At 51.3% G+C, this 57,671-nt stretch carries 48 protein-coding genes and 1 tRNA gene (1 of these 49 cut by a window edge); 24 read left to right on the forward strand and 25 right to left on the reverse strand.

Annotation, left to right across the window (positions count from 1 at the left end):
- Window positions 1-194: 194 nt before the first annotated feature.
- From sfsA to PsWM33_RS15745, 3 genes are all read right to left on the reverse strand, one after another.
- On the reverse strand, window positions 195-899 hold the full coding sequence (gene sfsA / locus PsWM33_RS15735) for a DNA/RNA nuclease SfsA (protein WP_063300850.1): 705 nt from the start codon (window positions 897-899) through the stop codon (window positions 195-197).
- Between the two features lie 23 nt (window positions 900-922).
- Window positions 923-2,374: a TrkH family potassium uptake protein gene (locus PsWM33_RS15740; RefSeq protein ID WP_244276710.1), complete on the reverse strand. Its 1,452-nt coding sequence runs from the start codon at window positions 2,372-2,374 to the stop codon at window positions 923-925.
- A gap of 234 nt (window positions 2,375-2,608) precedes the next feature.
- Window positions 2,609-4,024 (reverse strand): TrkH family potassium uptake protein, encoded by a 1,416-nt coding sequence (locus PsWM33_RS15745; RefSeq protein WP_082827058.1) that lies wholly within the window; start codon window positions 4,022-4,024, stop codon window positions 2,609-2,611.
- Window positions 4,025-5,051: 1,027 nt separating this feature from the next.
- Here PsWM33_RS15745 and PsWM33_RS15750 point away from each other — a divergent pair.
- Together PsWM33_RS15750 and PsWM33_RS15755 are read left to right on the forward strand one after the other, a co-directional pair.
- Window positions 5,052-6,569, forward strand: coding sequence for a DUF3360 family protein (locus PsWM33_RS15750; RefSeq protein WP_208992024.1), 1,518 nt, complete (start codon window positions 5,052-5,054; stop codon window positions 6,567-6,569).
- Between the two features lie 493 nt (window positions 6,570-7,062).
- Window positions 7,063-8,841 (forward strand): OFA family MFS transporter, encoded by a 1,779-nt coding sequence (locus PsWM33_RS15755; RefSeq protein ID WP_063300852.1) that lies wholly within the window; start codon window positions 7,063-7,065, stop codon window positions 8,839-8,841.
- 178 nt (window positions 8,842-9,019) lie between these two features.
- Here PsWM33_RS15755 and PsWM33_RS15760 read toward each other — a convergent pair whose 3' ends face one another.
- On the reverse strand, window positions 9,020-9,922 hold the full coding sequence (locus tag PsWM33_RS15760) for a LysR family transcriptional regulator (RefSeq protein ID WP_063300853.1): 903 nt from the start codon (window positions 9,920-9,922) through the stop codon (window positions 9,020-9,022).
- 248 nt (window positions 9,923-10,170) lie between these two features.
- On the opposite strand from PsWM33_RS15760, the gene PsWM33_RS15765 reads away from it, so the two are divergent.
- Window positions 10,171-10,914 carry a L,D-transpeptidase family protein gene (locus tag PsWM33_RS15765; protein ID WP_063300854.1) on the forward strand — a complete coding sequence of 248 codons (744 nt, stop codon included), beginning with the start codon at window positions 10,171-10,173 and terminating at the stop codon, window positions 10,912-10,914.
- A 19-nt stretch (window positions 10,915-10,933) separates the two neighbouring features.
- Here PsWM33_RS15765 and PsWM33_RS15770 read toward each other — a convergent pair.
- A tRNA-Leu gene (locus PsWM33_RS15770) sits at window positions 10,934-11,018 on the reverse strand.
- 377 nt (window positions 11,019-11,395) lie between these two features.
- Here PsWM33_RS15770 and map point away from each other — a divergent pair.
- From map to PsWM33_RS15785, 3 genes are all read left to right on the forward strand, one after another.
- On the forward strand, window positions 11,396-12,241 hold the full coding sequence (gene map / locus PsWM33_RS15775; protein ID WP_063297999.1) for a type I methionyl aminopeptidase: 846 nt from the start codon (window positions 11,396-11,398) through the stop codon (window positions 12,239-12,241).
- 22 nt (window positions 12,242-12,263) lie between these two features.
- The gene (radC, locus tag PsWM33_RS15780; protein WP_063298000.1) at window positions 12,264-13,091 is read left to right on the forward strand and encodes a RadC family protein; all 828 of its coding nucleotides are present in this window, start codon (window positions 12,264-12,266) and stop codon (window positions 13,089-13,091) included.
- Window positions 13,092-13,284: 193 nt separating this feature from the next.
- Window positions 13,285-15,573 carry a bifunctional diguanylate cyclase/phosphodiesterase gene (locus tag PsWM33_RS15785; protein ID WP_208980701.1) on the forward strand — a complete coding sequence of 763 codons (2,289 nt, stop codon included), beginning with the start codon at window positions 13,285-13,287 and terminating at the stop codon, window positions 15,571-15,573.
- A 33-nt stretch (window positions 15,574-15,606) separates the two neighbouring features.
- On the opposite strand, the gene PsWM33_RS15790 is transcribed toward PsWM33_RS15785, so the two are convergent.
- Together PsWM33_RS15790 and ppdK are read right to left on the reverse strand one after the other, a co-directional pair.
- Complete coding sequence (locus PsWM33_RS15790; protein ID WP_208994584.1) at window positions 15,607-16,587, reverse strand: ArgK/MeaB family GTPase; 981 nt, start codon at window positions 16,585-16,587, stop codon at window positions 15,607-15,609.
- A gap of 8 nt (window positions 16,588-16,595) precedes the next feature.
- On the reverse strand, window positions 16,596-19,268 hold the full coding sequence (gene ppdK / locus PsWM33_RS15795) for a pyruvate, phosphate dikinase (protein WP_063300855.1): 2,673 nt from the start codon (window positions 19,266-19,268) through the stop codon (window positions 16,596-16,598).
- Window positions 19,269-19,594: 326 nt separating this feature from the next.
- On the opposite strand from ppdK, the gene PsWM33_RS15800 reads away from it, so the two are divergent.
- The 5 genes from PsWM33_RS15800 (at window position 19,595) to PsWM33_RS15820 (ending at window position 26,439) form a co-directional block, all read left to right on the forward strand.
- Entirely contained in the window at window positions 19,595-21,412 is a 1,818-nt protein-coding gene (locus PsWM33_RS15800) for a tetratricopeptide repeat protein (protein ID WP_063300856.1), read from the forward strand.
- A 22-nt stretch (window positions 21,413-21,434) separates the two neighbouring features.
- Window positions 21,435-22,316, forward strand: coding sequence for a 4-(cytidine 5'-diphospho)-2-C-methyl-D-erythritol kinase (locus tag PsWM33_RS15805; protein WP_063301105.1), 882 nt, complete (start codon window positions 21,435-21,437; stop codon window positions 22,314-22,316).
- A 124-nt stretch (window positions 22,317-22,440) separates the two neighbouring features.
- Entirely contained in the window at window positions 22,441-24,132 is a 1,692-nt protein-coding gene (locus tag PsWM33_RS15810) for an Hsp70 family protein (RefSeq protein ID WP_063300857.1), read from the forward strand.
- The gene (locus PsWM33_RS15815; protein WP_063300858.1) at window positions 24,122-25,309 is read left to right on the forward strand and encodes a hypothetical protein; all 1,188 of its coding nucleotides are present in this window, start codon (window positions 24,122-24,124) and stop codon (window positions 25,307-25,309) included. Before PsWM33_RS15810 ends, PsWM33_RS15815 begins: the two co-directional genes overlap by 11 nt.
- On the forward strand, window positions 25,306-26,439 hold the full coding sequence (locus PsWM33_RS15820; protein ID WP_063300859.1) for a hypothetical protein: 1,134 nt from the start codon (window positions 25,306-25,308) through the stop codon (window positions 26,437-26,439). The genes PsWM33_RS15815 and PsWM33_RS15820 overlap by 4 nt, the downstream gene beginning before the upstream one ends.
- Before the next feature lie 82 nt (window positions 26,440-26,521).
- On the opposite strand, the gene PsWM33_RS15825 is transcribed toward PsWM33_RS15820, so the two are convergent.
- Window positions 26,522-27,535 carry a polyprenyl synthetase family protein gene (locus PsWM33_RS15825; RefSeq protein ID WP_063300860.1) on the reverse strand — a complete coding sequence of 338 codons (1,014 nt, stop codon included), beginning with the start codon at window positions 27,533-27,535 and terminating at the stop codon, window positions 26,522-26,524.
- Window positions 27,536-27,731: 196 nt separating this feature from the next.
- Between PsWM33_RS15825 and PsWM33_RS15830 the strand changes: the two genes are divergently transcribed.
- The 5 genes from PsWM33_RS15830 to PsWM33_RS15850 all read left to right on the forward strand — a co-directional run bounded on the left by PsWM33_RS15830 (window position 27,732) and on the right by PsWM33_RS15850 (window position 31,579).
- A complete protein-coding gene (locus PsWM33_RS15830) occupies window positions 27,732-27,956 on the forward strand; it encodes a putative signal transducing protein (RefSeq protein ID WP_057462549.1) in 225 nt (74 codons plus the stop codon).
- A 91-nt stretch (window positions 27,957-28,047) separates the two neighbouring features.
- Window positions 28,048-28,851 carry a tRNA1(Val) (adenine(37)-N6)-methyltransferase gene (locus tag PsWM33_RS15835; protein ID WP_063300861.1) on the forward strand — a complete coding sequence of 268 codons (804 nt, stop codon included), beginning with the start codon at window positions 28,048-28,050 and terminating at the stop codon, window positions 28,849-28,851.
- Between the two features lie 115 nt (window positions 28,852-28,966).
- Window positions 28,967-29,926 (forward strand): AAA family ATPase, encoded by a 960-nt coding sequence (locus PsWM33_RS15840; RefSeq protein ID WP_063300862.1) that lies wholly within the window; start codon window positions 28,967-28,969, stop codon window positions 29,924-29,926.
- Between the two features lie 9 nt (window positions 29,927-29,935).
- Window positions 29,936-31,177, forward strand: a complete 1,242-nt coding sequence (locus tag PsWM33_RS15845; protein WP_063300863.1) for a vWA domain-containing protein — start codon at window positions 29,936-29,938, stop codon at window positions 31,175-31,177.
- A gap of 72 nt (window positions 31,178-31,249) precedes the next feature.
- Entirely contained in the window at window positions 31,250-31,579 is a 330-nt protein-coding gene (locus PsWM33_RS15850; protein ID WP_063300864.1) for a hypothetical protein, read from the forward strand.
- A 400-nt stretch (window positions 31,580-31,979) separates the two neighbouring features.
- On the opposite strand, the gene PsWM33_RS15855 is transcribed toward PsWM33_RS15850, so the two are convergent.
- The 11 genes from PsWM33_RS15855 to PsWM33_RS15905 form a co-directional block, all read right to left on the reverse strand.
- Window positions 31,980-32,618 (reverse strand): 3'-5' exonuclease, encoded by a 639-nt coding sequence (locus tag PsWM33_RS15855; protein ID WP_063301106.1) that lies wholly within the window; start codon window positions 32,616-32,618, stop codon window positions 31,980-31,982.
- Window positions 32,619-32,765: 147 nt separating this feature from the next.
- Window positions 32,766-33,371: an AprI/Inh family metalloprotease inhibitor gene (locus tag PsWM33_RS15860; protein ID WP_063300865.1), complete on the reverse strand. Its 606-nt coding sequence runs from the start codon at window positions 33,369-33,371 to the stop codon at window positions 32,766-32,768.
- Window positions 33,372-33,421: 50 nt separating this feature from the next.
- On the reverse strand, window positions 33,422-33,865 hold the full coding sequence (locus PsWM33_RS15865) for an AprI/Inh family metalloprotease inhibitor (RefSeq protein ID WP_063298011.1): 444 nt from the start codon (window positions 33,863-33,865) through the stop codon (window positions 33,422-33,424).
- Between the two features lie 267 nt (window positions 33,866-34,132).
- Window positions 34,133-34,687, reverse strand: coding sequence for a hypothetical protein (locus tag PsWM33_RS15870; protein WP_063298012.1), 555 nt, complete (start codon window positions 34,685-34,687; stop codon window positions 34,133-34,135).
- Between the two features lie 6 nt (window positions 34,688-34,693).
- Window positions 34,694-34,999, reverse strand: a complete 306-nt coding sequence (locus tag PsWM33_RS28040; RefSeq protein ID WP_208981980.1) for a lysozyme inhibitor LprI family protein — start codon at window positions 34,997-34,999, stop codon at window positions 34,694-34,696.
- 375 nt (window positions 35,000-35,374) lie between these two features.
- Window positions 35,375-36,475: a branched-chain amino acid ABC transporter substrate-binding protein gene (locus PsWM33_RS15880; RefSeq protein ID WP_063300866.1), complete on the reverse strand. Its 1,101-nt coding sequence runs from the start codon at window positions 36,473-36,475 to the stop codon at window positions 35,375-35,377.
- Window positions 36,476-36,681: 206 nt separating this feature from the next.
- Window positions 36,682-37,041, reverse strand: a complete 360-nt coding sequence (locus PsWM33_RS15885) for a DUF6867 family protein (protein ID WP_063300867.1) — start codon at window positions 37,039-37,041, stop codon at window positions 36,682-36,684.
- A gap of 12 nt (window positions 37,042-37,053) precedes the next feature.
- Window positions 37,054-37,785, reverse strand: a complete 732-nt coding sequence (locus tag PsWM33_RS15890) for an ABC transporter ATP-binding protein (RefSeq protein ID WP_063300868.1) — start codon at window positions 37,783-37,785, stop codon at window positions 37,054-37,056.
- Window positions 37,782-38,630 (reverse strand): ABC transporter ATP-binding protein, encoded by an 849-nt coding sequence (locus tag PsWM33_RS15895; RefSeq protein ID WP_057462561.1) that lies wholly within the window; start codon window positions 38,628-38,630, stop codon window positions 37,782-37,784. Before PsWM33_RS15895 ends, PsWM33_RS15890 begins: the two co-directional genes overlap by 4 nt.
- Window positions 38,627-39,961, reverse strand: a complete 1,335-nt coding sequence (gene livM / locus PsWM33_RS15900; protein ID WP_057462562.1) for a high-affinity branched-chain amino acid ABC transporter permease LivM — start codon at window positions 39,959-39,961, stop codon at window positions 38,627-38,629. The genes PsWM33_RS15895 and livM overlap by 4 nt, the downstream gene beginning before the upstream one ends.
- Window positions 39,961-40,896 (reverse strand): ABC transporter permease subunit, encoded by a 936-nt coding sequence (locus tag PsWM33_RS15905; protein WP_057462563.1) that lies wholly within the window; start codon window positions 40,894-40,896, stop codon window positions 39,961-39,963. Before PsWM33_RS15905 ends, livM begins: the two co-directional genes overlap by 1 nt.
- Before the next feature lie 715 nt (window positions 40,897-41,611).
- Between PsWM33_RS15905 and PsWM33_RS15915 the strand changes: the two genes are divergently transcribed.
- Window positions 41,612-42,061 carry a flavin reductase gene (locus tag PsWM33_RS15915; protein ID WP_244272559.1) on the forward strand — a complete coding sequence of 150 codons (450 nt, stop codon included), beginning with the start codon at window positions 41,612-41,614 and terminating at the stop codon, window positions 42,059-42,061.
- A gap of 190 nt (window positions 42,062-42,251) precedes the next feature.
- Window positions 42,252-43,274 carry a P1 family peptidase gene (locus PsWM33_RS15920; protein WP_063300870.1) on the forward strand — a complete coding sequence of 341 codons (1,023 nt, stop codon included), beginning with the start codon at window positions 42,252-42,254 and terminating at the stop codon, window positions 43,272-43,274.
- A 284-nt stretch (window positions 43,275-43,558) separates the two neighbouring features.
- On the opposite strand, the gene PsWM33_RS15925 is transcribed toward PsWM33_RS15920, so the two are convergent.
- The 4 genes from PsWM33_RS15925 to PsWM33_RS15940 form a co-directional block, all read right to left on the reverse strand.
- Window positions 43,559-46,696 (reverse strand): efflux RND transporter permease subunit, encoded by a 3,138-nt coding sequence (locus PsWM33_RS15925; RefSeq protein WP_063300871.1) that lies wholly within the window; start codon window positions 46,694-46,696, stop codon window positions 43,559-43,561.
- 24 nt (window positions 46,697-46,720) lie between these two features.
- Window positions 46,721-47,812, reverse strand: a complete 1,092-nt coding sequence (locus tag PsWM33_RS15930; RefSeq protein WP_063300872.1) for an efflux RND transporter periplasmic adaptor subunit — start codon at window positions 47,810-47,812, stop codon at window positions 46,721-46,723.
- A gap of 6 nt (window positions 47,813-47,818) precedes the next feature.
- Window positions 47,819-48,388 (reverse strand): TetR/AcrR family transcriptional regulator, encoded by a 570-nt coding sequence (locus tag PsWM33_RS15935; RefSeq protein WP_063300873.1) that lies wholly within the window; start codon window positions 48,386-48,388, stop codon window positions 47,819-47,821.
- Window positions 48,389-48,640: 252 nt separating this feature from the next.
- Window positions 48,641-52,126: an indolepyruvate ferredoxin oxidoreductase family protein gene (locus tag PsWM33_RS15940; protein ID WP_063300874.1), complete on the reverse strand. Its 3,486-nt coding sequence runs from the start codon at window positions 52,124-52,126 to the stop codon at window positions 48,641-48,643.
- 155 nt (window positions 52,127-52,281) lie between these two features.
- On the opposite strand from PsWM33_RS15940, the gene PsWM33_RS15945 reads away from it, so the two are divergent.
- The 3 genes from PsWM33_RS15945 (at window position 52,282) to rpe (ending at window position 54,654) form a co-directional block, all read left to right on the forward strand.
- Entirely contained in the window at window positions 52,282-52,767 is a 486-nt protein-coding gene (locus PsWM33_RS15945) for an Lrp/AsnC family transcriptional regulator (RefSeq protein ID WP_057462568.1), read from the forward strand.
- 130 nt (window positions 52,768-52,897) lie between these two features.
- On the forward strand, window positions 52,898-53,887 hold the full coding sequence (locus PsWM33_RS15950; RefSeq protein WP_063300875.1) for a hypothetical protein: 990 nt from the start codon (window positions 52,898-52,900) through the stop codon (window positions 53,885-53,887).
- Between the two features lie 98 nt (window positions 53,888-53,985).
- Complete coding sequence (gene rpe, locus PsWM33_RS15955) at window positions 53,986-54,654, forward strand: ribulose-phosphate 3-epimerase (protein WP_063300876.1); 669 nt, start codon at window positions 53,986-53,988, stop codon at window positions 54,652-54,654.
- 66 nt (window positions 54,655-54,720) lie between these two features.
- Here rpe and PsWM33_RS15960 read toward each other — a convergent pair whose 3' ends face one another.
- Window positions 54,721-55,488 carry an HpcH/HpaI aldolase family protein gene (locus PsWM33_RS15960; protein ID WP_063300877.1) on the reverse strand — a complete coding sequence of 256 codons (768 nt, stop codon included), beginning with the start codon at window positions 55,486-55,488 and terminating at the stop codon, window positions 54,721-54,723.
- Between the two features lie 167 nt (window positions 55,489-55,655).
- Window positions 55,656-55,979 carry a DUF1476 domain-containing protein gene (locus PsWM33_RS15965; protein WP_057462572.1) on the reverse strand — a complete coding sequence of 108 codons (324 nt, stop codon included), beginning with the start codon at window positions 55,977-55,979 and terminating at the stop codon, window positions 55,656-55,658.
- A 356-nt stretch (window positions 55,980-56,335) separates the two neighbouring features.
- Between PsWM33_RS15965 and purC the strand changes: the two genes are divergently transcribed.
- The 3 genes from purC to PsWM33_RS28475 all read left to right on the forward strand — a co-directional run.
- Window positions 56,336-57,100 (forward strand): phosphoribosylaminoimidazolesuccinocarboxamide synthase, encoded by a 765-nt coding sequence (gene purC / locus PsWM33_RS15970; protein WP_008548091.1) that lies wholly within the window; start codon window positions 56,336-56,338, stop codon window positions 57,098-57,100.
- 210 nt (window positions 57,101-57,310) lie between these two features.
- Entirely contained in the window at window positions 57,311-57,550 is a 240-nt protein-coding gene (gene purS / locus PsWM33_RS15975) for a phosphoribosylformylglycinamidine synthase subunit PurS (RefSeq protein ID WP_057462573.1), read from the forward strand.
- A 34-nt stretch (window positions 57,551-57,584) separates the two neighbouring features.
- Window positions 57,585-57,671, forward strand: partial view of a phosphoribosylformylglycinamidine synthase-associated small membrane protein gene (locus PsWM33_RS28475; RefSeq protein ID WP_193757775.1) — the 5' portion only. Its footprint extends 21 nt past the window's final position; 87 of the gene's 108 nt are visible here — the first part of the coding sequence; it begins with the start codon at window positions 57,585-57,587; its stop codon lies off the right edge, out of view.

Raw genomic sequence — 57,671 nt, forward strand, 5'->3', positions numbered from 1 at the left:
TCAAAATGCCCGGGCAAGGCACGTAGCCAATGCCAAAGACTCATTTCTAACAAGTAGCGCAGGTGTTGCCTGCCGCCTTGCTCATCCCGACTTACGGGAACTCTGGTTCAACACTACATGGGAGGCTATGTGGTGCTTTCAGTGCAGGTGTACACGCATCATCAGATACCATGCTCTTCTTAGGCTTATCCGCCTTAACAGCGCACCTCAATAGACCGATCAGCAATGATCTCGTCAGTATCCAGCCGGCACCCAATCGCGTAGATTTCAACACCTGCCTTTACAGCCGCATCAAAAGCCTCACCATATTTCGGGTCAATATCACGCGCCAGAACAAGCGCATCGCAATCATCACGCTGGATCAGAAACACCATAGCAGAACGATGGCCTTCCCGGACCATATCAGCAAGCTCATCCAGATGCTTTGCACCACGCGCGGTCACAGCATCAGGAAACTCTGCAATCCCATCTTCGCGGGCCAGCGTGACGTTCTTCACCTCAACATAGGTGCGCTTGTCACCCTCACCTTCCAGCAGAATATCGATACGGGAGTTCTTGCCGTACTTCACTTCACGGCGCAGCTTCTCATAACCCACAAGCTCAGGAATACGCCCAGCTTCAATCGCTTCTTCGACCAAGCCATTCGGACGGCTGGTATTGATGCCCACCATCGCACCATCAATCTCGAGCATTTCCCAGGAGTATTTCAACTTGCGCTTCGGATCATCATTTGGCGTCAGCCAGACCTTAATACCCGGATCTTTCAAACCCATCATGGAACCCGAGTTGGCACAGTGCGCTGTGATTTCAGCACCGCCATCATCGAGGGCAACATCAGCCAGAAACCGTTTGTAACGCTTAATCAGCCGGCCAGTGACCAGCGGTACATCAAATCGCATAGCGACCTTCCAAATTATTCAGATTATTTGGACCAGAAATCAGGATCCAGAAGAATGAGAACCGTAAACAGTTCCAGACGCCCCAACAACATCGCAGCACACAAGATCCATTTCACTGGATCAGGCAGCGCAGCAAAGTTGCCGGATGGCCCGATCATGGTGCCAAGGCCCGGGCCAACGTTACCAACGGATGTCGCGGCGGCAGACACAGCGGTCACCAGATCCAGATGGAACAGGGACAGGATCAACGTCAGAATACCAACTGTACCGATGTAAACCACAAGGAACGCAAGAACGGAGAACGTCAGTTCTGGTGTCAGGTGCGTGTTACCATAGCTCACAGAGATCACGCGGTTAGGCCGCACCATCCGCCGCATATGCGCAATCACGGTTCCGAAGAACACAAGAAAACGGAAGACCTTGATGCCGCCCGTTGTCGAGCCTGTACAGCCACCAACAAACTTGAGCAGGAACGCAAGACCGATCACCGGAGCTCCCCAAGCGGTGTAATCCCCCATGGCATAGCCAGTACCCGTCACCACAGAAATCACGTTAAACGCGGATTGCAGGATCGCACTACCAAAACTATCTGCATTGCCAGAAGTGCCGAGATAAATCGTCAGAGCAAGAGAAATCAAACCCACAAGCCACAGAAACGCACGTACCTGCGGATCCCGCCACAGCAACATCGGCTGACCGCGTAGCCCCTGAATGATCAACACGAACGGCAGCGCGCCCACAATCATGAAAACAACTGCAATCCAGCCAGTCACCGGATTGGTGAAGTACCCAAAGGAATTGTCATGCGTAGAGTAACCACCCGTCGCAATTGTTGTGAGACCATGGTTGAACGCATCAAACATCGTCATGCCGGAGAACCAGTAAAGTACAATGCAAAGACTGGTCAGAAGCAGATACGTCAAACTGATCAGGCGGATCAATTCAATGGAACGGCTGACAATCTTTTCGCTTTGATCGGAGCTTTCTGTCTGAAACAGCTGCATTCCACCAATGCGCAGAAACGGTAAAAGCACGATCGCCATAACAACGATGCCAACACCGCCCATCCACTGCATCAACGAACGCCACACAAGCAGCCCCGGCGGAAGTGAATCAAGACCCGTCAGCACAGTAGAGCCGGTGGTGGTGAATCCCGACACTGCCTCAAACGCAGCATCGACATACGCAATACCCAGCCACAAAAACGGCAGAGCTCCAAACGCGGGCAACGAGACCCAGCATAAAGTTGTCAGGATAAAGGTCTGGCGCGTATCCAACCCGTCACGCAGCGCACCACCCATGGCCACGATAAGCAACATGCCAACCAGACCGGTAATTAACGATGAAATAATAAAGGCTTGCCAGTCAGCATTACGCGACACAACATCCACAAATGCAGGGACGAGCATGGCAGCAGCGAGGCCAACATAAAGGTACCCAAGCACACTTAAAACCGGTCGTATGGAAACCAAAATCAATCCGCCGATATAAAATCCAATTTAACCCGCCCGCTAGTCACATATTGTCCCTTAACGGACGAGATTGGAACGGTATGCTCTCAAACATTTATGAAGCATTGGTTTTAGGCCACTTAGTGATATCTGGCAATTGAATTAATCGGGCAACTACCTATTCACACAACAAGAATGAAACCGAACAGCCCAAACATGCTCAATGCACGAAATCCCTAGTCTTTCAGGGACGTAGCGTCAACGCCAGAATTGAGGGTTAAACAACACCAGCACCGTAAAAAGTTCCAATCTCCCCAGCAACATTGCCGCAGAAAGCACAATCTTCGCACTATTGGGGATGTCGGCAAAGTTTCCGATAGGGCCAACAACATCACCAAGCCCTGGGCCGACATTAGAAACCGCAGTCGTCGCTGCGCTCATAGCAGTCACTAGATCCAGACCAAGTCCACCAAGAATGACAGTAATCAGCCCCACAGTGGCCATATAGACCACTAAAAACGCAAGAACCGAAAACGCCAGTTCAGGTGTGATCTTTGTATCGCCATACCGGACAGGAACCACCTGATCAGGCCGGATCATCTTATTCATGTACGCACGAACAGTGCCAAAGAACACGATAAACCGGAAAATCTTGATGCCACCACTGGTCGAGCCTGTACAGCCACCAATAAACGTCAGCATCAGGAAGAAGCCCATCATCGGCGGGCCCCACGCCGTGTAATCACCAAGTCCATAGCCCGTTGTGGTGATGATTGAAATCACCACAAACAGCGCTTCAACCACAGCACGGCCAAACGTGAACTTGTTCTCAATACCGAGATACAGAGCAGTCAAACTGGAGAGGACAATGATAAGTAAAATAAAGACTCGCGCCTGAGGATCCTGCAGAAGTGCTTTCGGATTCTTGGTCAAGGATTTGATCAGTACAACGAACGGCAAACCCGAAGCCAGCATAAAGACCACAGCCACCCATTCCGCGGCCGTACTCTCAAAATATGCAAAGGATGCATCGTGGGTGGAAAATCCACCAGAGGACAACGTCGTCATTGCATGGTTCACCGCATCAAACAACGACATGCCAGAAAACACATAAAGGATCATGCAGGTCAGCGTCAGCATGATGTAGACGCCACCAATCAAGCGCGTCAGATCCGTCGCACGGGCAACAATCTTCTCTCCGCGATCAGAACTTTCTGTCCGAAACAGCTGCATACCGCCAATACGCAACAAAGGCATGAGCAAGATCGCCATAACGATGATGCCAACACCGCCGATCCACTGGGTCAGGGAACGCCAGAACAACAAGCCAGGAGGCATACCATCCAGACCAATCAGAACCGTGGAACCTGTGGTCGTAAACCCAGAAACGCTCTCAAAAAAAGCGTTCTCAAAGCCGATCCCAAGGCTGAGAAAGGGCAGAGCGCCGCAGACTGGCATCACAATCCACGATGCTGTGGTCAGCAAAAACGCCTGTCGAATGGTGAGGTGTTCGAGTTTGTAGTTGGCCGTAGAAACAGCAAGCAGCAGGCCAAACAAACCAACAAACAGAGAAGAGAGTGCAAACGCAATCCAGTCGGGATTGCTGAAGTAAATGTCCAGCAATGCAGGCGCCAGCATCAAAATGGCCAGCCCAACCAGAAAATATCCAAGCACCCGTAATACGGGACCCACCAGTGCCATAATATCTCTCATTTCAAGATGGGCTTCGCCTCTGGCGAGTGCACCAACACGCTTTAATCTCAAATCCTACAGAAACTCGGTTAAACTTCTCAGCAAACAGACACAACAAATCGGTCCGATGATTTTTGAGGTTACTGGGAAGTGAAAATTTGAAGGCTCATGACGAGCCCGCAGAAAAGTCCGGCAGGATGGATCGCCTATCTACGCCAAAAGTAGAGGTCAGCCAAGTTTTTTCTTATCCGGAATGTTCTCACTTCGGCAAAATGCTTAGCCATCGCGGTACAATTTCACCGAGAGTATAGCCAACTTGGTGTCTTCAAAGTCCAATTTAAACTCGGAAAAACACTTGTATTACAAGTTCCCACAGCGCTGCGACAATACTACCTATAAGTCATTCTACCGCGACAGGATGTGATCCTCAGATCACGTTTTTCATTAGCCTTGACACCCGTTCAAAGTGAATTAATTTCATTATACTGTTGTTTTAAATAAGATATTGCAACCTGAAATTTCACAGCACCTAAAAACAAGTCAATTCAACAAAATCAATTAGATAGATCATATTGTCGCAGTTTTTCGCCTTATAGATTTCATCAATGACGCGATAGACTCATACGATTTTATTTAAGCTGCGTCCTTCTGCAAGTTCTCGCTGAACACCGTAAGCTTCCCTGCGTCATTTTAGGTAGGGGCCTTTCGGAACTGAAGAACAGGGGAAGGGTATTCATGGTCTGAATTTGTGGTTTGCACGGTCTCTTGAAAAGACCTTGGAACCCGGAAGGAAAGTTACAGCGAGTTTGAAGCCGCTGACGCAGTTGCACTTTAACATCTCCCATTAAGCTGCAACTCAAAACCCGAAAATCCTGACGGTTCCAACTTCTCCCAGCAAACCAGAAATCAAGGCCATGACGTGAGATGCCTTCATCAGCTTCGCTCACCAAGCAAGCACCATGAAGCCACACTCTCCTTTCTCCCGTCAGTTTTATGGAGAATGGCTGTTATGCTTCAGCAGACAGACAAGCACGAAGAATCCTATAGCGAGGCACACAAGCCTGCCAGCGAGTTCGAACAACGGTCTGATTATCTGGATCACGAACTCCAGATCATGAAACCACGTCGTTGGAGTCTCAACCTGCCGGGCCGCGACTTCCGTTTTGAAATAGAAGACTTTGTTCCGGCAATTGCAGGAACAATCGGCATCTCCGTGATGTACTCTGCGGTTATGACTGCATGGGCAACAGGCCTCACAGCAAAATGGCCACACGTCAATCTTGGTGCAGAATGGATCATTGAAGTGGTCCGCGTTGAGATGCTCATCCCGGCCCTGCTCTTCTGCATCATCGGGTCTGGCTTCCTCAACCCACGCGCAAACCTTGCAGGCAACCATGGTCCAATGATCCCACTCATTGGCTCTATTGCTCTTGCAGGCGCGCACCCTCTGGCACTGGCAGCACTCGTCTGTGTCTTCGGCTTGCTCCTCAGCTACTTTAAAGGCGGCTCTCGTCTGGTAAACCTGACAAGCCAGGGCGTTGCTGGCGGCTTGCTCGTGTTCCTCGGCTTCATGGGAGCAAAGGGGCAAATCACATCCCTCTTCAGCTGGGCTGGCGGCTTGCAGGCTAAGCATGACCTTGCTTACAGCCTCTCTTACGTCGCTCTGGCAATCTTTGCCGTCAACATCGTGCTCTACGCCTTCCTCGCAAAGGTCGGTAAGCGCTGGCTCGCAATTCCAGCTTGCTCCGTCGTCGCGGTTGTTCTGGCTCTCGCACTCGGCGCAGGTGTTGACCTTCAGTTCACCACAGCTCCTGGTCTGCCAAACATGAACCCATGGTACTGGTGGGGGTCTACTGAGACTGGCTGGCAGCTTGGCATCCCTAGCTTCAACCACTTCGTTGCATCTCTGCCTTGGGCAATTCTGGCAGTTGCAATGTGGTCCCCGGATTTCCTCGGCCACCGTATCTTCCAGGAACTCAACTACCCAAAGAACACTGATAAAGTTCTGATGGATGTTGATGACACCATGACCGGCTGCTCCCTGCGTCAGTTCACCGGTACATTCTTCGGCGGTGGTAACATCACATCTTCCTGGGGCACATATATGATCCCGGCAGCGATCGCAAAGCGTCCGATCCCTGCTGGCGCAATCCTGCTTGGCGCACTGTGCATCGTTATCGCAACCATCGGCTACCCAATGGACGTAGCAGTATGGCAGCCAGTGATGTCCTGTGCTCTTCTGGTTGGCGTGTTCTTACCACTTCTGGAAGCTGGCCTGCAGATGGTGAAATCCAGCAACGACACCAATTCCGCTGGTATCTGTATATTCGCAGCCATCGTGACCAACCCTGTTCTGGCATGGGCAATCACCATGTTCCTCGACAACAATGGTCTCATTGGTGACAAGGAACGTGCGGAACGCCTGAGCTTTGCAGACCGCATCATCATTCCAGCAGGTGCAGTGATCATCTGTACTCTGGCAATGGCTGCAGTTGGCATGCTTCCAGGTATTCCAGCTCTCCTGTAAGCTGAACCGCACCACATTCCAAAAAGCGCATCGCCCAGCGGTGCGCTTTTTTCGTTTCTGCAAGCACTGCGACAATACGCACCTGAGTAAAACCTGACGTCAGTAACACACAGTACGGATGACAAACTCACACCCATCTGGCATATTCGTAAGCACCAAGCAGCGCTACTCATCTGATATTTCAAAATAAATCAGAGCGTGCAAAATTTTTCAATGCACCAGCCTCTGCTTTCGACCTTTCTCTTCCCTCCACAAACCCGCGCTGTAATAGATTACATCTATAACGCGATAGACGCTGGCGATTTCAACTCACCATGTGTTAGATGCAGACTCAACGTATGGATGCAGGCTTCCTCCCTCTCGCCTGTCTCCTAGGCGCATTCCCGAAATGGGGCTCGATTTTCGGAAAACAGAATGTAGTCGCAACAAAAGATCGAGGCAGTTTGCCGGGCGAGGCAATGCAAACTGCTTTGATTGCTCTAGGGGTTTGCTGATGTTTAAAATACCAAGCTTTATGCTGAAAGACGCGATCGTAGCCAAGCCGGGCTTCAATCGTTGGCTCGTTCCACCGACTTCCATTGCAATTCACCTCTGCATCGGTTCTGCCTATGCATGGAGTATCTACAATCCGGCACTTGTCAGAGAAATCGGCGGCATAGCACCAGCAGCTGAAGATTGGTCTCTCAGCTCTGTGGTCTGGATCTTCTCAGTCGCAATTCTATTTCTTGGCCTGTCTGCCGCTGTTGCAGGCAAATGGCTTGAGAAAGTTGGTCCACGCTGCGTTGGCACAACAGCTGCCTTCTGCTGGGGCGGTGGTTACATCATCGGCTCAATTGGCATCATGACGCACCAGCTCTGGCTGCTGTATCTGGGGTACGGTGTCATTGGTGGCTGTGGCCTCGGTCTTGGGTATGTTTCACCTGTCTCTACCCTGATCCGCTGGTATCCTGACCGCCGAGGTCTGGCAACCGGTATGGCCATTATGGGTTTTGGCGGCGGTGCAATCATCGCAGTTCCCCTGAAAAGCTGGCTTCTGGGCCTCTATGCCAAAGCACCTGACTATCTCGGCCCTCTCGCTGACGTACAAACAACCGTAGAAAACGGAGTGCGCTACGTACAGGTTGCAGGCCAGAAGCTGGAAGCCATTGTCGTCAGTGCATCACAAGCAGAAGCAGCCTTTGACGGTGCCCAAGCAGGCGTATATCTCGCTGGCACAGGCAACACTGGCGCAGCATCTACCTTCCTCACATTGGGTATTGTCTACTTCTTCGTAATGATCCTAGCTTCCTTCGCCTACCGCATTCCTGCACCAGGCTGGAAACCGGAAGGTTGGGAGCCACCACAGGAAGATCCGGCAAAACAAGGCCTTATCACTCGCAACCATGTGCATATTGATACAGCACTGCGGACACCACAGTTCTACCAGCTCTGGATCGTGCTCTGCTTCAACGTGACAGCCGGGATTGGTGTGATCTCCGTTTCCAAAACCATGATCTATGAGATCTTTGGCAACGGCATGCCAACCATTGTAGACGGAGCCTTCACCGCAACCTACGTTTTGATGATCTCCGTCTTCAACGCTATGGGTCGCCTCGGCTGGTCTACTCTTTCTGACTATATTGGCCGCAAGAACACCTACACCGTCTTCTTCGTACTGGGCTCTTTCCTATACCTCTCCATTCCGCTCATCGCAGCTGAAGCAGGCGCTAGCCCCTCCGTGATGTGGCTGGTGATGTTCTACGCAGCCACCATGACCATCTTCACCATGTACGGCGGCGGTTTTGCAACAATCCCTGCGTATCTGGCAGATATCTTCGGCACCAAATTCGTCGGCGGTATCCATGGTCGCCTGCTCACCGCATGGTCTGCAGCAGGTGTAGCTGGTCCGTTCCTCATCACATTCCTGCGCGAACGGTCTGTAAACACCAAAATCCATGAGCTTGCAGAAAAGGTTGATCCAGCCGTATTCCTTCAGACCTTCGGTGAAGGCAAAGAGAAACTGGCTGAGCTCATCGCAGCAAAATCCATCTCTGTCTCAAGACTGATGGAAGTGGCTCCGGAAGGCACAGTTGATCCAACTCCGAGCCTCTACAACAACACAATGTATGTGATGGCTGGTTTGCTCGTCGCGGCACTCGTCTCCAACCTTCTCATGAAGCCAGTCCACCCGAAGTATCATATGGCTGAGGACGCACTGGGCGAAGGAGAAGCCACAACGACAAAACCGGCAGCATCTGGCAAACAAACATCTGCACCAATGCCTGCTGAATAAAAAGCAAACCCAAACAACTAAGCCCGCGATCATCGCGGGCTTTTTTTATGAGTAACTCTAGAGCGCGTTCCGTTTGATTGTATTCAATCAAACGACAAGAATTCGCTCAAAATAAAGGAGTTAGAGCATGAGGTGTGAATGTAAATGAACACAACAGGCTCTAAAGCGATGCCATTTTCTAATCAGCCTGCGCTGGAATCAGCGGCTTCTTATACTGAGCCGCACAATCCGCCAAAGACGTAATAATCGCAGGCTCCAGCTCACGCTTTGTCATCACCATACCAATGCTGTGCGAAACCACTGGCTTAATCAGCGGGACGGAAACAATTCCTGCTCCAAGCGACAAGGCAGAAAATTCCGGCAAGATCGCGCAATACCCCGCACGGATGAACCCGCCAAGCGACGGGATTGTCTCTGCCTCAATCTCGGGATCCAACTCAACACCGAGGAAGCGAAGCGTGCTATCCACCATCAACCGGTTTTGCAACTTCGGCGAAAGCGCCACCATCGCCCCGGCATTCATAGCCGTCTCCCATTCCACTGCGTCTATCCCTTGCAGGCGATGCCCCGCAGGCATGAACAGACGATAGTCTTCCTCATAAAGTGTGAAGCTGCTGTGCTTCTTTGCATCGCTGAATTGAGTGTACGTAATGCCCGCATCGATCTGATAATCCTCCAGAGCCTTATGGATTTCGTCATGGCTCATCAATTGGATCGTCGCATGTGCATGCGGGTGGCTCTTCTTCAAATCCAGAATAAGGGGGGCTGTCGCAACATCGGCAGACGGAATAACGCCGATATTGACTTTGCCAAACACCTCAGCACTCTTGCCCGCAACCTCGTTCCGCAAACTGTTGCAGTCCGCAAGCACCTTCTTCGCCCAGACAAGAATGCGCTCCCCTTCCACCGTAAGTCCATGAAACTTCTTGCCGCGCTCAATAATGGGAACGCCCAGCTCAATCTCCAACTGGCGAATTCGGCCCGACAACGTTGGCTGCGTCACATTACAAGCCGCGGCAGCACGCGTAAAATGCCGCTCTTGAGCCAGTGTAACGAGGTATTGTAACTGCCGAATATCCAAGGACGATCACCCTTCACACAACGCTTGATAGAAACGCCCTATAACACAATAGAGCAATCAGATCAGAATGGGCACGGACACTAGCATCTGTTTTCTCAAAGAAAAGCAAAACAAATACGCTGCGTACTTACGCCACAGGAATATCAGAGTGACCTTTTCACAGGGTTTCCAGTGCGAACCATGACTTGGCCACATTGCCTCTCTTATCTGCCACTCTCAGTTTCCAGTGATTTGCAATCGGACCTTCCATGGCAAAAATCATTTCGCGTCCACTCCTTTGGGCATTCGGCACAGCCTTTTTCGTTATGCTGGCAGTCTTCGCCACGTACTTACGCTTGCCCTATGATCTGCCCGGCTCCGCAAACCTCACAAAAGTTAAAGATGAGCGCCTGCCAGCCCTGCGCGCAGATCTGACCTTCAAAGGAATGACCTTGGGAAACCCCGTTTTCCTGCGTGTCTTTAAAGAAGAAAGCCGGCTGGAAGCATGGATCCGGTCTGGCAAAACCTATCAACCCTACAAATCATGGGAGATTTGCAAATACTCTGGTGATCTGGGGCCAAAGCTGAAAGAAGGTGACGGTCAGTCTCCTGAGGGCTTTTACAATGTGTCAGCTAGACAATTGAACCCGAACAGCAGATATCACCTCTCCTTCAATCTCGGTTTCCCGAACGCCTTTGACCAGTCACTGGACCGCACCGGTTCCTACCTGATGGTCCACGGCAACTGCCTCTCCATCGGCTGCTACGCCATGACCAACCAACATATCGAGGAAATTTACCTGCTCGTGGAAGCTGCCCTTCAGAACGGGCAAGGCACTGTCCCAGTCCACATCTTCCCCTTTGAGATGACAGAGGAAAACCTCAGCAAGCACGCCAACTCAAACTGGCTGAACTTCTGGCGCAACCTCAAACAGGGCTACGACCTCTTCGAAGAAAACCGCATACCACCAGCAGTCTCCGCTCAAGAAGGCGAATACCAGTTTACTATCTAAGTTTTTTGGGAAAGTAATTTGGTGCGGACGGCGGGACTCGAACCCGCAAGCCCAAGGGCGGCAGATTTTAAGTCTGCTGTGTATACCAATTCCACCACGACCGCTTGCAGGCACCTGAGTACACGAGCAAACCACTTTCGTGCAAGTGCCTCTTTTCCGTTATCCAAGAAGTTCCTGTGGCTTATCCCGGATTAAGCACCTCAAAAAATCGATAGACTCCCAATAGGAACCACGGAATACAACGGTTTCACAAAATGCGTGCGCAGTTAAGGATCTGACCTTCTTTTTTCTCTACACCTTTCAAAAATACCCGATATAAGTGGGGAAACACCAGATTACTCCCTAGAATGCCCCTAAAAAAATAGGAGAAGCTTCTACGGAGAAGCAGGGCTTGCGATCAAGCATAACGGCATTTTACAGTTCCTCATGATGTAATCTGCGTTCGTCCCTGCGCGAAACGGAACAAGGAAAAAACGGGAAAATGATCGACTACGTAGACGCTGCCAACGCGCCCCTGAAAAATACCGGCCAGATCAAGATCTACAGCCAGGAAGATTTTGAAGGTATGCGCAAAGCAAGCCAGATGACTGCACAGTGCCTCGACGCACTTGTGCCGCTGGTGCAACCGGGCGTCACAACGCAGGAAATTGACGACTTCGTTTTCAAGTTTGGTAAAGAGCGCGGCGGCGTTCCGGCAACACTGAACTATCGTGGCTTCAGCAAGTCCTGCTGCACGTCCATCAACCGCGTCATCTGTCACGGTATCCCTGATTCAAAAAAGAAGCTGAAAGAAGGTGACATCGTCAACATCGACGTCACCTACATCGTTGATGGCTGGCACGGCGACAGTTCCCGCATGTATCCCGTTGGCAAACTCAAGCCTGCAGCCAAGCGCCTCATCGAAGTCACTCACGAATCTTTGATGCGTGCTTTGGAAGCTGCTAAGCCGGGCAACACCACAGGTGATATTGGTCATGCGATCCAGGAATACGTAGAATCAGAGCGCTGTTCCGTTGTCCGTGATTTTTGCGGTCACGGCGTAGGCAAACTGTTCCACGACATGCCGAACATTTTGCATTACGGCCAGAAAGGTTCTGGTATCGAGCTCAAGCCGGGCATGATTTTCACAATTGAACCAATGGTAAATCTGGGACGACCAGATGTGAAAGTGCTGAAAGACGGCTGGACGGCTGAAACCAAAGACAAATCCCTGTCTGCTCAGTTTGAACATTCCATCGGCATCACCTCTACAGGCTGTGAAGTTTTTACAGAGTCACCAGCAGGCCTGTTCAACCCAATGGAACCGGAAGCCGGAGCCGCTGCTTAGCCGCACCAAGTAAGGAGGGGGAATGAAACAAACCAGTTTCGGGTTTCATGAGGTAACTCCCTCTCCTCAGGAGCAGGCACCCACCGTGCCTGCACTCCAGAGCCATATCCCTCTGGACGAACCGGCAACTCTCCCGGTTCCGCCCTCTGCTAAACAGAGTAAATCCCCTAAGCCAGCCGCCAAACACTATCACGGTCATCGTGCACGCTTGCGTGAACGGTTTGAGGAAACCGGCCTGGACGGCCTCCAGTCCTATGAATTGCTAGAGATGCTCCTCTTCTCCTCCATCAAACAGGGCGACACCAAACCACTGGCAAAAGCGCTGCTGGCTCAGTTCGGCTCCTTCGCGCAAGTTCTTGCAGCTCCAAGACAACGGCTGGAAGAGGTTCCCGGTTGTGGGCCACGCACAGCAAGTTTTATCAAAGAAATGCAGGCCGCATCCATTCTCTACGCTAAAGCACAGGTTGTAGAGCGCGACCCCCTCTCCTCCTGGAGCAAAGTTCTGGAATACGTTCGCGCAGCTATGGCGCACAACGACAAAGAAGAATTCCGCATCCTGTTTCTGGACAAAAAGAACCGCCTCATCGCAGATGAAGTCCAGCAGACCGGAACAGTTGACCACACGCCCGTTTATCCGCGCGAAGTTACAAAACGGGCATTGGAATTGTCAGCCTGCGCGGTCATTCTAGTCCACAACCACCCTTCTGGCGACCCAACACCATCCCGTCAAGATATTGAAATGACGACGAAAATCTCAAACACACTGGAACCACTAGGGATAGTGCTGCACGATCACATCATCATAGCCGGCTCAGGTCACGTCAGTTTCAGAGGCCTTCAACTCATCTAAGCTATCCCCAGCAGCAGAACTCCATTCACATAAATTTCCCAAGTGATCGATAAAACACGTCGGTTGTACAGGCTCACTCAAGCAAAATCTCCGAACATAAGCATGGGCAAGTGCGTTTTCGCATACAATCAAGAGTTTTAAAGGCAGCATGAGTAAATTGCCGATGGCGGGACAACCGAGTTCGAAAACTCCCATGACTTCAGCAGTGTTGGGCAGTACTTTCGGCAATACGATTACACGAGGCAAGAAAATCGGAGCCCGCATGATGGCTCTGTTGATCCTGTGTGTTGTAGCTGCAGCTTTGGCTGTTGGGTATCTGGCGTTCTACTGGTCAACCCAGCGTGCGCTCGACTTTGAGGTCGATAAAGAAGTTCGCCTCGTACAGAGCAACCTCAAAGTGTTCCGCAATGGGCTCGCAAATGAAGCAGAGCGCATCGCCATCTCAAACAAGGCATACGCTTCTGTTCTTTCAGAAGAAACCAACATCCTGCTGGATGAGGATCTGACACCGACCCCAAGCACACGGGGTGATCGCGATATCTTCGTCATCCTCAACAAGGATATGAAACCGCTTTACACCTACCGCCGCGATCTGCCATGGCACAGCGAAGTCTTTGAAGATCAGCTTCGCGGCCAGCTTGATGCCACACTGTCTGAGCTGGAAACACGGGCCAACACGAAGCAAACCCAGTTCCGTGTGCCAGAACCACTGCGCAGCCACGCCCCTCTGGCATTGAGCTTGCGCGATGTTGTTCTGGTTGATGGTGCAATCGGCCTCGCCACAGTTGCTGCAATCACTCCGTCAACAGCACCGCCAAAAGGTATGCCAACAGTTGCCGGTTATCTGCTTTGGGTACGATCACTGGACATCCGGTCCATCAGATCCTTTGAAGAATCAACTGGCTTGTCGGAAATGTTCATCACCACGAACAAACCAAAAGCCGACTTCCAGCGCGTATCCCTGCCATTGCTCCGCCGCAATGGTGAGATCATCGCCAACCTGAGCTGGAAAACCACCGCAGCCTCTGGCGCGATCTACACCAACTCATCACCGTATTTTCTGGGAACCATCATCGCTATCTTGCTGATGACGATTCTCATTCTGCTCCGCTACATCAAGATGACAGACCGCATCTTGCAAAATGAAGCAGATGCGACACATGCAGCACTCCATGACGCCTTGTGCGGGCTGCCCAACAGAACATGGTTCGAGATTTTTGCAGCTGACGTGCTGCGACGCGACCGACAAAAACAGCGTATTACTGGCATTGTATTTCTGGATCTGGACCATTTCAAACAGATCAACGACAGCTTGGGCCACTCCATCGGCGATGAAGTCATCAAACTCGTCGCCGAGCGCCTGAAAGTGTCGATCAACATGGAAGACCGGGTCGCGCGCGTCAGTGGAGATGAGTTCCTCATCGTACTGGCGCACCGCACCAGCATGGATGAGATCATCGAAACCTGCATGTACATCGAGAAGATGCTCTCGGATGCCTTCAAGGTTGAGAAACACAAGATCCTGACTACAGCCAGCATGGGCGTCGCGCTATCTCCTGAGCATGGACACGATCTGACAGCGCTTTTGCGCCGAGCAGATATTGCACTCTATCAGGCAAAGAAACTGGGCCGTGGCCGTTATGTGCTCTTTGAAAAGGAGATGGAGGACACTCTTCAGATCTCCCGCGAAATCGAAGAGGATATCAAACGCGCGCTCAATGCCAACGAATTCCAGAACTACTACCAGCCTATCATGGACAACACCGGCAAGAACATTCTGGCAGCCGAGGCTCTCATTCGCTGGAACCATCCGAAAAAAGGTCTTTTGCCACCAGCTGCATTTCTGCCGGTAGCTGAAGAATCCATGCTCATCAACCGCATTGGTGAGTGGGTGTTGGAGAACGCGATCAAGGATGGTTCAACCCTGAATGACGTCACCATGTGCGTGAACGTCTCTCCAACCCAGTTGCGGCATCCGGAATTCCCTGAGCTGGTCAACACATTGCTGGAAAAGTACCAACTGGAACCTAACCGCCTGGAACTGGAAGTCACTGAAGACGTTCTCATCAACTACTCAGAAACAGTGGTTGAAGTCATCGAGCGTCTTCGTAATCTCGGCGTAAAAATTGCGCTGGATGATTTTGGAACTGGCTTCTCATCTCTCAGCTACCTGCGCCGCGATCTGTTCGACAAAATCAAGATCGATCGTTCCTTCATCAATGGTGCGGTGACTGATGCAAAAGCCAGAGAGATTCTGGCAAGCTCAATCACTCTGGGGCTCCGTCTTGGCATGGATGTGTGTGTTGAAGGCGTGGAAGAAGAAGAGCAGAAAGAACTGCTGCTCACCATGGATTGCCCAATGATGCAGGGTTATCTGTTCTCCCGCCCAATCCCACTTGGCAAGTTCCGTCTATGGCGTGATGACAGGGATGAAGAAGTGGAACAGAAGCCACGCAAAATCAGAGTGGGCGCAGCAGAATAATCTGCGCCCTTCGCGATCGGCTGTCATCTCAATTTAGTTCTCAGAAAAACTCTTCCAGAACGCAGCAAATGTCTCGCTGGTTTCCTGCTTGAAAGCAAAAGGCCGCTTGGCCGCTTCCTCCCAGCGCACACCGGAATTTTTCAGCACAGCAACACCCTGTTGTCCAAACTGCATCTTAAGCTGGTCAACAAGCCAGGCCTTCACCTGATCACGGCGTTGAACCGCAAGACCACCATTATCGTGCAGCACAGAGTGATGTCTGTCGCTGGCCTCAATCAGCTCACTAAGGCCCCTGTTGTCCATTGCACTCAGCATCAACACAGGAACCTTCCAGTCCCCTCTCTTCGCACTCAAGCTCATGGCACCTTCCACATCCGCACGAGCACGGCTGGCAACGTCCCCCATATCAGCCTTGGTCACGCAGATAATGTCCGGCAGCTCCATGATACCCGCCTTCATGAACTGAAGGCTGTCACCAGATCCCGGCTGAATACAAAGCACGCAGGTATCAGCCACAAGAGCCACATCTGCCTCAGATTGGCCAATACCGACACTCTCCACGATCACCCGGTCCATCACAGCCCGCATCAGGATCACCGCAGCAATAGCATGCTCAGAGAGCCCACCAAGCCGGTCCCGCGCCGCCATGGAACGCACAAAAATCTTCTGATCTTCCGGATCTGTTGAAAGTCGTGTCCGGTCACCCAACAACGATCCACCAGTCACCTGAGAGGAGGGATCAACCGCAATCACACCAACGCTTTTTTCCGCGCTGCGGTATTCCGAAATCATTGCATTTGTCAGGGTGGATTTCCCAACGCCGGGAGGTCCGGTCAGCGCGATCACATGCGCGCTTGGGTTTTGCAACGCCTCATCCAGCAAAGAGATCAGCTGAGGATGCCCCTCATAGCTCTCGATAGCGCTGAGCAAACGTGCAAGAGCTGGCTTGCCGCCAGCTCTCAGGTCTTCCAGATTGGCAGGAGCCGACCGAGGCCAGCTCCTCCCCTTTTTCACAAAGCCACTCACCCCTTGTTCCGCTGTGCCAGCACTGCCTGAGCAGCAGCAAGACGCGCAACAGGAACACGGAACGGAGAACAGGACACGTAGTTCAAACCAACAGTTTCGCAGAAGGCGATAGAGGCTGGATCACCCCCATGTTCTCCGCAAATACCAAGTTTGATATCAGCTTTCGTCTTACGGCCATTCGTGGCTGCAAGCTTCACCAACTGGCCAACACCGTCCACATCCAGAGAAACGAACGGATCCTTCTCCATCACCTTCCGCTCCTGGTACTTGCCCAGGAAGGACGCGGCATCATCACGAGAAATACCAAAGGTGGTTTGCGTCAAATCGTTGGTGCCAAAAGAGAAGAACTCGGCAGACGCGGCAATCTCTTCAGAAAGCAGCGCGGCCCGTGGCAACTCAATCATGGTGCCAACAGAGTACTCAGGCTTTTCGCCCAGCTCCTTGGCCACAACTGCAGCTGTACCGTCAATGCTCTCGCGAACAATATCCAGCTCGCTCTTCAAGCCAACCAGCGGCACCATAATTTCAGGTGCCACCTTGCGACCATGACGCTTGGAAACGTCCAGCGCAGCTTCAAAGATCGCCCGTGCTTGCATCTCTGCAATTTCCGGATAGGAAATCAGCAAACGGCAACCACGATTGCCGAGCATCGGATTAAACTCTTCCAGCTCTTCCGCACGCTCACGCAGCTCTTCCGGATCAATGTCCATCTGCTTGGCAACCTCAGCAATGTCCTCTTCCGTCTTAGGAAGGAATTCATGCAATGGCGGATCAAGCAAACGAATGGTGACCGGACGATCAACCATCAGCTCAAAGATATCGATAAAGTCCTGACGCTGGATCGGAAGCAACTTCGCAAGCGCAGCTTTGCGTTCTTTCACCGTGTCAGACAAGATCATTTCACGCACCGCAAGGATACGTTCGCCTTCAAAGAACATGTGCTCTGTACGGCACAGGCCAATACCTTCAGCCCCAAAAGAAAGCGCAACTTTCACATCAGCAGGTGTTTCTGCATTGGTGCGAATGTTCATGCGGCGAATGTTATCAGCCCATTCCATCAGCTTTTTGAAATCACCGGAAAGCTCAGGCTCCTGCATTTGGACCTTGCCGGCAAGCACCTGGCCATTGCCGCCATCAATGGTGATTGTATCACCCTTGCCAAAGCTGCGACCGTCAACCGTCATGGTCTCATTACGGGCATCAACACGAATGGTTCCAGCACCAGCAACACAAGGTTTACCCATACCACGCGCAACAACAGCCGCGTGACTGGTCATTCCGCCACGTGTTGTCAAAATGCCTTCCGCAGCATGCATGCCGTGAATGTCTTCAGGGCTGGTCTCTGTACGAACCAGAATAACAGAGCGGCCATTGGCCTTTTCTGTTTCAGCATCGTCAGAGTTAAACACGATCGTACCGCAGGCAGCACCCGGAGAAGCTGGCAAACCAACAGTCAGCTCATCCCGTTCGCTGGCAGGATCAATGGTCGGGTGCAGCAGCTGATCCAGAGAAGACGGCGCAATGCTCGCAACGGCTTCTTCTTTGGTGATCAGGCCGCTCTCAGCCATATCAACCGCAATCTTCAGCGCAGCTTTCAGCGTCCGCTTGCCGTTACGGGTCTGAAGCATCCAAAGCTTGCCGTGCTCAACGGTAAACTCCAGATCCTGCATATCGCGGTAATGGGTCTCCAACCTGTCACAAACAGCCTGGAACTCCGCAAACACCTCAGGCATGGTCGCTTCAAGAGATGGTTTTTCGGAATGCGCCTCAATGCGGGCTTTCTCGGTGATATCCTGCGGCGTACGAATACCCGCAACAACATCTTCACCCTGCGCGTTGATGAGAAATTCGCCATAAAGCGCGTTTTCACCAGTGGACGGGTTACGGGTAAAGGCAACACCAGTCGCAGAGTTTTCGCCTGTGTTACCAAACACCATCGCCTGCACGTTCACTGCAGTGCCCCAGTCCTCTGGGATTTCATGCAGGGCGCGGTAAGTCTTGGCCCGTGGGATCATCCAGCTCTTGAACACGGCGCCAACGGCACCCCAGAGCTGCTCTTCAGGATCCTCAGGGAAAGGACGACCAAGCTCTTCTTCAACCTTGTCCTTATAAGCCGCAACGATCTGTTTCCAGTCGTCACCGGTCAGGTCAGTATCAAGGGAGTGGTCGTGCTCGTCCTTGAAATCCTCCAGAATTTCTTCGAAGTGATCGTGGTCTACGTCCAACACTACATCAGAGTACATCTGGATGAAACGACGATAGCTATCATAAGCAAACCGGTCATCGTTTGCATCTTTGGCCAGCGCTTCAACAGTCCGGTCGTTGAGACCCAGATTCAGAACCGTATCCATCATACCCGGCATGGAAACACGGGCACCGGAACGCACAGACAACAGCAGCGGTTTGGACGTGCTGTTGAACTTACGCTCTGTCAGCTCTTCAACAGCCGCAATGGCAGCATGAACCTGCTCTTTGAGCTCGTAAGGATACTGCTGACCTTCATCATAATAGTGCGTGCAAACTTGCGTTGTAATGGTAAAGCCGGGAGGGACAGGCAATCCTAGTCTGCTCATCTCGGCAAGGTTTGCACCCTTACCGCCCAGCAGCTCCTTCATAGAAGCATCACCCTCGGTTTTGTTTTCTCCAAAGATGTAGACCCACTTGGTCATAACACCCCCCTTTATTGAGTGAGACGACAACCAATCTCACTTGGAATTGCACCACTGCCCACTATCTGCAATGAACAGGGTCATTATAGCAAGAGACTCAGACCTCGACCTTAGTGTTATTGCGTAAATACTTCTGAATTCTTGAGAAATATCAATATACTTACTTATCCGCAGATACTTGAAAAAATGTAGGTTCAATTGAAAGAATGTTCGGATACACTAAACAACATGCGGTGAGTTATCCGGCTGCTATAAAAACGCCATTCTTCGCTACTAACAGATTGATGTAATATTGAGTCGCAATCGGCTCTCAATGAGAGACATATATGACCCTGACAAGCTATTTTGCGCTGTTCCGCTCCAATTCTGCTTCTGCTCAGAACAATGGCCGTATGACCTATCATTCTGTTAATAAAAACAGATTCTCAAAAAGGGTCTTAATGGCCTCAGCGCTGGCGCTTGTTATGGTGACCTCACCACTTGTCCCTGCTCAAAGCGCGAAGGCAAACTCCCAGTCCTTACCGGCTGCAAGCTCCCTGTCAGGAAGTTACCTGTCAGGCAGAAGCGCCCTTCTCGCTCAGGATCTGGCCGCCGCGTCCAACTATTTCACCTCAGCTCTGCAGGGTGACCCGGCTAATTTTTACATTCTCGACCGCGCATTTGTCACATCACTGGCAAACGGCAATGTCGAGAAAGCGCTCCCTCTGGCAAACCGCATTCTGGAAGAGGACAACGAGCACTTCCTTGCGCAGCTGGCCGTTGCCGCGCAGCGCATTCATGAAGGTGACTTCACCACCGAACTGCCAGATGCCGTCACGCAAAACGTCAACCCGCTGTCCCGTCTGAGCTTTGCTCTTGTTTCAGCCTGGGTCAAAGCAGGTCAGGGCAAAACAGATGAAGCCATCGCAGATCTGACAAGCACGACAGGTGCCAAGTGGTTTGACCTCTTCATCAACTTCAACGCGGGCCTGCTGGCTGAATACAACAACAATCCGCATCAGGCAGCCGAATTTTACAAGGCTGCCTACGAGATTGACCGCGGCGCTCTGCGTAATGCCATTTCCTACACCCGCATGCTCGCCGCCTCCGGAAGACAGCAGGAAGCGCTGGATATCGTTGCCGAATACGAGCAACTCATTCCAGAACACCCGCTCCTCGTCACTTTGAGAGACAAGATTGAGAGCGGTGAGGTTATTGAATCTGTCGCCAAGTCACCAGCTGAAGGTCTGGCAGAAGCCTTGCATGGTCTTGGCATAGCTGTCAGCAAAGAAGGCGAAGAGCTCTCCGCAAATTACCTGCAGCTCGCCACCTACCTCAATCCGAAGAACGATTCAGCCCTGATTGGTCTGGCCTCTTTATTTGAGCAGCTTGGCGACAATGAACGCGCCATCGAATATCTGTCAGCGGTATCTGACGGTTCTCCAATGAAACGCGAAGCTGAAATCCAGATCGCGCTCCATTACAACATTCTGGACAATCTGGAAGAAGCCCGCGCACATCTGGAAAAGCTGGTGAAAGCAGACCCGAGTGATCTGGAAGCCATCACGTCTTTGGGCAACGTGTTGCGCGGTCATTCCCTCTTTGAAGAGGCTGAAACCTCTTACAATCAGGGCCTGGATACCCTCAGCGAAATTCAGGCAAATCACTGGACGATTCTGTATTTCCGCGGCATCACCCGCGAACGTCAGGACAAGTGGGACGCTGCTGAAGAAGACTTCCGCGAAGCTCTGACCCTCAAGCCTGAACAGCCAATGATCCTGAACTACCTCGGCTACTCCATGGTAGATCGCGGTCTGAAGCTGGATGAAGCGCAGAAGATGATTGAGCGCGCTGTTCGCCTGCGTCCAACCGATGGATACATCGTCGACAGCCTCGGCTGGGTTTACTATCGCCTGGGCCGTTATGAAGAAGCCGCTGAAAAACTGGAACGCGCTGTCGCTCTGCGTCCGCATGATCCAATCATCAACGATCATTTGGGCGATGCGTACTGGCAAGTTGGTCGCAAACTGGAAGCCCGCTACAAGTGGAACCACGCCCGCGACCTTGAGCCGGAACCAGAAGACCTGAAACGCATTCTCGATAAGATCGAAAATGGCATGGAAGATGCCGTTCCGGTCGTCGCAAGCTCTGCAGACAACAAATAGCTCATAACACGATCATATTATGATGACTTTGGAAGATACAAAAGCAGCACGGGTTGAGGAATTAGCCCGTGCCAAGGTGAACCTTGCCCTCCACATCACGGGTCAACGGGAAGACGGCTACCACATGCTCGACAGCCTTGTGGTGTTCCCTGAAATCGGTGACCAGATCTCGGTTGAACCAGCCCCCGACCTTTCACTCCAGATCACTGGAGAGTTCTCTGCGAAGATACAGGGCGATCCTGCTGACAATCTGGTCATCAAAGCCGCAAACATGCTGGCAGAACATCTACCCTCCGCATCAGGAGTTCAGATAGAGCTCGAAAAATCGCTCCCCGTTGCAGCAGGCATCGGCGGCGGATCCGCAGATGCAGCCGCAATTATGCGCGCGCTCACGAGGATCTGGGGCGTGTCTCCGTCTTCAACAGACCTTGCCGAACTTGCCCTGAGTCTCGGCGCTGATGTGCCTATGTGTCTGGAAGAAAAGCCTGCCCGCATTCGTGGCATAGGGGAGATCATAGAACCGCTGACAGATCTCCCATCCGGCGCGATCGTTCTGGTCAACCCATTGATTGAGGTTTCCACTCCAGCCATTTTCCACGCGCTGGAAAAGAAAAACAACGCCCCGCTGCCGGAAATGCCGGAAGAGTTCGAGAGTATGAAAGCCCTCGCCAACTGGCTCAAAACCTGCCGCAATGACCTACAAAAACCAGCTATCTCACAAGCACCAGAAATCTCTGAGGTCCTCGACCTGCTGGCCTCCCAGCCAGATACCCTCCTCGCCCGCATGTCCGGCTCCGGCGCCACCTGCTTTGCCCTTGTTGAAACCTTAGAAGCCGCCCAAGCCATAGCCTCTCACTTGCAGGAGGCACACATTGATTGGTGGGTTAAGGCGGCAAAGGTCTAAAACGCAGGTAACATCCGATGATTTTAACAACTTATGAGAGAGTTGACCTGTCTGCACAATTGCTAATGACGAAAGCCACAACTAGTCTCTCCGAAATTGTATCATGCATATTTCGGAGAATACCGTGCCACATATTGGAATTGACCTAGGCACCACTAACTCACTTATTTCCGTCTTTGAAAATGGTGAGCCACACCTCATTAAAAACAGCCTTGGTACCTACCTGACACCATCCATTGTTAGCTTAGATAAAGACACACTCCTGACTGGTGATTTGGCCAAGGCTCGCATGGTCACACATCCTCTGGAAACAGCAGCTGTTTTCAAACGCACTATGGGAGCTGACAAAGCCTATAAACTAGGAAAAAAACAGTTTACTGCTGTTGAACTCTCAGCTGCTGTTCTGCGCAGCCTTAAGGAAGATGCACAGAACGAATTGAAGGCGGAAATCTCTGATGTTGTCATTTCCGTACCAGCCTATTTCAACGAACTTCAGAGAAAAGCTGTCCGATCTGCTGCAAAAATGGCCGGACTGAATCCAGAACGTTTGATCAATGAACCGACCGCTGCAGCCCTCGCCTACGGTTTCCAGTCCCTTGAGGAGGAAAGCTCTTTTTTGGTCTTTGACCTTGGTGGAGGGACCTTCGACGTTTCCATTATGGAAGTCTTTGAAGGGGTGATGGAAGTAAAAGCCACCTCTGGTGATGCTTACCTCGGCGGAGAGGATTTCACAGCAGCGCTTATCAGCGACCTCACCACTAAGCTCTCACCAAAACAGCAGAAGAAACCCAACCTGGAAGCACTAACCAAGCTTGCCGAGCAGGTTAAGCACGGGCTGAGCGAAAAAGACAGCGTTCACATTAATCTGGACACGCCGAACCTCACACTGGATCACCACATATCTCGGAAAGATTTCGAAGAGCTTGCAACCAAACTCACAACACGTTTGCGCAGACCTATTGATCGCGCCATGTATGACTCAGGGCTGAGCGCGGACGAGCTGGAAAAAGTCATTCTGGTGGGCGGCGCCACCAGAATGCCACTGATCCGCAGCTTAGTCGCAAAACACCTACGCCAGTTCCCTGAAAGTCACATAGATCCAGACCACGCTGTTGCATTGGGCGCTGCTGTCCAAGCAGGCCTAATCGGGAAAAATGAAGCACTCAAAGATGTCGTCATGACCGACGTCAGCGCCTTTACTCTTGGAATTGAGACCAGCAGAGAATTTGGCAACAACCATCGAGCCGGCTACTATCTACCTTTAATCGAGCGTAACAGCGTCGTTCCAGTTTCCAGAGAAGAGACAATTTACCCTGTACACCCACAGCAAACCAAGCTGGAAATCCGTGTTTTTCAGGGAGAAGCCCCGGACGTTGCCTCTAATATTTTCCTAGGCAAACTGGAAGTTGAATTGCCAAGACAAGTAGATCAGGACCTGAATCCGGCAACTGTGCGCTTCACCTATGATGTCTCCGGTTTACTAGAAGTGGATGTCACCACTCATGCAGATGATAAGAGCCATAGTCTCCTCATAAAAAACCTTGCTGGAGAAATGTCAGATAAAGAGATTTCAGATCGGCTCACGCAGCTGGAAAAACTCAAAGTGCATCCGAGAGAAGATGCACACAATGTACTGCTTCGCGCCCGTATTGAGCAATGCTACGCCATGGCGCGATTGGGGGATCGTGAGCAAATTGGTGAAATGCTCCATGCTTTTGATGCGATTTTGACAACGCAAAACATCTCCGAAATCTCAAAACTCTCAGAACAAATCAGTGAGCATCTCAATATGTTTGAGGCATCCTATGTACAGTGAGGACGAGAACTGGCCCTATTCCGTCCTTGGCTTGGATCAGGCTCCTGATGACTTGAAGTCGATCAAACGTGCTTACGCGCACAAACTAAAGACCATAGACCAGTCCACTCAAGCGGAGGATTTTCAAAACCTCCGAACTGCTTTTGATGCGGCAAAACAGTTTCTGACCTACAACCTTGCCGCCAAGGCCGATGAAGCAAATGAAACAAGCGGTCAACGAACTGATGCAGGATATGCTGATCTCTCCCTACCACTCGACTATAAGTCAGATCAAACTAACCCAACTGTTACAATTGAACAGTTTCAAGAAGCTCCATCTGCTCTATCGACCTCTCTTGAACTAAACGAACTTGAAGATAAAATATCCAAACTTCCGAGAAATAAAAACGGTGCCGGCTTCCTTTTAGATCTGCTTAACTCTGCGATTATGGAAGATCCGCAAGCACGGCCAAGAGTAGAGGCTGCAATCTACGCCTACATGCAAAAGTGTTTGACCGTTGACGCAGAGGATCACCCCAAATTTCGCCTGTTCATCAATGACGAAATTCTGGAAGCCATCGAATTACAGTTCAACTGGCAGAGCGACATCCTCTCCTTGCAAAGGAAGTTCTGGGATGCCGGAGACCTCGTCGCCGCATTGGTTTACAAGTCAACACTTTATCAGGAGGAGGGGGCAGAGGACGATGGTGAAACGCAGTTTGAACTGGACCCTGTCGGCAAAGCAGTAACAAAACTCGCACTCATTCCATTTCTGGTTATGGTCCTCAGTAAATTCACACCAACCGGCTCTGCCATAACAGATGCACTAGACAGCTTATTTGCATACAGCTCGAAAATAGTCGCAGCTATCGCAGTCCTATACCTCACTTGTCGGGTGACTCTGCTGGGTTGGAATGTCGTCAAAAACATTCTCAAATACGTCATGCCATCCATGTTTCCCCAAAAGAGCTGGAGCGACATTTTCTCCTATCAAACCTTAGGCTTATTTCAGATTTATTTACTTTCAATCTACCTAGCTTTGCCCGAAGGAATGGATGCAAAAAAACATGCCTTCAGCGGCATGATTCTTCTCCTCATTTTCATGGTCGGGTTTTCCATCTTTTGGCTGATACTCAGCCTAGTCTTGAACAAAGGGAAAGCTCTTTATCACTTCGCCAGAAGTTTCTTCAAATCATGACAGTATTTAGAACCCTGCTATCCGAACTTGATCTGCATGAGTTTCCAGAAAACAAGAAGGCGCTCAAGCGGGCCTATGCTCGAAAGTTAAAGAGCATAGATCAGGCAGAGGACCCCGCTGCCTTCCAACGTATGAGAGAAGCCTACGAGAAGCTCGGATCGCATCTTCAATCTGCGAATGGGTATCAACCTGCCCCTCTACCGAACGCTCTGCCACAAGAGGAAAGAGCTTCACCGCCTCCAGCAAGTACCCTAAACGACAGCGAACTTGGATATACAACTGAGCAAATTCTAACTCTTCCTGAATCCAATAGCCTTGAGCAAGAAAGCGTAGGCTTTGACAAGCCAAACAGAGAATTTGTCGACGAGCAGCTTCAACTCATACGCAACCTTGAAGGTGAGCCGGCTGATTTAGATGAGATACAGGAAATACTAGGGCTGGAAGAAATGACGGCGCCTGTCATATGGAGGGAACTGGAACAAACCGTCTTTGACTATTTGGCACGTTCACTGATACATGGCGAAACTGGTCGGCATTATTTCAAGCCCTACATCACGGATGCATTTCTGGATCAGCTTGATCTCCTCTTCGGCTGGCAATCAGATTTCAAAACCTTGGCATTGTTGCGGGGGGATCAGGGCGCAGTCGCTCAGGCTCTTCACACCAACTCATACATTAGGCAGCTTAAACAGAAATTTTGGTGGAGACGACCAGAGAACATACTCTCCATAACTCTTTTTGCCTTCTGCTACTCAATTCTCATACTCACATTGCCAGATCTTTGGTGGAAGAACAACGCAACACAAAGCCTGACAAAAGCAGGTTTGTTACTGTTGGTCCCCTATACGATCTTCCTCTATATACAGACCCTTTGGCCATTGTGCCGGTGGTTTCACAATCAGATTAAAGAGCAAACGCTCCACCACTTCAAACTGCAAGATCTGGGGCGTTTTAAGAATAGAAAAACCATCATTCGGCTTGTTCTTTTATGCGGAATGACCATAGCAACTGTGCCCGATTACTGGCAAAGAGACCATACAATATTATGGCTCGGCACTACAGCTCTCTTGCTGCCGTTTAAATCAGCCAGGTACAAAGCGTCGCTCAAAACATTTTACGAACAGAACTGAAAGCCTGCAGTCTTTCAGCCAACAAAAAAGCGCCGGGCATTTCTGCTGCGGCGCTTTTCAATTTCTTCGAACTGCTCTCTGATTAGCTCACACGGGCAATACAGAAGTCGACGGCTTCTTTCAGCGCCTGCTTGGCAGGACCGTCTGGCAGGCTGGCCAGAGCTTCAATTGCAGATGCACCATAATCACGCGCTTTTTGAACCGTATCAGCCAGAGCACCAGTATCATTCAGCAGCTTGATGGCATGATCCAGATCGCCGTCTTTGATGTCTCCATCTTCCAGACAACGTTTCCAGAACGCCTTGTCCTCATCGCTGCCACGCTCCATCGCGTAGATGACAGGCAGTGTGATCTTGCCTTCGTGGAAGTCGTCACCAACGTCCTTGCCAAGATCAACAGTCGCTCCGCCATAATCCAGCGCATCATCAACAAGCTGGAAGGCATAACCAAGCTCAAGGCCGAACTTGCGCGCAGCAGCACGCATCTCGTCACCTTTATCGGCAATCTCCGGGCTCACTTCGCAGGCAGCTGCAAACAGAGCGGCTGTTTTAGCCTCAATCACCCGCAGGTAAATCTCAAAGGTCGTGGTGGTATCCTGAGCGGCGCCCAGCTGAAGCACTTCACCTTCAGCAATGATTGCGGAGGCCTCAGACAGAATGCGCAGCGCTTCCAGAGAGTGCACATCAACCATCATCTTGAAAGCCTGACCAAGCAGATAGTCACCCACCAGCACGCTGGCCTGGTTTCCCCAAAGCTTGCGAGCAGCCAGCTTACCGCGGCGCATATCGCTTTCATCGACAACATCATCATGCAGCAGAGTTGCCGTATGCATAAACTCTACAGATGCTGCAAGGATGACATGTCCCTCGCCTTCGTAGCCAAACATCTGTGCAAACGCCAGTGTCAGCATCGGGCGCAAACGCTTCCCACCTGAATCGATCAGATGGCGCGCAATTTCCGGGATCAGCTCAACATTAGAACCGGCTTTGGAGAGGATCAGCTCGTTCACCTTCTCCATGTCACCTGAAACGAGCTCTACGAGCCCCTGAATTCCAGCTGGTTTGGCTGTCTGAGATTGAAGACCAACAACGCCCACGGGATACCTCTATTTTGATTCCAACGGGACAATAGGTTGGTAGATAGTCTCGGGCAAGCTTTAGTAAGAATTTGCTGCCAATAAAGTAGTGTCGAAGGGATAATTTACCAATCACAATTAGTTTTTTTTCACAATACCAACCCTAACCTGCATACTTTCTGGCAAAATAGGCAACTCTCTTCAAGAGGACATTATCGTGGAAGAACTCATCAGAACAACAGATCCCGTCCTCATCTCGCATCTTGAAGCCCTGCTGGGAGATGCCGAGATCATCTACTTCGTCGCCGACACCAACATGAGCATACTGGACGGCTCCCTTGGCTTTTTGCCGCGCCGGATCATGGTGGAAGCAGACCGTATGGATGAAGCTTGTCAACTTATGCGTGATGCCGACCTGGGACACTACCTAAAAGACGCGTGAAAACTTCTCTTTAGATAAACAATAGGGATTGCATGAAAACCGGCAGCCTGTATCAGTGCGTTATTGCGACTTTTCTTGATCCGGCGCCGCCATGACCAACCCTGAAACACCTCAATCTCAGCAGCAAACCACCAGGGACAAGTTCCTCGGCGGTAAAGTCATGGTTGAACAACCTGCAAAAGGCCGCCACAGAGCCGGACTTGATGCTGTCTATCTGGCCGCATCCCTTCCGCAAAGCACCACAGGCACGCTTTACGATCTGGGCACCGGCGTCGGCACTGCAGCTTTTTGCGCCGCCCACCGTCTGCCAAACATCAAAGCCGTCGGCGTTGAAGTTGATCCCGTCACCGCAGCGCTGGCCCGCAAAGGCCTGTCCCTGCCGGAAAACGAAAGTTTTGCTGACCGCGTCTCCATTCTGGAATCCAACCTCACCGCAAAGGGCAGCATTCGCCACCAAAGCGGCCTTGGCTCTTCCATCGCGGATCATGTGATCATGAACCCGCCTTACTACGACAGCGCCCGCTTTCGCGTCACACCAAAGTCAGACCGCGCCCCGGCCCACGCGCTGGATGAACGTGGCATCGAGCCGTGGATCAAAACCGCGAAAGATCTGCTGAAGGACGGCGGCACGCTCTCCATCATCTTCAGAGCAGATGGCCTGCAAGACCTCCTCGACCCCATGCAACGCCGTTTCGGTGCCATTGATATCATCCCGATCCGCCCTACTGCAGACGCACCAGCCACCCGCATCATTGTCCGCGCAGTGGCCGCCAGCAAAGCCCCACTCCAGATCCTGCCGGGCTTCACCCTGCATGAAGAAGCAGGCGGCACCTTCACACAGCAAGCCACCACCGTCATGCGCGACGGCATGGGCCTTGGCCTCACAAACCGTTGAGCAACACGGCTAACCTGCGCAGAACAATCCGCTTTCAATATACGTTTTTCTCCCTATTATGATCGCAAGGCGCAAATCAAAGCGCAGCAGATGACAGGGCGGGAGCAGACTATTTATGAGCAGCAAGGTTGACCTACCAAACTCCATTGAGGAAACCCTCACGCTCTTAAGTTCTGGCGGGTATCTGGCAGATCGCGCACTCGCAACCGTGCTGCACCTGTCTCTGCGCATGAAACGGCCCCTCTTCCTCGAAGGCGAGGCTGGCGTTGGCAAAACCGAGATCGCCAAAGTCCTCTCGGCCACGCTCAACCGCCCGCTGGTCCGGTTGCAATGTTATGAAGGGTTGGACGTCTCCTCCGCCGTCTACGAGTGGAACTATGCCGCTCAGATGGTCGAAATCCGCATGGCTGAAGCATCCGGCAGCGTAAACCGTGAGAACCTCAATACAGCGCTCTACAGCCCTCGCTTCCTGATCAAACGTCCTGTCCTACAGGCATTGGAAACCACAGAGCTTGGCGCGCCGATCTTCCTGATCGACGAACTGGACCGCACCGATGAAGCCTTTGAGGCCTTCCTGCTGGAGGTGCTGGCAGACAGTCAGGTGACCATCCCGGAACTCGGCACCATCAAGTCCGAAGAACCCCCGATCACCATCATCACCACCAACCGCACCCGCGAAATCCACGACGCCCTGAAACGCCGCTGCCTCTATCATTGGGTGGACTACCCGACAGCAGAGCGCGAACTTCAGATCGTGCAGACCAAACTGCCAACAGCCGCAGCAACCCTTTCCGGGCAGGTCGTCGCCTTCGTGCAAAGGCTGCGTGAGGATGACGCCCTCTTCAAAAAACCGGGTGTCGCTGAAACTCTGGATTGGGCAACCGCCCTCACAGAGCTGCAAGAAGTCGCGCTCGATCCGGAAATGGTGTCCGACACACTCGGTGTCCTGCTCAAGTATCAGGAAGACATCGACCGCATCAAAGGCTCCAGAACCCGTGCGATCCTTGATGAGATCCGCATGGAAGCCAACTCACAGGCCACCATCGCTGGCAGCATGCCTGCCCCAACAGCATAGCCTTACCTGATGCAGGATACCCTCGCCCCCGCACCATCTCCGCGCCCACCGCATGGGCGCATCACGGAAAACATCGTCCACTTTGCCAGAACCCTGCGCAAAGCGGGCTTGCCTGCGGGCCCATCTTCTGTGGTGGATGCAGTGAGCGCGGTCACCATCAACGGTATTGAGAACAAGCAGGACCTCTACTGGACCCTGCATTCCGTCTTCGTCCATAAACGCGACCAACAACCCGTCTTCGATGAAGCCTTCCGCCTTTACTGGCAAAGCAAAGGCCTCGTTGAAAAGATGCTGGCACTGCTGTCTCCCGTTGCCCCGGCAGGACAACGCGAACCAGAAAAGCCACGCGCCGCTCAATCCCGTGTCGCCAATGCCTTTGAGGCCAACAAGCAGCGCGAGGCCAAAGAAACCAAACCACTGGTAGAGGTAGACGCCCGCTTCACCGTCTCGGAAAAAGAAGTCCTGCAAAAGAAGGACTTCGCCCAGATGACCGCCGAGGAGATTGCCGAAGCCCGCAGATCTCTCACCCATCTCACCATGCCTGCAGATCAGGTTCGTTCCCGTCGCTTCAAACCTGTCCATTCACACACTCTGGGCAAACAGGTTGATGCCAGAAGAACCATGCGCGCCACACTGAAGGCAGGCGGTTCCATCATCGATCTCAAGCACAAAGCGCCTGCTCAGGTTCATCCCCCTGTGGTCGCCCTCTGCGATATCTCGGGCAGTATGAGCCAGTATTCACGCATCATGCTGCACTTCCTGCATGCTCTGTCAGAAAAGCGCAAAACCCATACCTTCCTGTTTGGCACACGGCTGACCAACATCACCCGTGCCCTGCGCATGAAGGACCCGGACGAAGCCCTCGCGGCCTGTACGGATGAGGTTGAAGACTGGTCCGGCGGCACACGCATCGCCAGCTCACTCCAAGCCTTTAACCGCACCTGGCTCCGACGTGTCTGCCACGGTGGCCCTGTGGTTCTGCTCATAACGGATGGGCTGGAACGGGAAGCCTACGACGAACTGTCCCTGGAAATGGACCGTCTCCACAGGTCTTGCAGAAGACTAATCTGGCTCAATCCGCTGCTGCGCTACGACAAATTTGAGGCCAAAGCCCGCGGAATTCAGGCAATACTGCCGCATACCGATGAGTTTCGGGCAATCCATTCATTGGATGCGGTCAAAGATCTTTGTCTGGTGCTGAATGACAAGCGCATAAATAGTACATATGATGCGACGCAGAGATTCCTCTAGCACACATCCTTCTCAAACCTTCGGCTCGCCTGCGTGAGAACCGCAGAAAGCCCAACCTTTCTGTCAGATCCGATGACATTCAAAGTACTTCTGCACATTGTAAAAACAGTATCAGCAATCTACGCCAAGCGGTTCAACATCAACCGAGATGAGATCTGGTATCTTGCGAAACTTCAGGAAGAGCTCGGAGAGCTGACGGCAGCTCATATGAAGGCCACCCGCCGCGGACGTTCCGGTTCAGCAACTCCAAAAGAACTGCATATGCAAAAGGAAGATGAAGCAGCAGACCTGCTGGCCCACCTTCTGCTTTATGCAGACCGCAATGATCTCAATCTGGAAAAAGCAATCCGCCGCAAATGGATGGCCCACCTTCCAGCCGAAATCATGGTCAAGCACGTCTGATACACCCACCTATCAGACGTCACAGAACGATGTTATCTCCTTCAATGCCTTTCAAACTCACCATGAAAGGCAATGACTTCACGCATATTGAGCAATGCCGTTACCAACATGCCTGAGCCATTCAGGTCATGGCTGGGTTGGGCGTCGCAGCCCTTGCCCGTGAATGCTGCCAATTGGTGCTGTTGACGTTGGAGAGAAGTTCAGTCTGCCCGATTTCCCTGCATTACCAATCATGCAGTATACAAGAGTTCGAAGCGGTAAATCCGAAGAAGCGATCGCTGTACTCTCCGTAGCTTTCAGAAGCGCGGTGCCGAACTAATGCAGGATGAAAATAAGTATCATCCAGAAGCTCTAGTGAGGAAATCCAGCGAACTCAGCGCAGAGCCTGCATTCACGGCACCTAGGTCAGAAGTTTATCTTCCAAGCTGGCGTGTCCAAAATCCGTTTGAGAAAGCCGCTTTTCCCTTAAAAGGTGTTGTATGACATAGGCAACCGAGAGAGCATCATCCAAAGCGTCGTGCCCTCTTAATGGGGGATGCTCCACCTCAAAGTAATCTGCCAAGTCGTTGCTGCGCGTCCGTTCAATATCCTCATAAGGCATTCCCGCAGCGAGCATGAGCTTACAGGCGTTATCGAATTGATCTGCAGGTATGCATGGCTTGATACCTGCAATATAACAACTAATCGCCATCATATTCAGTTCGTCTTTCCCCCAAGACCAAAGTTTAGCACCTTCAGAAAACTCGCGGAACTGTTCATTGGCCTCCTGCAAAGAGACACCCGCGCTATCAATCGTCTGTTGCTCAATACCCGTCAGCTTTGTGAAGAATGGATCAAGAGTATACTTGCTGCCAAACCGATCAACTGGATTGACGTAGACTTTGAATGTATCAACAATTTCAAAACTATCACTGAGCGAAATTTTGGCGGCACCAATCTGGGCGATAACCGGATCAGGGTCATATGGACCGCACCAAAATCTCTTCGGCGCATTTTTAACGACAAGGAACTCACAGTCAAAGACGATCGCCATTTTCATAAACGCCTCCACTACGGTAATTCTGATCAATTTGCTGCAACAGGATAGTAACTACTTCTGATCCTAGAGACGATCTGAAAGAAGAAGAACCTAAAGCCGAAACCTCAACACCACAGCGTGCCAGCACCATAGCCGACACTCGCTCATCTACCGCGCAATAGTGATTGGTTTGCTGTTGCTTGCCAGTTGGCCTTCCCAGCGGTTCCATTCTGTCATGCGCATACTCCCTTTGGCACGGGAGAAGTTGTCAAACAAAACAAGCTCCTGCCCTTTCATGCGCCAGTTAGAGACAAAGAACAGATCCCCATCCATGCAGTGATTGAACTTGGCAGAGTAGCCATCATCCTTAGGTTCTGTGCCGAGTGTCAGCTCACAGACACGCTCATCAGAGTTGAGATAAACAGTCCAGCCGCCAACCATGTCCTTCACCTGCACAACCGGCTTTGAACTGCGTTGCTCTTGTTTTCCAAGAACAGCTGCTGCAGCCACACCAGCCAAAAAGGCAGTCGCAGTACCCGGATCAACCGTTGCCTGAGCTGAGCTGCTTGTTGTCTTTGTAACAACAGTGCCATCTACCTTGCTGTAGGTTTTGCTCTGCGAAGCCTGATCCTGCGCAACAACACTCTGGTTGGAGGCAGCATTGGCGGGCGGTTGCGCAGCAGGCACAGGCGCGCTGTAAGGTTCAGCACCTCCACCAGCACTTTGACAGCCAGCAAGCGCCAGCAAACTTGCGATAACGACAAACCTCTTCATTTCATTCCCCCCAAAGAATACGTCCAACCTTTCCGTGTTCTGCTGTCTTGTCAGTCTCCCAAACGAACAAGATCAAGCGCAGGGTCCCCACCTTCTCGCGCTTCACGCCAATTGCCACCTTCGCTTTCATGAAAAGACGCAATCACTTTACTTCTGTGATCAAACAGAAGCAGGGCATCTTGTCTCATGTTCCACGACCATACATTTGGCTCACCAGAACACACGGAACTTGCTGCATAATTTCCACCAAACTGCGTTGTCTTCAGCTGCAGTGCGCACGGTGTTTGCCCCTCACCGCGCATGACAGACCATTTGCCCGCAAGCGCCGTAATAGCTGCCAGTTTTTCAGTTGTCTTCTGAGTGCTCGCAACAGTCAGGTTTGCATTAGATTTTTTAACCGCCAGCTCAGCCAGATCAGCAGGGTCGCCCACATAAGTCGGCACGCAGCCAGCCACTGCAAAACCTATTGAAATGATGAAGGTTTTGAACTGCATGAATACCCCTGATCATGCACAGACAAGCACTCAAACGCCCCACACCTGCTGCCTGCACCTGTTCCGTCAATTTTCCTATTATAGAAAAATTGAATTAAATTTATAATTTAACCTAGTAAATCCGAGGGTGATTTGAACAGGGTAAACTCTGAAGTATTCACTATTAAAGTGAGTTCCTCATACGCATCACAGCAGACAACACTATGAATACATAATGCATTTCAGATAATTACAAAGAGAACGAGCCACTATACCGCAAACGCGGGATCACCCTTCTTGGACAGGACGACAAAAGGAACCAGATTTCTGGATTGCCTCAAGAGGGACCAGATTCAGCATGTACTGGTCAGCTTCTACACCTGAATGACCAAGTGCAACAAATTGGTAGACACCATCCAGCCAGCAGCCATCCTCCACAAACTCAGGCAGCTCATAAAAATCCAGGGAGCGCACATCATCCTGCGGGCCATTGTCATCAACCAACCATTCAATAACCAGTGGTGTAGGCTGCCCGGTACTGTTCTTGATCTGGGTAAGCTCTTCACGCAAAGCTGAACAATACTGTTCATCCAGATTGCCCAGCTTCACTCTGAGATGCCCCATCAGACCATGATAGGCAGGCGGCGGAGCAGTAACGGTGTAAGCAAACGGCCTCGCCTCCTCGCCTGCTGGCACATCAACAGGCATTGCAGTCACCTCCCAACGCGGAACAGGTGTTTTGCCATCCCCTGCCTTGCAAAGCGGTAGATCAACCTGTTGGGCCGCCTCTACGGAGCCAACCCCAAAAACTGAAAAGACAATCACACATACCCATGATCTCATATGGTCCTAGTTCCCTAATGGTGTCGCAAATTCAGAAAGCTGTAGCGCCCAAAGCGCCGTTAAACGGTTGTAGCATTCCATGCCCAGAACCGGAGCAAGTGTTCCCTTCGGGTTCATGGCATACGGAATGTTGCAGGTGTTGTTGCGAAAGGCCTTCCAGTTCCGACCAGCTTCAACAAGCATGGTCTTCGTGGGCTTGTTCTCATTCCGCCTCAACTCCTTCTCAGAATTCAAAATCATCTTTTCCCAAAGGGCTGTTTCGCGCGAGTAGCATTCTCGCATACCCATGCTGGTCTGGTCTTGCAACTTCATGGCGCAAGTTTCAAAGACCTTTCCAATGCACTGAACTCTGTCGTTGAACACAAGCCCCCCTTTTCGCAGGCACTCATGAAACGCCTTTATTTCTTCAGGTCGCGGCGTGTTAGACCCCTGCGCGGCAGCTGCGCCGGAAGAACAAAGAAATGCAATCAACACCAAACATCGAATGATCATCGGGCACCTACAATAAAGAAGGCGCAAGTGTACGTGTGGAACCTTAAGCCCGACGTAGCCAAAACGGTATTTTGAGGATGGAACACATTCAACCTTAATAGGGCTCTTCCAACCTCCCTAAACTCCAACAAAAAAGGGTCCCGGAGCATCGCCCCGGAACCCTCACAAAACCTGAAAGAACTCAGGCTTTAAATCTTAGCGGTAACCGTAGGAACCGTCTTTCCACTCGTACCAAACGTAACCTGGCAGAGACACATCGCCCTTCTCGTTGAAGGACAGCTCACCAAGAACGGTGTCGAACTTGCCAGCGTTCAGCTTCTCTACAACTGCGTCGTAGTCGGTAGAACCAGCTTCAGCCGCAGCTTTCGCCCATGTCTGGATCGCAGCATAGGTGTAAAGTGCGTAACCTTCAGTGGTTTTACCAGCAGCTTCAAGAGCAGCCACAACAGCAGCAGCTTCAGCGTTGTTACGTGGGTCCGGTGGGAAGGTCATCAAAGTGCCTGCACCAGCAGGGCCAGTGATGGACCAATACTCATCAGTCACAAGAGCATCACCGGAAACCAGAAGGGTGTCCATGCCCTGATCAACCATCTGACGCTTCATCAGACCAGCTTCAGTGTGGTAACCACCAACGTAAAGAACGTCGACTTTTTCAGACTTCAGCTTGGAAACCAGCGCGGTGTAATCTTTTTCACCAGCGGTATAAGCTTCATAAAGCGCTTCCTGCTTACCAGCAGCGTTCATCACAGCCTTAGTCGCGTCAGCAAGACCTTTACCGTAAGCAGTCTTGTCGTGGATCACAGCAATGTTCTGATCGCCGAACTCAGTCGCAAGCGTAGTACCGGCAACCCTGCCCTGCTGGTCATCACGACCACACACACGGTAAGTACCAGGTCCTGGACGCTCGTCAGTGTACTTCGGGTTGGTGGATGCCGGAGTGATCTGGATGATACCCTCTTCAGCATAAACCTGAGAAGCTGGGATGGAAGAACCGGAGCAGAAGTGACCAGCCATGAAGGCTACGTTTTTACCAACCATCTGGTTAGCAACAGCAACAGCCTGCTTAGGGTCACATGCATCATCGCCAACTTCCAAAACAAGCATCTCGCCGTTCACACCGCCAGCAGCGTTGATGTCAGCAACAGCCTGTTCAGCACCAGCTTTCATCTGCGCACCAAACGATGCGTACTGACCAGTCATTGGGCCTGCAGTAGCAATAGTGATGTCAGCCATAGCCGCGCCAGACATTGCCATAGCAGCAACACCGGCAACGCTTGCCAAAAGATACTTTTTCATAAAAAACTCCCCGAGTCAGGTGCATTTTCTCAATTAAAATTGAGCGGGAAACATCACTATCTCCCACCAGAGCAGGCAAACCCCTCGCCTGCTCAATGCTTCCGACAATGAGACCTCTCCGTACTCATCATCTGGATGCCTAGCCAGTCACCAGTGTGACCCAGAACTGACCGAATGCGCAACAATTATCTAAGTAATTTTGCGAATTAGTAATTATCTTGCTGGCCCGGTTTCAGCTTCCAGCCAAATGGGCCTGTTTTGTCGTAAAGCCAGCTGTACTGCGTCACCATCTGTTTGGTGCGTGTCATGCGATAACTCGCCAGCGCAATGCCGAGGAGAATGGCGTAATCCACGAGCCAGTACTGAATGGAAAGCAAAGGCTCTTCAAACAGCGCAAACGACAAGAATCGCATGGCCAATGACAACAGGAAGATGAACCAGAACAGGATCGGCAACGGCCGCCACGTGGTCGCAATAGAGCGCCCCGTCGCAGCAGCAGCCAGACCGCCTAAAACAACAACCAGCATGATAAAGGCAGGCATCGAGCTGCCGTAAAGAATACCCATCTCTTCGCCTCCTTAGTGCGCGCCGCCTTCAAGATAAGCTGCCTTCACCTCTTCACGAGACAAAAGCTCCTTACCTGTTCCGGTCATGGTGATTGTACCGTTGACCATCACGTAGCCCCGGTGAGCCAGCTTCAACGCGTGATACGCATTCTGCTCAACAAGGAACACGGTCAGACCATCGGTCCGGTTCAGCTCACGGATCGCATCAAAAATCTGCGACACGATGATCGGAGCAAGCCCCAGAGACGGTTCATCCAGCAACAAAAGACGCGGACGACTCATCAAGGCACGGGCAATCGCCAGCATCTGCTGTTCACCGCCCGACAAAGTCCCGCCGCGCTGCTGCTGACGTTCTTTCAAACGCGGAAACAGCTCAAACGCACGGCGCAGGTCTTCCTCAAAATGCTCATTACCGGCAACCATACCGCCCATCATCAGGTTCTCTAAAACCGTCATGCGTGGGAATATACGGCGACCTTCTGGTGACTGAGCAATACCGGTGCGCATAATCTCGTAGGTTGGCTTGTAGGTGATGTCCTCACCGCAATACGTCACAGACCCGTTACGAGCCTGCGGCGTACCGCAAACGGTCATCATCAGGGTAGACTTCCCTGCACCGTTCGCACCAATCAGCGTCACGATCTCACCTTCATACACATCAAGATCAACACCATGCAGTGCCTGAATCTTGCCGTAGAAGGTTTTAACTCCGCGAATGCTCAGGAGTGGTTGTTGAGCGTTCATGCTATGCCCACCTCCTCTTCAACCTGATCGACTTCATCATCCTCAACCCCCAGATACGCCGCGATCACATGCGGATCGTTTTTGACGAACTCAGGAGAGCCATCAGAAATCTTCACGCCGTAATCCAGCACCACAACGTGGTCGGAGATTTCCATAACAACAGACATGTCGTGCTCGATCAGAACAACCGAAGTGTCATGCTCTTTGCGGATGTATTGAAGCAGATTGTTCAGCTCCAGACTTTCTTTCGGGTTCAAACCAGCAGCTGGTTCGTCCAGACAAAGAAGTTCAGGGCCAGTACACATGGCACGGGCAATTTCCAACCGGCGCTGATCGCCGTAGGAAAGATCAGCCGCAGGCGCATCCGCACGATCAATCAGGTCAATGCGCTCCAGCCAGTACTTGGCAGTTTCAATCGCGTCCACATTGGACTTTTTGTAACCACCAAGCCCAAGCAGACCACCAATGGTCCAGTTGGAAGCAACCATCAGCGGATTGTGCTGTGCCACCATCAGGTTTTCCAGAATAGTCATACCGCCAAACAGACGGATGTTCTGGAACGTGCGGGCAACTTTCGCGTCCGCCGTAATTTTGAAGTCTGCCATCCGTTCCAAAAGGTGCTTTTCACCATTAGAGCGGTTCATGACAAGACGGCCTTCAGTCGGCTTATAAAAACCGGTGATGCAGTTAAACACTGTGGTTTTACCCGCACCGTTCGGCCCGATCAGCGCAGTAATGTCACCACGCCCAATGTTGAAGCTCAGGTCGTTGATCGCCGTCAATCCGCCGAAGCGCATGGTCAGGTGCTCAACCTTCAGAACAGGGTTGTTGTCCCAGGTGCTCATCCGTGGCCCTCCTGAACGAGATCGGCAGAGATGCCCTTAGCGTTTCTGGAAAGCGCCACACTTGGCGTTCTGCTTGAGATCAATCCACGCGGTTTCCAAACCATGATAACCACCATGATCATACCGAAGACAAGCATGCGGTATTCTTCAAACTCGCGGAAGAATTCAAAGCCACCAATCATCACAATCGCTGCAATCACCACGCCAATCTGTGAGCCAAGACCACCCAAAACCACAATCGCAAGAATGATCGCAGATTCAAGGAAGGTGAAACTCTCAGGAGAGATGAAGCCCTGACGCGTTGCAAAGAAGGACCCTGCAAAGCCAGCGAACATCGCACCAAGAGCAAAGGCTGTCAGTTTGGTATTCGTTGTGTTGATACCAAGAGCCCGGCAGGCAATCTCATCTTCACGCAAAGCTTCCCATGCACGACCAATCGGCATCCGGCGCAAGCGCATGGTCACGAAGTTCGTGAATAAGGCCATCGCAAAGATGAGGTAGTACAGGAAGATGATGCGGTGAATACTGCTGTAATCCAGACCAAAGAAGCTCGCAAATCCTCCTTCACCACGGGTAAATTCCAACCCGAAGAAGCTTGGACGCGGAATACCGGAAAGACCATCTGGTCCGCCTGTAAACTGATACCAGTTCAGCAGCACAACACGAATGATCTCACCAAATGCAAGCGTCACAATGGCAAGGTAGTCCCCTCGAAGCCTCAAAACCGGGAAACCGAGAATGACACCCCAGAACGCTGCCAGAATACCGGCGAGCGGCAGACAGAGCCAGAAGGAGAAACCGAAGTAATGCGCGAGCAATGCATAGGAGTAAGCTCCAACCGCATAAAACGCCACATAGCCCAGATCCAGCAATCCAGCCAAACCGACCACAATGTTCAGGCCCCAGCCCAACATCACATAGGTCATCACCAGAATGGCCAGGTCAATATATTGACGCGACCCACGGGCACCAAGCCAGAACATCAACGCAAATGGAAGCGCAACAGCCAAAACGACCAAGCCATATTTTAGCACATTAGAAGAGCCTCCTCCCAATCCACCCTTTGGCAATAGGCCAGAAAGGTTGAGAGACGGCGGGTCTTCCCGTTTCCAGAAGAAGATGTTCATGGCGAGACGGCCAGCGAACACAACGAGCACTGCAACTGCAACCGCTAACCAGCGGTGTTCCAGAAACAGCTCCGCACCGCGGCCAGACGCCACATCAACGCGCAAACCAACCATGACACAGGCAAGGGCGAACGTAATAACCGCAGCACCCAAACTGTCTTTTACACTTGCAACAAGCAAGCTGTCTTTTTTTCTTGCTTGCATCAGACCTTCTCCACCTCAGGTTGGCCGAGAAGTCCTTCCGGCATAAAGATCAGAACAATCGCCAGGATCGAAAACGCGGCAACATCTTTGTACTCAACGGAGAAGTAGCCAGACCAGAACGTCTCGATAAGCCCGATCAGCAATCCACCCAGCATTGCACCCGGCAGCGATCCGATTCCTCCCAGAACCGCAGCGGTAAAGGCCTTCACACCAGCCAGGAAGCCGATGTAAAAATCTACCACACCGTAATACAGCAGGAACATCAGACCTGCGACCGAAGCCAGAGACGCACCCATCACAAAGGTAAGAGAGATTGTGCGGTCAACATTCACACCCAGCAAGGACGCCATCTTCCGGTCCTGCTCACAAGCACGCTGAGAGCGGCCCAGATTGGTGTTGTTGATGAGATAAGTGAAGCCACCCATCAAAATGACCGTCGTCACAACAATCAGAATCTGGATGTAAGACAGGTTTACGATAAAGCCAGAACCATCTGCACCACCATCAGTCAGCTGAAAGCTGCCGGAAAAGAGAGGTTGCAATGGCTTGTTCTTGGCACCTTGAGAAACCTGCACGAAGTTCTGAAGAGCAATTGATGCACCAATTGCAGTAATCAGCGGTGCAAGACGGAATGATCCGCGCAAAGGCCGATAGGCAATGCGCTCTACTGTCCACCCCCAAACAGCAGTCAAAGCCATGGCCACAACAAGAACGAGGGCCAGAGCCAAAATCAAAAGAAGCACCGGTGTAGCGGCTGTAATGCCAAGTGCAACAATTAGAATAAGGGCTACGAAAGATCCGACCATGAAGATATCGCCATGGGCGAAGTTAATCATGCCGATAATGCCATAGACCATTGTATAGCCAATGGCGATGAGACCATAAATGGACCCAAGCGTCACACCATTGATAAGTTGTTGGAGAAAGTAATCCATGTTTTATTTTGTTCCCCGCATGAGATCAGCTTTTAGTTGCTGTCCAGTCTGAATGCCTCCGAATTCAGACCCCAAATATTTTATGGTAAGCTGACCTGTAAGTATATTACCCATACTTATAAGTCCGTATTTTGGAATTTTCCTATTCTTTATACGCGTCAGGCGCATTTTTATTTCATACAATCCAAAATCTGGACTTATTCCTACTCCCGACAATCCACTAGGACAGTCTCTGAGACCAGAGCACCACAACCCATACATGAATTTTCCTCATCCGTAGGAAGCCTCCTCCCTATTCTGTAATATATCACAGCTGTTGTATACTGACCATATCCGGACAAAAACTGCAAGATGGTACCCAGGATTTTTTGAAGATTTCCAATTTGCCCGTGCGTGAAGACCTTGTTGGGCCTTCAATTTTCAATGAAAATTCCGGAACAGCAAAACGCACCCTTAAAACCAGAACATAGCCTCTGGTATATTAATCAGTTTTTCGCAGTAGAACTAGCTTTTCTCAGCAAATGGCTATAACTACTCTATTTCAAATACCTGTCGTTATTGTGCGACTGAAAAGTACTAATGAATATTGTACAGTGTGAAACACAGATCATACCTGTGGGAATATCTTGGAACGAACTGGATGACGACAGCTTTAACCATGGCGCCAACTGAAAATACGAATAAAAGTCTCGCCTCGCATGAATTTAGAGAGGCAATGAGTCGTTTAGGCGCTTCCGTTCATTTGCTGGCCAGTGCTGGCCCTGCTGGGCGCATTGGCGCAACCGTTTCATCTGTGTGTTCCGTCTCTGACGATCCCGCCACCTTGCTTGTCTGCCTCAACCGCAGCGCAAAGGTGAATCAGGTAGTCAAAGACAACGGCGTGTTCTGTATCAACACACTCATTCATGATCATACAGACTTGTCGAACGTCTTCGCTGGCCAGGGCGACCTGCCAATGGAAGAGCGCTTCGCAAAAGGAAGCTGGGGCACCCTGGCAACAGGAAGTCCAGTTCTGGAAAGTGCACGTGTCAGTTTCGATTGTCATATCAAAGAAGTAACAGAAGTCGGCACCCATTCAGTTCTATTTGGTGAAGTGGTCGCTGCACGTCTGGGTGAATTTGCACCCGCTCTGATCTACCTCGACCGAAATTACCATTCAGTCTAAGGGTGTTCCCTATTCCAGTTTTCGGAATAGATTTATCTTGAAACAGGGACTTCGGACATATCTTTGCCCGAAAGGGCCTACAGATTTTCAAACCAAGATATGCATAAAGACAATTAGTTAGAGTGTCCCTGCGGTTTTTTCATCGCTAAGGCGCTTCCTGTACGTTTTGATAATAAATTAGGGAAACACCATGTCCCCAACACCGCGCAACCTGATCACCGATGTTCCGGGATTGAAGGTCGGCAATGCTCATTGCGAAAAGACCAAATCAGGTGTCACCGTTCTCATTCCCGACGAGCAAGCCGTTGCCTCCGTCGCCATCATGGGCGGCGCCCCCGGCACACGCGACGTTGCCTTGCTGGAGCCGGAGCAAACCGTCAATGCCATTGATGCGCTCGTCTTGTCAGGCGGCTCTGCATTCGGGCTGGATGCAGGCAGCGGTGCGCAGGTTCGACTGGCAGAACTCGGCAAAGGTTTCAGTGTTGGCAGTGCTGTCATTCCAATAACCCCCACAGCCATTCTATTCGACCTTCTCAATGGAGGGGATAAATCGTGGGGCAGAAATCCAGTCTATCGTGAAATGGGCATTGAGGCCGTCGACAATGCAGCCGACGATTTCGAACTCGGCACCGCAGGCGCAGGCTTCGGAGCAACCACCGCTGATCTGAAAGGCGGACTGGGCTCAGCCTCCCTCGCCCTCCCTCGCAGCGGCACCGTCGGCGCGCTGATCGCCGTCAACGCACTGGGCCGCACCACAATTGGCGACACGCCCTACTTCTGGGCAGCTCCAAGCGAACAGAACGAAGAATTCGGCGGACTGGGCTGGCCAACCGAAATGTCAGGTATGGACCGCACCGTGCAAACCAAGTTCACGCTCGGCACAATCGACTTATCCCCGAACACAAACACCACCATCGGCGTTGTCGCAACTGACCTGATATTAACCAAGTCAGAAGCCAAACGGATTGCCACAGCCGCCCACGACGGCTACGCCCGCGCCCTCTGGCCAGCACACACACCAATGGACGGCGATCTGCTCTTCGTGATTTCTACCGGCAAACGAAAAATGCAGGAGCCGATGGTCGAGCTGCTGGAACTGGGTGCATACGCTGCTCAGACAGTCTCCCGTGCCATCGCGCGCGGCGTGTACTGCGCACAAGAGTACCCGGGTGATACTGTACCAACATGGAAAAACCAGCATCGATCACGGTAGATTTGAATTCCCTATTCCGCTATTTCCGTTAAGGTAACGATCCACATAGCAACGCGAACCAACGTACAAAAACGTTAAATTGCGCAAAACAACGCAAATTCGCGCAAAGTGCCTGATCAAGTTGTTGTGGGGAGTGCCGTAAAGGCAAAAAAGATGCGCCGCCTCTGGTGTTGGGGGCAGAGGCGACGCGGGGGAGCAAAGGACGGAGTGTGCGGTAAATATACGCCGTCCCTTGCTTATCTCATGGGCCTTCCCGGTTTTAGGTAACCGGGAAGGCCTTTTTCTTAAGCCGGTTCCGGCTCAGCCTTCCGATCAACCGAAGGTTTTTCTTTTAGCTCTTTCAAAGACTTCTCTGCCTTACCTTTCCCTGCACCCTCACCTGGATGGATGCGGTAGAAGATGATGAACAGCAGCGGAACAGCCAGCAATGTCAGCAGCGTCGCAAACGTCAGACCACCCATAATGGTCACAGACATACTCGCAAACATCGGATCAACAATCAGCGGAGCCATACCAAGGATCGTTGTGATCGCTGCCATAGACACCGGACGCAAACGAGAAACACTTGCGCTGACAACAGCCTCAAACCGGTCTCCGCCATGCTCCAGCTGCAGGTCGATCTCTTCCAGAAGCACGATCGCATTCTTGATCAACATACCTGACAGCGACAACACACCAAGGATTGCCATAAAGTCGAGCGGCATACCTGTCCCAAGCAGACCAATCACAACACCGTTGATAGACATCGGTACGATCAGCCAGATGATGAGTGGTTCCCGCACCTTAGAGAACAACAGGATGGAGATAACAATCATCACGAGGAAGGTAACAGGCACCTTACTACCCAGCGACGCATTCGCATCCTGAGAGTTCTCGTACTCACCACCCCACTCCATGGAATACCCATCAGGAAGCGGAACACTCTCAATCGCACCCCGAATTCGAGCATGAGCAACCGACGCCAACTCATTCGGAGCACTCGCCCCAAGCACACTCAACGTCTTCACACGATCCCGACGACGGATCAAAGTATCTTCAGCTTCAGTAGAGATACCGGAAGTCACCTGATCAATCGGCACATACTTGCGCTGCTGAGAGCTCCAAACCAGTGTGTTTATAAGGGCTTCAGACGCAGTCTCACCTTCGCCGCGCTTACGTTTCACGATGATCGGAATGTCTTCATCCAGATCACGATAGTCGCCTGCACGGATACCATCAGAGGTAAACTGAACCGCAGTAGAAAGGTCCTGTCTCGTGATGCCAGCAATACGAGCTCGCTGCTCATCAAACTTCGGATGCATCACCAGCTCACGTTCGCGCCAATCGGTACGAACATCACTCAAGCGGTACTGAGGATCCTTGAAGATCTGGATCATCTCTTCAGAGATAGCACGCAGAACGTCAGCATCCGGACCAGTGATACGAGCCTGAACATCAGCACCAGACGGCGGACCGAACACCAGACGCTCGGTGTACACTTGTCCCTGAGGCAACTCGGCAACACCGAACGCACGGATCTTCAATGCAAGATCATTAATAACATCAGTGTTTTCAGCCCGGACAATCACCTGACCATAGTTGGAGCTACCGTCCTGAGCTGAGTAAGTCAGCATAAAGCGGGTTGCACCCTGACCAATGAAGGAGTTGGTCGAAACGACACCTGGCAAAGACAGGATCTCGTTTTCCAGCTTCTCCATATCACGCGCAGTCGCGTGAATGTCGGTACCATGCGGCAACCAGTAGTTCACGTAAAACAGCGGAGTCGCAGAATTCGGGAAGAAGGAGTTTGCAACAAACTGGAAAGACCAGAAGCAAACCACAGTCACACCGATCAGAGCTGCCAGAGACAACCAACGCAGTTTCAGCGTCAGCACCAGGATCTTACGGAACATGGTGTACATGAAGCCGCGGTAAGGATCATGCTCATCACCGGAGATGGCAGCCATCTTGAAGAAGTACTTACCAAACAGCGGCGTAACAAGGATCGCAAACAACCAGGACATCAACAGGGAGATGCCAACCACAGCAAACAGCGAGAACATGAACTCACCGGTACTGTCACTGGAAAGACCAATACCAGAGAATGCCATGATGCCGATGACAGTCGCACCCAGAAGTGGCCACTTCGTCTGCTCAACAACGGTCGACGCAGCTTTGATAGGCCGCATACCGCGTTGCATGTTGATCATCATACCTTCGGCAACAACAATGGCGTTGTCCACCAACATACCCATGGCAATAACAAGCGCACCAAGCGAAATACGCTCAAGCTCAATACTGCCCAGCTTCATAATCAGGATCGTTGACAAAACGGTCAGCAACAGAACCGAGCCAACCACCACAGCAGCACGCCAGCCCATGAAGATGCCGAGCACCACAATCACGATGGAAACAGACATTACAAGGTTCCAAACAAAGGAACCAACGGCCTGATCAACCACTTTGTGCTGTTCGTAGATAGGGATGACTTCCATGCCAACAGGCAGGTTCGCACGCAAGTCATTCAGATGCGCTTCAACGTCTTGCCCAACGGCCACAACGTTTGTGTCTTCAACAGCAGCAACGCCAAGGGTAACCGCGCGCTGGCCGTTATGACGAACCAGAACCTTCGGATTTTCAGGCTCTTGCACAGAAAGCGTCGCCACATCAGACAAACGAACCATCGCTGTAGAACCCGGATTACCGATCACAAGATCCTGAATACTACGGTAACTGTCAAAGGCAGAAACTGTCGAGATACGAATGCGCAGATCACCGGATACGGTCGTACCGTTAGCCTGGATAGCGTTTTCCGCATTCAGCACATTCTGCACGTCTGCAATGGTAATTCCCAGCTGCGCCAACCGGTCCTGATCCATCGCAATGATGATCTCGTCCTCAGGCTCACCAAGAATAGAAACCTTAGCAACGTTATCGACAGTCAGCAGTTCACGGCGCAGCTCTTTCACGGTCTTACGGATATCACGGTTGGAGTATCCATCAGCCGTCAGAGCATAGTACATGCCGAACACATCACCGAAGCTGTCATAGACAACGGGAGTGCGAACACCATTTGGCAGGTCTGCCACTTCATCGTTTACTTTACGACGCAGCTCATCCCACACCTGAGGCAACTCAGTGCCGTCATAAGTGTCTTTCATTTCCACCTGAATACGGGAGAGGCCCGGTTCAGAGGTACTGCGAACTTCTTTCAGCTGAGGCATCTGCTGAATGGCACTTTCCAGCCGTTCAGTAACTTCTTCCTCAACTTCCGCAGCGCTCGCCCCTGGATAAGAGGTGATCACCTGCGCTTCTTTAATGGTAAATGCCGGATCTTCCAGTCGTCCAATGCCGCCCAGAGCCCAAATGCCCCCAAGTAAAGCAATCAGAACAACCATCCAGACATTGACCGGCTTCTCGATCGAGTAGCGTGCAATATCCATATCAAAAACTCCTAGACGCTACTCTTACAGCTTAGGCACGATCAGCTGATTTTCGCTCAGATGGCTCACACCAGCCGTCACGATCATCTCGCCGTCTTTCAAGCCCGAAAGCACTGGAATGAAGCTGCCAAGCACAGTTCCAAGCAAAACCTTACGACGACCAACACGCTTTTCGCTTTCGTCAACAACCCACACATACGGGCTTTTATCAGGAGAAGAGCCAACTGCAGATGTCGGTACGAAGAAGGCGGTGCTCTGAGCTTTATCAAGACCGTTGAGCTTAACTTTTACGCTCGCAGTCATGCCTGGAATGATGTTGTAACCATCATCATTGTTCATAGCTAAAGTCACACGATAGGTCTGAGCAACCTTGTCTGCTTCCGTGCTGTGCTCGCGATATTCCAATGGGAACACCTTACCCGGATGGGAAGGGAACTCAGCAGTCATTTTAAGAACAGAGGATTCAGTCGCCTGAGCAAACAGTGTTTCAGGAACGTTGATATCGATGCGAACTTCACTCACATCCTGCAAACGAGCAATGCTGGTACCAGCATTGATGATCGCATAATTATCCAGCGAACGAGAGGTTACGATTGCATCGTAAGGCGCAACGATCTTTGTATAACCAAGGTTCTGCTTGGCTTTATCAAGGGTCACTTCGGCAAGATCAAATGCAGTCTTTGCATTATCGTACTGACCTTCAGAGATAACCTGCTTGTCTTTCAGCGTTTCAAAGCGCTTCAGGTCTTTCTTCTTTTGTTCAAAGTTGACCTGAGCTTCACGAACAGTGTTTTCGTAGTCAGTTGGGTCAAGCGCGGCAATCAGATCACCTTTTGCAATACGCTGCCCTTCAATGATTGGCAGTTCAACAAGCTGACCAGACACACGAAACGCCAGATCGACGGTCTGAACCGCATCGACACGACCCGTGAAATTACGTGTAAAGAGATCATCAATCTCAGAAACGACCATGACACGAGCAGGACGAGGAGCAACCGTTTTTGGCGCTTCAACAACTTCCTGCTCCTGACAACTTGCAAGCAGCAGAGCAAGTGCCCCAACAAAAACAGGAGCGCTCAGGCGTCCTATTCTACTTTTTCCGCTTATTTTCTGCATTTTACCTTAGTTTCCAGCTTCAGCGTTCAATTCGGCGTACCGGTCATTCTGGGAGGTGATTTCCAACACGCGATCAATAAGTCCATCAATTTCACCAGTGCTGTTATGTTCAATATCCAGCGCTTGGCGATAATAAAGCCCGTCTATTATGAGCAAACACATATGCCCCGTAACCGGGTCACTAACTTCACCGTTGATTGCTCTTCCAAATTCAGCACTCATCTCCTGAAATTCAGCAATCAACTCAGGTTCTTGAGCAGCAAGAGCAAACAACGCTTTCGGAGCGGTCTTCTCTCTGTATTCTTTGTAGATCTGGAAGCTTGCCCGCAAAATGGGACAGGCCACTCCCTGCTCTGTCAACTTGTCGCTCAGCGTGTAAGTCCGTTCGCGAACCTCAGAAACAACTCTGCGGATCACACCCAGCAACAGCTCATGCTTGCTTCGGAAGTTGTAAAGCACCCCGCCTTTGGACATGCCGGCCTCAGCCGCCACCGCATCAATGGTCAGCTTACGAGTTCCTTCAATGCAAACCAGACGCTCGACTGCATCCAGAATATGTTCAGCTGTTGTTTCCACGCTGGTATCCCTCTCCTCTAACCGGAGCCTGTACCGTCCGGTCGGTTTCTGTACCGTCCAGTCGGTTTTTGTACCGTCCGGTCGGTTTTAGAGGAAGACCCAAAAAAAGACAAGTTCGAATTTTGAGAAAATTGAGATAGCTGCCCGTGGGCAAACGCATATCAAGAATTAGTTCACGTAACTGTGACTTGAAACACAAAATGCCGACCCTTTTCAGAGCCGGCATTGTTTGTTTTCCGCCAATAACGAAGGTTATTCGGCTGCTTCTTTAAAGGTGACTGTTGTCGGGTCTTCTTCAAGTCTCCCAAGAAGCTCTTCGCGCCTGAGTTGCGCAAGCTTCAGGTTCTCGTCCTTGATCGGACCATAACCCCGAATAGAATCGGGCAAATTGAGAAACTCACGTAACAATCCGTAATTGGCCGTACCAAGTTTTCCACCAACCAAAAAGAGATCTTCCTGGTACTGCTTGAGCAACGCTCGCTCGTCTTTGCGCTCCCGCGCATACCCAAATGGATCAAGCGCAGTACCGCGAAGGCTCCGCAGGGAAACAAGCATCTCGAATGCCTTGAAAATCCAAGGACCAAACGCCCGTTTCTGAGGTCGGCCAGTCTTTGGATCTGGCTTACCTGGCAGGAACGGAGGAGCCAACATCAACTGCAACTCACCTGGATCCGCGAACTGGGCTTCAAGATTCTTACGGAACTCTGGCTCACTATAAAGACGTGCAACTTCATACTCGTCTTTGTAAGCCATCACCTTGTAAAGCATCTCAACCGCAGTATGCGTCACCTCAAGAGAGCCCGGACCAAACTCTTCATCCCGCGCTCTGATCTCAGAAATCTTGTCGAGATACTTATTGGCGTAGGCTTTGTTCTGGTAAGCGGTAAGCTCTTTCGAGAAGAAGGTAGTCTTCTCGTCCAGTGACATCACCTTCACAGCTTCCTGACGTGGAAGAGCTGCAAAAATAGTATCTGGATTGGAGTAAAGAACACGGCCTGCATGGAAGGCATTGATGTTCTTCTCAACAGCTGCACCATTCAATGAGATAGCATTCTCAATAGCTTGTGCTGTGATTGGCAGAGTACCAGCCTGATAAGCCAACCCGATGAGCATCATGTTGGTGTAGATCGCATCACCCAGCAGCTTCTCAGCAATGTTCGCCAGATCATGTGCTCTCAGATCAAGCGTCCCCTGCTCCAACGTCCGCTTCATCTTATGCTCATCAAAAGAAAGCTGCTGCTTCATCACAAACTCAGAGGTCGGCGTGACGTTTGTGTTCACAAAGCCATGCGTTCTGCTCTTGTGATAAAGGGAAAGCTGCTCAGCCTTACTTGCAACCAGCATATCACTTGCAATCAGCACATCCAGCTGTGCAGGCGGCACACGTGGCCCTTCAATTGTGTCACTCGCCGCAGCAAAGCGCACATGGGAGGTCACAGGTCCACCCTTTTGAGCAAGGCCAGTCATGTCAAGCGTAGAGGCTTTGATCCCGTCAATATGAGCCGCCATCGCGATAATCGCAGAAATGGTCGTAACGCCCATACCACCAATACCAGCCACCAGCAGGTTGTGAGTGTTCTCCAGTGATGGCAATTGAACGTCTGGCAGCTGCTTCACAAACTCATCAAGCGCAAAATCAGCAGGCTTTGCCTGACGCAGCTTCGAACCCTTCACATAAACAAAGGATGGGCAGAACCCCTTTACACAAGAGAAGTCCTTGTTACAGGAAGACTGATTGATACGGCGCTTTTCACCAAACACCGTCTCAACTGGCTCAACAGAAAGACAGTTGGACTGCACAGAACAATCGCCACACCCTTCACAGACACGGTCATTGATGAACAAACGCAGGTCCGGATCAGGATACAACCCTCTCTTCCGGCGGCGACGCTTCTCAGCGGCACAGGTCTGATCAAACACGATTGCAGAAACACCTTTGAACTCTTTGAGTTCGTTCTGCACTTTCATCAGATCATCACGGTGATGAACAGGCTCGGTAACGGCAAGATCCTGACGGCCAGAGTAGTCCTCTGGGTTCTCGCTGAGCAGAACAACCTTCTCAACCCCCTCAGCATGAAGCTGGTTGAGAAGCTGTGGCACGGTAAGAGACCCATCGATCTCTTGACCACCTGTCATAGCGACAGCATCGTTGTAAAGGAGCTTGAAGGTGATCGGCACACGCGCAGCAACTGCTTGACGGATCGACAGAATACCGGAGTGGAAATAGGTTCCATCTCCCATATTGGCAAATACATGCTCATCACGCGCAAAGTTCGCCTGACCTACCCAGAGAGTACCTTCACCACCCATGGCAATCTGGCCATCAGTGGTCCGGCCATTAATCTCGGTCATGGCATGACAGCCAATACCTGGCATCGAGCGAGACCCTTCAGGCACCACGGTCGACGTGTTGTGCGGACAACCAGAGCAGAAGTAAGGGGAACGCGCTGCAAGTTCGCCATTTCCCTGAGCCCACATCTGCTGACGCATCATGGAATCAGCAACAGAACGCATCTCGTCATTGACGTATTCCTGAGGCAGGAAATTCATGATCACACGGATCATCTCATCAATGGAAAGCTCCAGAACATCCGAGAGCAGAGGCTCTCCCTGCGCATCTTTCTTACCTAGAATCTTCGGCTGCTGATCATTCGGCCAGTTGTAAGCAATCTCTTTGATTTGTGGCTCGATGAACGCACGCTTGTGCTCAACAACCAGAATCTTTTCGACACCGCGCGCAAAGCTTGAAAATGCTGTTGGCTCAAGCGGATAAGGCATACCAACCTTATACACCGCCAGCCCGATCTCTTTGGCGCGCTGATCTGTAATTCCCATCAGACGAAGAGCCTGACACAAATCACGGAATGCTTTGCCTGTCGCAACCATACCGATACGCGGCTTTTGCGCACCATAGGCAACATGGTCAAGACGATTCGCCTTTGCATACGCCAGAACCGCTGGCATGCGGATGTCACGCAATAGACGCTCTGTCTCCAACCGATTACCGAGCAAGAGCACACGATTCAGCTCAGCATTCTTGCGCGGATCAAACGCAGCAGGGCGTGAAAATGACATACGCCTTGGATCAACAGAAACAACACCAGATGCATCCATCGTATCTGCAAGGCAAATCAATGCACTCCACAGACCGGTGTAACGGGACATCTCAAACCCATGTAAGCCAAAATCCAGAACTTCCTGAATGTCAGCCGGGTTGAGAACCGGAATTTCTGCATGCTGGAAAAAAAACTCGCTTTGAGCGGGCAAAATGGAAGATTTTGCCAGATGGTCATCGCCTGCAAGTGCCACAACTCCGCCATTTGGGTCGGTTCCAGAAGCACTTGCCTGATGCAGCACATCACCTGCTCTATCAACACCTGGCGCCTTCCCGTACCAGATACCGTAGACGCCATCAAAGGCTGAGCCCTTGCCGTGCTGTCTGACTTTTTGCGATCCCCACACTGCTGTGGCGCCCAGTTCCTCATTCACTCCCGGCTGAAACTGAATATCCAGCGGATCGAGATATTGACGTGATCTTTGAAGCTCCGTGTCGTAACCAGCAATTGGAGAACCGCGGTATCCTGAGATAAAACCGCCTGTTTTCAATCCCTTAACACGATCTAATCGACCACGATCCAACGCCAGTCGTACCAGTGCCTGAATACCATTTAGGTAAACATTGCCTGTTTCAGCTGTGTATTTGTCATGTAAGCTGATCGGTGGCACACTTACGTTCATTCAATGAGCTCCTCTCCCATCATGGCTGTGGACGGTCCCCCCCGCCAAAACCAATTCTTTCGTCCTAGCCCATAGTGATCCTTTTTTTGCGTGCTTTCTGTGCTATCCTACCGACAAATACGTACTCAGTCGAAAAATTATTCCTAAGAGGGCACATGAGCGAAAATTCCTTATTGGACCCATCCGACATCCGAGTTCTGCGGATTCTGCAAAAAGATGCATCCCAATCCATCGCAGATATCGCCAAAGAAGCCGGTATGAGCCAAACTCCTTGCTGGAGGCGAATTAAGAAACTCAAGGAGTCTGGCGTTATCAAACAGACGGCAGCGCTGGTTGATCGCGAAGCCGTCGGACTTGGCTTTCTCGCATATGCATTTGTTAAACTCACTGTACCCAGCCGCGAGAACATGGAAACATTCGACAGGCTAATTGGGGTATGGCCCGAAGTTGTTACATGCGAACGCATCACCGGCGCAGTGGATTACCTCATCAAAGTGGTCGCCACAGATATAAAGTCTTATGACGATTTCCTTCGTTTGAAGCTTCTGGACAACGCTCTTGTCTCAGATGTTCAGTCACGCATTGTAGTTTCGACAATTAAGGAAACAGTTGCGTTACCTCTTAAAGAGTTTGCCAACTAACGTTTCCGGACCAGCCTAATCGCAGTTAGTTTACGCGTAGTCGCTGAAACACTGAAATGTTTGCTCAAACTCGACTGATATGGTTTAGTCGCGCGATCTCTTGCACTTAAGTTTTCGCGTGGACTAAACATTGCCTTCCCCCACATTCGTTATAAGCGGCCTCAAGCTGATCAACTCACTCCTGCGTTTTTTGGGGCGAAACGGTACCAATGCAGTCGCTATCTCAATCTTCCTTGGCCTTTTCCTACCCGGAATTGCTGAAGCCCTGCGTATCCTTCTGACGCCCGCAATCTTTATTCTGCTAACCCTGAGCTTTATTCGGGTAGACAACGCAGCCATTGCCAATCAGCTCAGACGCCCACTGCCAGCGTTTGCGGCAATGCTCTGGCAAATGCTCATTCTCCCCCTACTCGCAACAGTGACCTGCCTGATTATCGGGTTGGATCAGATCGACTTGGGAGTATTGACGGCCTTGTTCATGGTGTCTGCTGCACCGCCCGTTATGTCCACGCCAATCTTTATCTGGATGTTTGGTCTCAACGGAGCCCTTGCCCTCACCATTTCAACCTTGTCGTTGATCGTCGCCCCTTTCAGCACGGCTTTGTTCGCCTACCTGTTGCTACCAGAAACCCTTCAGGTCTCTCCGCTGTCTCTGGCGACCAATCTGGCCATGTTCCTTATCGGCTCTGCAGGGTTGGGAAGACTGCTTTATTATCTAATTGGTGCAAAACGGATCAATGAAGTGACAGACCACATCAACGGCCTAAACTGTATCGTGCTCTTTATCTTTGCCGTTGCAGCGATGGATGGTGTGACTGGTTTTGCAATAACCGCACCTTTCAAAGCCACCGCCTTGTTTGTGGGTGTCTTTGCAATTGCAGCACTTCAGTTGCTCGTAACCTTCCTGATCTTTTATCCGGCAGGACAGCAAACTGCCTTCATCGCCGCCTACGGCACCGGAAGCCGCAATCTAGGCCTGATGGTTGCTGCATTGGGAGGCACAATTCCAGAGCTCGCATGGCTGTTCTTTGCATTTGCCCAGTTCCCGATCTACCTGCTTCCATGGATCCTTAAGCCTGCTGCGATACACATCCGTGAAGCAGAAGCAACAATCCCTTGAGCGCTATGCGGTAAGCTGCGCTGTTCGCACCACTTGCTTCTCATGTGTGTCCATGTTAGCCGCACAGCAAATTGGGCACATCTAGGAGAATCCCTGCTATGGCACAGCCGCTCGTTATCGCCCCTTCCGTTCTTGCGTCAGACTTTTCTAAGCTGGGGCAAGAAGTTCGTGATGTAGTTGAAGCTGGAGCCGACTGGATCCATCTGGATGTCATGGACGGCCACTTCGTTCCAAACATCACCTTCGGCCCGGACGTCATTGCAAAACTCCGCCCTCACACCGATAAAGTCTTCGACGCGCACCTTATGATCGAACCATGTGATCCGTACCTTGAAGCCTTCGCAAAAGCTGGCTCGGACTACATCACAGTTCACGCAGAAGCGACCACTCACCTGCACCGCTCTTTGCAGGCAATCCGCAATCTGGGTAAAAAGGCAGGCGTTTCTCTAAACCCTGGCACACACGAAAGCTGCCTTGAGTATGTTCTGGACAGCGTCGACCTGATCCTTGTCATGACCGTAAACCCTGGCTTCGGTGGGCAGAAATTTATCCACTCTCTAATCGAGAAGGTTGCCCGCATCAAAAGCATGATCGGCGATCGCCCAATCCGCATCCAGATTGATGGCGGGGTCACCCCTGAGACAGCCCCATTGGTCACCAAGGCTGGCGCTGACACACTGGTCGCAGGCTCAGCAGTCTTCAAAGGCGGCACAGTTGAGAGCTATCGCGAAAACATCGCAGCAATCCGCGCTGCTACTCAGGTCTGATTTTTTGATCCTGAAATGCAAAAGGCCGCCCCTAAGGCGGCCTTTTTTTTTGCAGACGTAGTGGCTTTAATCCAATGAACTCGCAGCTTCCGCAGCAGCATTGATAAACAAAGTCGAATCCGTCCCAAACGTCATAAACTGATAACCAGCAGCCTTTGAGTGCTGAAGATGCCCCTTGGAAACACAATAGATCCCTGCAATCTTCCCAGCCACACGGGTTTTCTCTGCAATGTCTTTCTGCATCTCCAGAGAACCGTCAGAAACAGGTTCCACGCATTGTCCGCCAGAAACAGTCAATGACAGGTCAGCAGGCCCGACAAAAATGCCATCCAAGCCATCAACAGCCAGAATGTCTTCAAGCGCCTCATAGGCCTCTGGCGTCTCAATCATGGCAATGGCAAGCGTTTTCTCATCAGCCGAAGCAAAATAATCATCCATAGAAACACCAGTTGCCATGGTTGCACCAACAGCACCATAGCTACGCGCACCCAGCGGCGGGTACTTGCAGAATTCCACCAGCTTCTTCGCGTCGTCCACTGAGTTGATCATAGGCGCGATAATCACTTCAGCGCCCACATCCAACAACCAGCTGGCTTTTTTAAAGTCGTCGACACAGATTCGTGCAACAGCATGCCCGCCACCATTGATGATCTCTTTGATAGAATCACGCGCTTCAGCAGTGGTTAACAAACCATGCTGTAAATCCAGTGTGATTGCTTTGTAGCCGCCTCTTAAAAACAGATCAGAAAATATTGGAGAAGGCAGGCTTGCCCACGCGCTCACAATGGTTTGCCCTGCTCTCAACTTCTCTGCCAGACACTTATTCTCAGTCATTCAATGCCTCATCTGATTAAGCACAGGCACCATCAACCACGCAGCACCAGCTCTAAAACAAAACTATCATTCAAACAAAAAAGCCGTCTCCCTGAAAATAATCAAGGGAAGACGGCAAATTCTCTAGTTTAAGGGCTCTCTTGGTGAGCCTGCTTAAGGAGTGCAGCTTATGCTTCCTCAGCAACTTCCTTTTTCGCAACAGCCATCAGCTCTTCCATAGTGCGGCGAATCTGGTGTTCAGACTGCTCAACACTTGCATCTGCAAAATCTTTGGAAATACGAGCAAAAATGTCTTCGTCGCCTGGCTCTTTAAGATCAGTTTGGACGATCTTGTTGGCGTAATCTTCTGCGATGTCTCCGGCCAAACCAAGCTTCTCAGCAGCCCACTGGCCCAGCAGCTTATCGCGCCGTGCAGTAGCCTTGAAAGCAAGCTCAGAACCCATTGCGAAACTGCCTTCAAACGCATCAGCTCGTTTGTCAAACGTGCTCATCTATTCCCTCCTAGCTCAGACAATGTAAAAAGGTCCCTCCCCTCTTACAAGCCACGCTATAACTTACGTAATTCATTGTACGCAACTTCTATTTGCAGGTCAAAAGCCATTAGTTGTAGTCAGCAGCAATTCAGAGAGCGTTGACGCCATTCAAATTACCCATTTGTGCTTTATCAAAAAGTCGGTTAAGTTCCGCGCCGCATAGCGGGATCGCGATTTTCGCAATGACGAAAGATGCGAAAACCAGTGCTGGAGGGTCATTCGCAGCATTTTTGCTCGAATGTTTTGCAAGGCAAGTGGTTTAAGCCTCAACGTCACCCGTACGACTTGTTCTACAAACGCAATGGTAAGTGCCTATGAACCGCCGTCGGCGAATTTACGAAGGCAAGGCTAAGATTCTCTATGAGGGTCCTGAGCCGGGAACGCTGATTCAGCACTTCAAAGATGATGCTACAGCCTTCAACAACGAAAAGCATGAAGTCGTTGATGGAAAGGGTGTCCTGAACAACCGGATCTCTGAGTACATTTTCAACAATCTGAATAACATGGGCATTCCAACCCATTTTATTCGTCGGTTGAACATGCGCGAACAGCTGATCCGTCAGGTGGAAATCATCCCGATCGAGGTCGTTATCCGCAACGTTGCAGCAGGTTCTCTGTGCAAACGCCTGGGATTGGAAGAAGGTACTCAGCTTCCACGCTCCATTATCGAGTTCTACTACAAGAACGACGAACTTGGAGATCCGCTGGTTTCTGAAGAACACATCACCGCTTTTGGTTGGGCCGCTCCTCAGGAGCTTGATGACATCATGGCACTCGCCATCCGCATCAACGATTTCCTGTCCGGTCTGTTCATGAGCGTTGGTATTCGCCTCGTTGACTTCAAGATCGAACTTGGACGACAGATCGAAGGCGACATGATGCGTATCGTCCTTGCGGACGAGATCTCTCCAGACAGCTGTCGCTTGTGGGACACTTCCACAAACGACAAGATGGATAAGGACCGGTTCCGCCAGAACATGGGCGGTATGGTTGAAGCCTATCAGGAAGTAGCCCGCAGGCTTGGTATCCTGATCGACAACGACCGCCCGGGACATTCTGGACCAGTACTAGTCAAATAATCAATGAACGGGCCCCTGCGGCCCGTTTTGCATTTTTGGGGCAAGCAAACTACCGCACCGGTATTGAACTATCTCACTACCTGCACTCATTTTCACTTCCCCAGTACAGATTCCCGCGTTATGAACGCGCGCAAAGAACGGATTTTCGCGGCAGGCGCAATGCAAACCGCTTGAATCTCTCATTTTGGTAAGGAAGGACCAGTTAGAACCATGAAGGCACGTGTGACCGTCACTCTTAAGAACGGTGTTCTCGATCCCCAGGGCAAAGCAATCGAAGGCTCCCTTGGTTCTCTTGGTTTTGAAGGCGTTGAAGGCATCCGCCAGGGTAAAGTGTTTGACCTTGAATTGGCGGATCGCACCGATGCTCAGGCAAAAGCTGACATTGAAGCCATGTGCGAACAGCTACTGGCAAACACCGTCATCGAAAATTACTCGATAGAGCTTCTCTGAAGTAACCGATAGCAGAATCTGCGAGGGCATAAACGTGCAAGACGATACAGGCCGGATCATCCGGTTCATGGTTATCAAAGCGATCATCTTTATTGGCTTGCCCGCTGCCCTCTCTGTTCTT

It is taken from the genome of Pseudovibrio sp. WM33 (genome assembly GCF_001623165.1).
Classification (GTDB): Bacteria; Pseudomonadota; Alphaproteobacteria; order Rhizobiales; family Stappiaceae; genus Pseudovibrio.

Excerpts from the sequence above, each read along its gene's own strand:
- PsWM33_RS15890 (WP_063300868.1), bottom strand. The coding sequence starts at position 37,785 with ATGAACGCTCAACAACCACTCCTGAGCATTCGCGGAGTTAAAACCTTC.
- map (WP_063297999.1), top strand. The coding sequence starts at position 11,396 with ATGATCGACTACGTAGACGCTGCCAACGCGCCCCTGAAAAATACCGGC.
- PsWM33_RS15865 (WP_063298011.1), bottom strand. The coding sequence starts at position 33,865 with ATGCAGTTCAAAACCTTCATCATTTCAATAGGTTTTGCAGTGGCTGGC.
- PsWM33_RS15815 (WP_063300858.1), top strand. The coding sequence starts at position 24,122 with ATGTACAGTGAGGACGAGAACTGGCCCTATTCCGTCCTTGGCTTGGAT.
- PsWM33_RS15800 (WP_063300856.1), top strand. The coding sequence starts at position 19,595 with ATGACCCTGACAAGCTATTTTGCGCTGTTCCGCTCCAATTCTGCTTCT.
- radC (WP_063298000.1), top strand. The coding sequence starts at position 12,264 with ATGAAACAAACCAGTTTCGGGTTTCATGAGGTAACTCCCTCTCCTCAG.
- PsWM33_RS15755 (WP_063300852.1), top strand. The coding sequence starts at position 7,063 with ATGTTTAAAATACCAAGCTTTATGCTGAAAGACGCGATCGTAGCCAAG.
- livM (WP_057462562.1), bottom strand. The coding sequence starts at position 39,961 with ATGCAAGCAAGAAAAAAAGACAGCTTGCTTGTTGCAAGTGTAAAAGAC.
- PsWM33_RS15805 (WP_063301105.1), top strand. The coding sequence starts at position 21,435 with ATGACTTTGGAAGATACAAAAGCAGCACGGGTTGAGGAATTAGCCCGT.
- PsWM33_RS15930 (WP_063300872.1), bottom strand. The coding sequence starts at position 47,812 with ATGCAGAAAATAAGCGGAAAAAGTAGAATAGGACGCCTGAGCGCTCCT.
- PsWM33_RS15840 (WP_063300862.1), top strand. The coding sequence starts at position 28,967 with ATGAGCAGCAAGGTTGACCTACCAAACTCCATTGAGGAAACCCTCACG.
- PsWM33_RS15925 (WP_063300871.1), bottom strand. The coding sequence starts at position 46,696 with ATGGATATTGCACGCTACTCGATCGAGAAGCCGGTCAATGTCTGGATG.
- PsWM33_RS15820 (WP_063300859.1), top strand. The coding sequence starts at position 25,306 with ATGACAGTATTTAGAACCCTGCTATCCGAACTTGATCTGCATGAGTTT.
- PsWM33_RS28040 (WP_208981980.1), bottom strand. The coding sequence starts at position 34,999 with ATGAAGTTGCAAGACCAGACCAGCATGGGTATGCGAGAATGCTACTCG.
- PsWM33_RS15750 (WP_208992024.1), top strand. The coding sequence starts at position 5,052 with ATGCTTCAGCAGACAGACAAGCACGAAGAATCCTATAGCGAGGCACAC.
- PsWM33_RS15915 (WP_244272559.1), top strand. The coding sequence starts at position 41,612 with ATGAGTCGTTTAGGCGCTTCCGTTCATTTGCTGGCCAGTGCTGGCCCT.
- PsWM33_RS15940 (WP_063300874.1), bottom strand. The coding sequence starts at position 52,126 with ATGAACGTAAGTGTGCCACCGATCAGCTTACATGACAAATACACAGCT.
- PsWM33_RS15855 (WP_063301106.1), bottom strand. The coding sequence starts at position 32,618 with ATGAAAATGGCGATCGTCTTTGACTGTGAGTTCCTTGTCGTTAAAAAT.
- PsWM33_RS15880 (WP_063300866.1), bottom strand. The coding sequence starts at position 36,475 with ATGAAAAAGTATCTTTTGGCAAGCGTTGCCGGTGTTGCTGCTATGGCA.
- PsWM33_RS15885 (WP_063300867.1), bottom strand. The coding sequence starts at position 37,041 with ATGGGTATTCTTTACGGCAGCTCGATGCCTGCCTTTATCATGCTGGTT.
- purS (WP_057462573.1), top strand. The coding sequence starts at position 57,311 with ATGAAGGCACGTGTGACCGTCACTCTTAAGAACGGTGTTCTCGATCCC.
- ppdK (WP_063300855.1), bottom strand. The coding sequence starts at position 19,268 with ATGACCAAGTGGGTCTACATCTTTGGAGAAAACAAAACCGAGGGTGAT.
- purC (WP_008548091.1), top strand. The coding sequence starts at position 56,336 with ATGAACCGCCGTCGGCGAATTTACGAAGGCAAGGCTAAGATTCTCTAT.
- PsWM33_RS15905 (WP_057462563.1), bottom strand. The coding sequence starts at position 40,896 with ATGGATTACTTTCTCCAACAACTTATCAATGGTGTGACGCTTGGGTCC.
- rpe (WP_063300876.1), top strand. The coding sequence starts at position 53,986 with ATGGCACAGCCGCTCGTTATCGCCCCTTCCGTTCTTGCGTCAGACTTT.
- PsWM33_RS15960 (WP_063300877.1), bottom strand. The coding sequence starts at position 55,488 with ATGACTGAGAATAAGTGTCTGGCAGAGAAGTTGAGAGCAGGGCAAACC.
- PsWM33_RS15945 (WP_057462568.1), top strand. The coding sequence starts at position 52,282 with ATGAGCGAAAATTCCTTATTGGACCCATCCGACATCCGAGTTCTGCGG.
- PsWM33_RS15860 (WP_063300865.1), bottom strand. The coding sequence starts at position 33,371 with ATGAAGAGGTTTGTCGTTATCGCAAGTTTGCTGGCGCTTGCTGGCTGT.
- PsWM33_RS15920 (WP_063300870.1), top strand. The coding sequence starts at position 42,252 with ATGTCCCCAACACCGCGCAACCTGATCACCGATGTTCCGGGATTGAAG.
- PsWM33_RS15765 (WP_063300854.1), top strand. The coding sequence starts at position 10,171 with ATGGCAAAAATCATTTCGCGTCCACTCCTTTGGGCATTCGGCACAGCC.
- PsWM33_RS15965 (WP_057462572.1), bottom strand. The coding sequence starts at position 55,979 with ATGAGCACGTTTGACAAACGAGCTGATGCGTTTGAAGGCAGTTTCGCA.
- PsWM33_RS15835 (WP_063300861.1), top strand. The coding sequence starts at position 28,048 with ATGACCAACCCTGAAACACCTCAATCTCAGCAGCAAACCACCAGGGAC.
- PsWM33_RS15895 (WP_057462561.1), bottom strand. The coding sequence starts at position 38,630 with ATGAGCACCTGGGACAACAACCCTGTTCTGAAGGTTGAGCACCTGACC.
- PsWM33_RS15785 (WP_208980701.1), top strand. The coding sequence starts at position 13,285 with ATGACTTCAGCAGTGTTGGGCAGTACTTTCGGCAATACGATTACACGA.
- PsWM33_RS15845 (WP_063300863.1), top strand. The coding sequence starts at position 29,936 with ATGCAGGATACCCTCGCCCCCGCACCATCTCCGCGCCCACCGCATGGG.
- sfsA (WP_063300850.1), bottom strand. The coding sequence starts at position 899 with ATGCGATTTGATGTACCGCTGGTCACTGGCCGGCTGATTAAGCGTTAC.
- PsWM33_RS15870 (WP_063298012.1), bottom strand. The coding sequence starts at position 34,687 with ATGAGATCATGGGTATGTGTGATTGTCTTTTCAGTTTTTGGGGTTGGC.
- PsWM33_RS15850 (WP_063300864.1), top strand. The coding sequence starts at position 31,250 with ATGACATTCAAAGTACTTCTGCACATTGTAAAAACAGTATCAGCAATC.